This is a genomic window from Methylobacterium sp. CM6247, from assembly GCF_054817925.1.
The window spans coordinates 2,185,001-2,242,671 of sequence record NZ_JBTXKX010000003.1 but is presented as its reverse complement, the minus strand read 5'-3'; the positions used below and the strand labels follow the sequence as shown (position 1 = coordinate 2,242,671).

Below are 57,671 nucleotides of genomic sequence, written 5' to 3'. Positions count from 1 at the left end.
AGGGCGAATCGGCGACGATCAGGATCTTGCGGCCCTGCAGCGACACCGTCGATGGTTCACTATCCGCCGGGACGCCGACGGGAAGGGGCAGGTGTACGGTGAAGATACTGCCACGGCCGATGACGGAATGCGCATCGATGCCCCCACCCATCCGCGTGACGAGGCGGCGGGTGATGGCGAGGCCGAGGCCGGTTCCCTCATGGCGGGTGCTGGCGCTGTTGTCGCCCTGCTCGAATTCCTCGAACAGAGCGGGGATGCGAGCCTCGGGAATGCCCGATCCCGTATCCGAGACCGCCAGGACGATGTCGGGGGCGGCCCACCGTATCGTGACGCCGACCCCGCCCTGATTGGTGAACTTGATCGCGTTGCCGGCGAGATTGACCACGATCTGCCGGATTCGGTCCGCATCCCCGATGAATTCGATAGGGACGTCGTCCGCCACGTCGATGGCGATCTCGATACCCTTGTCCTGCGCGCGGGGGGCGAGGAGCTCCACCACGCCCTCCACCACGGCGCGGAGATCGAACGGCTCCGCCGACAGGTCGAGGCGTCCTGCCTCGATCCGCGAGAAATCCAGGATGCCGTCGATGAGCGTCAGCAGGGCCCGGCCCGACGTCCGCACCGCCTCCACATAGGTCCGCTGCTCGGCATCGAGGCCGGTATCGAGGACGAGATCGGCCATGCCGAGGATCCCGTTGAGCGGCGTGCGGATTTCGTGGCTCACGGTGGCGAGGAAGCGCGACTTGGCGACATTGGCCGCCTCGGCCCGATGGAGCGCTTCATCGAGGGAGCGGGCGGACTCGATCCGCTCGGTGATGTCGGAGCCCGCCCGCAGCCATTGCGTGCGACCGCCGACACCGGTGACGCGCGTCTCGATGAAGGAGAACCAGCGTGGAATGCCGTCGACGGGGCGGACCTGCATCTCCACGCGGGTGACGCCGTCGGGATGCTGGTGGCGGACTCCCTGCTCCAGGATCTCGAGTTCGGCCGTCGAGCCGAGCAACGTCAGGGGCTCCACGCCGAAGAGACGCCCGAATCCGTCATTGGCGAATGTGATGCGCCCCTGCGCGTCCCGCTGGACGATGACGTCGGTGGTCGCCTCAACGAGGGCGCGGTAGCGCTCCTCGCTCTCCGAGATCCGCCAGATGCTGTCCTGAAGCCGCTCGATCTCGGTCGTGTCGGCGGCCGGTTGCCGCCGGGCGCGGGCAGCCGCGTAAATCGCGGCCATGGCCGCCAGCGGGATAAGGACGAGAACGACCTCCGGCGCGATCATCGACCTCTCCGTCCGGAAGCGTGGGCGGATCGCCGCCGGCCCGGACATGGCGCAGCGGGGCATCGTCGCCCATCGTCCCGCTCTCGCTCCATTCCGGTCCCTCGCATACCCCCTTGATCGCATGTGAGATTGAAGGACGACTTTCGAAAGGAGCTTAAGGCTTTCTTGCCGCGAAACGGAGCATCGCCCGATCCGCACCGGCGACGTCGTGGACGCATCGGATGCCGGCCGGCTCGACGCGTCGCGCTTCACGGGCAGGCCGCGATGGTGTAGGCGCGACGGCTTGTTCCTGGGCCGCCCCTCCCCCGAGGGTAGCCCGCGAGACGCAGGCACCATGACCCCTTCGCTGTCAGAGACTTCTTCGCACCCGGACGCCTCCGGCTCCATGCCGACCCGCATCGAGGCCACCTTCGCCCGCTGCCGCGCGGAGAAGCGCGCCGCCTTGGTGACCTACGTGATGGCGGGCGATCCCGATGCCGAGACCTCCTTGAAGGTGCTTCAGGCGCTGCCGGAGGCCGGCGCCGACATCGTCGAGTTCGGGCTCCCCTTCACCGACCCGATGGCCGATGGGCCGGCCATCCAGGCGGCGGCCTTGCGCGCCCTGAAGGGTGGACAGGACCTGGTCAAGACCCTCGGCCTCGTCCGTCGTTTCCGCGAAGGCAACACCGCCACGCCGGTCATCCTGATGGGATACTACAACCCGATCCACGCCTACGGCGTCGACCGCTTTCTCGACGATGCGGTCGCTGCGGGACTCGACGGGCTGATCGTCGTCGACCTTCCTCCCGAGGAGGATGACGAGCTCTGTCTGCCGGCTCTGGCGAAGGGCCTGGCCTTCATTCGGCTGGCGACGCCCACCACGGATGAGCGCCGCCTTCCCGCCGTCCTCGCGAACACGGCCGGCTTCGTCTATTATGTGTCGATCAACGGAATCACCGGCACGGCGACACCGGATTTCGGCCGGGTGGCCGAGGCGGTGGGCCGTATCCGCAATCATACGGAGTTGCCCGTCGTGGTCGGCTTCGGTGTTCGGACGGGCGTGCAAGCGGCCGAGATCGCCAAGGGCGCGGACGGGGTGGTCGTCGGGTCGGCTCTGGTCGACGTGGTCCACCGGGCCGTCGTGGATGGCCGGGACGCCGCCGGAGCGGTGAGCGCCCTCGTGCGCGAACTGGCCGAGGGCGTGCGCGGGCGTTCCGCCTGAGCGCTGCCCCGGACCGATAATTCCGCGAGCCGGTCTCCGGCTCATCCGAGACCCCTTCCCTCAAGAATGGTCAGTCGACGATGGTTGAACCCATGAACTGGATCTCGGAGGTCGTGCGCCCCAAGATCAAGACCCTGTTCAAGCGCGAGACCCCAGAGAACCTGTGGGTCAAATGCCCCGATAGCGGGCAGATGGTGTTCCATAAGGAAGTCGAGGGGAACCATTGGGTCATCCCGGGCTCCGAGCACCATCTGAAGATGAGCGCGCAAGCGCGCCTCAAGATGATGTTCGACGAGGGCACCTGGATCGACGTGCCGCTGCCGGAAGTGGCGACGGACCCGCTGAAGTTCCGCGACGAGAAGCGCTACGCCGACCGCCTGAAGGATGCCCGCGCGAAGACCGGGATGCCGGACGCCTTCAAGATCGGCTTCGGCCGGGTCTCGGGCCTGCCGATGACATTGGCCGTGCAGGACTTCGCCTTCATGGCCGGCTCCCTCGGCATGGCGGCGGGCGAAGCCTTCGTGCGGGGCGCCGAGACGGCCCTCGACAAGCGCACGCCCTACATTCTGTTTTCGGCCTCCGGCGGCGCGCGCATGCAGGAAGGCATCCTTTCGCTGATGCAGATGCCCCGCACCACGGTGGCGGTCCGTCGGCTGAAGGCGGCGAAGCTTCCCTATATCGTCGTGCTCACCAACCCGACCACGGGGGGCGTCACCGCCTCCTACGCCATGCTCGGCGATGTCCATCTCGCCGAACCCGGCGCCCTGATCTGCTTTGCCGGGCCTCGCGTCATCGAACAGACAATCCGAGAGAAACTGCCCGACGGTTTCCAGCGTGCCGAGTATTTGCAGGAACACGGAATGGTCGATCAGGTCGTGCATCGGCATGCCCTGAAGGATACGATCTCACGGCTCTGCGGTTTGCTGATGAACCAGCCCGCGGCGACACCGGCGCGCGCGGGCGCCGTTGCCGAACCGGCTTGAGCCCACGCGCGATACGGCGAGCCGATCCATGGATTCTTCCGACGCGCTGATGGCGCGCTTCCTGGCCCTTCATCCGCGTACGATCGATCTGTCCCTCGGGCGGATCGAGCGCCTGCTCGAACGGCTCGGACACCCTGAGCGCAAGCTGCCTCCGGTCATTCATGTGGCCGGCACCAACGGCAAGGGATCGACCATCGCTTTCATGCGGGCGATCCTCGAAGCCGGCGGTCTCGCAGCGCATGTCTATACCTCACCGCATCTCGTGCGATTCCACGAGCGTATCCGCATCGGCGCGGTGGGCGGCGGCAGCTACGTGCCCGAGGACCAGCTGGCCGACGCCCTGGCGCGCTGCGAGGCCGCGAATGCCGGCGAACCGATCACGGTGTTCGAGATCACCACGGCCGCGGCCCTCCTCCTGTTCTCGGAAGCTCCGGCGGACGTGCTCCTGCTCGAAGTGGGCCTCGGCGGGCGTGTCGACGCCACCAACGTGATCGATCGTCCGGCGGCGGCCGTCGTCACGCCGATCGGCCGCGACCATGCGGAATATCTCGGCGATACCGTCGAGGCGGTGGCGACGGAGAAGGCCGGCATCTTCAAACGCGGCTGCCCGGCAATCATCGCCGCCCAGGATTACAAGGAAGCGGATTCGGTCCTCTGCCGCTTCGCCGAAGAGATCGGCGCCACGCCGATCCGGGTCGGCAACCAGGATTTCTCCGTCCATGCCGAGCGCGGTCGGATCGTCTACCAGGACGAGCTCGACCTGTTCGACCTGCCGCAGCCCCGGCTCAACGGACGTCATCAATTCACCAACGCCGCCACGGCGATCGCCGCCCTGCGCGCCGCGGGATTCGGCGATATCGGCGTCGAGGCCATCGAGACCGGTCTGAACAAAGTCGAGTGGCCGGGTCGCCTGCAGCGCCTCAACCGCGGCCGCCTCGCCGACATGGCACCGGCCGGCGCGGAACTCTGGCTCGACGGCGGCCACAATATCGACGGCGGCCGCATTCTCGCGACCGCGATGGCGGATCTCGGCGAGCGCAGCGACGTGCCGCTAGTCCTGGTGGCGGGCCTGCTCGGCACGAAGGACGCGGAGGGATTCCTGCGAAACTTCGTCGGGCTGGCGCGTGGTCTGATCGCGGTCCCGATCGGAGGTCAGATGGCGGCACGCCCCGCCGAGGAGGTGGCGCAGATCGCCGCCGATGTCGGCCTCACCGCCTATGTGGCCTCCAGCGTCGAGGCCGCCCTGGAAAGCCTCGCCGACTTCGCCTTCGAGCAGCCGCCGCGCATCCTCATCTGCGGCTCGCTTTATCTCGCGGGCAACGTCCTGACCGCCAACGGTACGCCCCCGACCTGATCGCGCCGGTGGATTCGTCGCCGGCTCGGGCGTTCGTCGCGATTGCGAAGTCCGGCGAACCCTCCGGCGGGATCGTCGCCAGCTTCCGACAGGGTTAAAACATCGTTTTTCTTGGACAACCGCCGCGATCGAGAGTCTCGGGCGCCGATGCGGCGTGACGGAGACAACGTCTGTCCTTATTGTCCTTCGCCGAAGCCCCGAAACGATCCCCGCTTTTCACCGAAGCAGCCACACTTGTGGCATCGGGCATTGGGTGTGGCTCCTGCGCTACATCTCAGCTGCCCAAAATCGACTAGTTTGATTGTGGATCGGGCAACTCGCTGGGGATCAACGATGAAAAAGCTTCTTACCTCTTTCGCGGCCTTCACGGCCCTCACGGCAGCGGCCACCGCCGCCGACCTTCCGCGTCGCGCTGCACCGCCGGTCTTCGTGCCGGTGCCGGTGTTCACCTGGACCGGCGCTTACTTCGGTATCAACGCCGGTTACGGCTTCGACGCCGGCAGCAACAGCGATCGCTTCGTTCTTCCGGGCGGTTCGGTGCTGAACTCGTTCACCCGTGACACGCTGGTTCTCACCACCAACAACAACAGCAACCTCGAAGGCTTCGTCGGCGGTGGTCAGGTTGGCTACAACTACCAGTTCACGCCCGGTTCGGGTCTGGTCGTTGGTCTCGAGGCTGACGCTCAGTACACCGACTTCGGCAACAAGAGCCGGATCGTAAACGGTAGCATCACTAATGGTGTCGACACCGCTGGCGTCCGGGTTCGCCTTCCCGGCAACGAGATGAACTTCTTCGGCACGGTTCGTGGCCGCGTCGGTTACGCCTTCGACCGCGTTCTGTTCTACGGCACCGGCGGCTTCGCTTATGGCGATGGCGGCACCGGCCGTGATGACTTCCGCACCGGCTATACCGCTGGTGGCGGTATCGAGTACGCTCTCCCCGTCGACTCGTTCCTGAACTTCTTCCGTTCGTCAGCCGTGACGCTCAAGGTCGAAGGTCTCTACGTGAACCTCGAGAACAAGGGTAACGCCACCGAGCGCTCGGTGCTGAACCCGGACAACGGCGTCCTTTCGCTCAGCCGTTCGGTCACGGCTCGTGAGTCCGAGTTCGCTGTCGTCCGCGCCGGTCTGAACTACAAGTTCGGCTCGTACTAAGCCGATACGTCGCAACGTCGACACAGGTCTCGAAACGGAGAAGCCCGGCCTTTATGGCCGGGTTTTTTCGTTTCCGAACCACGGCAAGCACCGGCCGATGCGCTCCACCGGACATAAAAAAAAGCCCGGCCATGAACGGCCGGGCTTTTTCTCGAAAGCTTAGCGCGTACGCTCAGGCGCTGGCCTGGATCCAGCGGGACAGATCGCCCTTCGGAGCCGCACCGACCTTCTGGCTCGCGAGCTCACCGCCCTTGAAGATGAGAAGGGTCGGAATCGAGCGGATGCCATATTTGGCGGCAATGCCGGGATTCTCGTCGACATTGACCTTGGCGATCTTCACCCGGCCTTGCATGTCAGCGGAGATTTCTTCGAGAGCCGGGCCGATCTGACGGCAGGGGCCGCACCATTCCGCCCAGAAATCCACGACCACGGGCTCGACGGACTTGAGAACGTCCTGCTCGAAGCTCGCGTCGGTCACTTTTACCGTCGCCATCACGATCCCTTTCACATTCCACGGGCGGCGCGACATCGCCTGCGCCAGCTTGAGAACGAGAGTTGGCGACGTGAACCGGGACGGTCAAGGCGTAAGATGCCCAAGGCGGGACAGCCGTCCGATTCCCGCATGCATCATCCACCGATGTTCGACCCGGCGGGATGTGGGGCGCATGAATCACGTTGCCCCTCGCCAAAGCCATCGCCTCGCCCCATCTCACCCTGTGATCGGCGATCCTTGAGGCGAGCGTTCCATCACGCACGCCCCTATGAAGCCGGTGCGAGATGAGTTCGGCCGCCGTCCGGCGATCGAGCTTCGCAACAGGCCAAGAGCTGGTTTCCTGAAAGCCGGCCATGGAGGATATCACCACGTGACGCGCATCTCTCCGACCTTGCTTGCCTCCTTCGCCGCCCTGAGCCTCGGCACCGGTGCGTTCGCCCAGGATGGCAATTCCGGAACGCCTCAGCCGAGGATCGGAGGCGAGTCCTTCGCGGCGCCCCAGCACGAGGCCAAGGGGGGAGAGCCCGCCGAAACGGAACCCGCCAACACCACCTACAAGCCCCTGCTTCCCAACCAGACCCGTGCGCCGAAGCCCCTCGAGGCCACCAAGGTTCAGAGCGCCGTCGTCGCCAAGGGCCTCGACAGCGCCTGGGCCATGGAGTTCCTGCCGGATGGCCGCATGCTGGTCACGGAGAAGGCCGGCAAGCTGCGCATCGTCGCCAAGGACGGCACGCTCGGCCAGCCCATCGCCGGCGTTCCGAAGGTGGACGCGCGAGGCCAGGGCGGTCTCCTCGACGTGGCGCTGAGCCCGAGCTTCGTCTCCGACCGTCTCATCTATTTCAGCTATTCCGAGCCGCGCGATAAGGGCAACGGAACGACGGTGGCCCGCGCCAAGCTGATCGAGGAGAAAGATGGCGGCCGTCTCGACGCCCTGAAGGTCATCTTCCGCCAGACGCCGTCCTATGAGGGCGACAAGCATTTCGGCTCCCGCCTCGTCTTCGCGCCGGACGGCAAGCTGTTCGTCACCGTCGGCGAGCGCTCGGACAAGGGACCTCGCGTCCAGGCCCAGGACCTTACCAGCGGCCTCGGCAAGGTCTTCCGCATCGACACCGACGGGAATGCACCGAAGGACAACCCGTTCACGGGTGGTGAGAAGGCCAAGCCCGAAATCTGGTCCTACGGGCATCGCAACGTGCAGTCCGCGGCCCTGGATGGGCAGGGACGCCTCTGGACCGTCGAACACGGGCCGCGCGGCGGCGACGAGCTCAATCGTCCCCGGCCCGGATTGAATTACGGCTGGCCGGAAGTGACCTACGGCATCGAGTATAGCGGCGAGAAGATCGGCGAAGGTAAGACCCAGGCGGGCGGCACCGTCCAGCCGGTCTATTACTGGGATCCGGTCATCGGCCCGTCCGGGATGGCACTCTATAACGGCACCCTGTTCCCGGCCTGGAAGGATGCCTTCCTCGTCGGCGGCTTGGTGAGCGGCGGCATCGTCGCCTTGAAGCTCGACGGCGACAAGGTGGTGACCGAGGAGCGCATCCCCCTCGATCACCGCATCCGCGACGTGAAGGTCGCCAGCGATGGGTCGGTCTATGCCGTGACGGACGGCCCGGACGGACAGATCCTCAAGCTCACGCCTTGATGCCGGGCTGAGCCGGACGATTCGACAGCGAGGCGAGCGCCGCCGAAATGGTGGGCTCGCCGAGATGGCGGATGACCGGCCCCGAGGTCCAGACCAGCAGCGCCTCGACGGGACGTCCCGGATAGATGTCCCGTAGGAGTGCCACATAGAGTGCGACCTGCGCCGCCTCGTCGCCCGGAACCGGGGCGCGATCAGGCGGTGGTCGGCTCGTCTTGAAATCCGCGAGCACGATCCTGTCGGGGCGGATGCTCAGGCGGTCGATCCGTCCGAAGACCGCCCGGTCTTCGCCGCCGACGCTGACGCGTCCCGAGACCGCGACTTCAGCCCTCGCATCGCTGGCGAAGAGTGCCTCCAGGGCAGGATCCTCCACCAGTCGCAGGACGTCCCTCACCAACCTTTCCTGTTCCGCCACCGAGAGAGACGGCGCCCGTGCCTTGACGAAGGCGGAGGCAGCGCTCGCGCGCTGATGCCGCTCGAGGCGGGGAAGGTGTTCGATCAGCGAGTGAATGAGGATACCGCGGCGGCGGGCATGCGGGTTCGCCTGCCGACGCGGCAGCGTGCGCTGCCCATCCGCCGCTCCGAGTGCGCCGGAGGGATTGAGCGGCGGCGCGACCTCGACCTCGCTGCGCGCCACTTGTCGCAACCATGGGGGAATCGACGAGATCGCCTCATCACCCGCAGAGGACCGGGCGGCGACGGGTTCCGCTGTGCCCTCGCGCCAAAGGAGCGCGGGGCCGTAACTGGTCTCGATGGATTCGCCTGCCCCCAGGACCTGTTCCAACCCCTTCCGCACCATCTCGCACCAGGCATTCTCGCCCTGCTCCTCATGGCCGCGATAGGGCGCGATGGTGAGGCGGTCCGCGGCGCGGGTCAGGGCCACATAGAGGAGACGGTTGTGCTCCTCGCGGGCACGGGCCTGATGCTCCGCCCGGGCGGCGGCGACGGCCTGCGTATCCTGCGACTTCGACCCGGCCCAGACCGGCGGCAGGGCTTGGCCGCGCACGCCCGGCATGGCGAGGAGTTGCGGATCGTTGCGCCCGAGCGGCTCGCATCCGTCGATCATCACCACGACGGGTGCTTCGAGCCCCTTGGCGCCGTGGATCGTCATCACCCGGACCTCGTTGCGACCGGATTCGAGGTCGCGCTTGACGGTGAGGCCGTTGACGCCGCGCCCGGGAGTGATGTCGTAACGGGTGAGGAAGCAATCGAGGGACGGAGCCTCGGAGGCCTGCTCGGCCTCGGCCGCCTTCATCAGGAACACGTCGATGGCGTCCCCTGCCTCGCCACCGAGGCGGGATACCAGCCGCATCCGTCCTTCATGCGGCCCGAGTAGGCTCGCGTAGAACCCGAACGGCCCGTGCCGGACCGCCAGGTCGATCCACAATGTGAGGGCCGCATGCCCGCGTCTCGCGGCCGGATCGCCCGCTTCGGCGTGGCGGGCCAGGGCATCCTCGAGCGTCTCCGCCTCCTCGCGGCCGGCGGCGATGCGAACGAGGTCGTCGTCGTCGAGCCCGACCAGCGGCGTCTTCAGGGCGCCGGCCAGGGTGAGATCGTCGGCCGGCAGCAACCCCGCCCGGCCGATGGAGACGAGGTCGTTCACCGCGATATGGGCGGTGATGTCCAGGCGGTCCTGGCCCGCCACGGGCACACCGCAGAGCTTCAGGGCGCGGATCACCTCCTCGAACGCCGCCGAGCGCTTGCGCACCAGGACGAGTACGTCCCCGGGACGCCAGACGCGGCCGCCCTCGTCCCCGGTGGTGGTCCAGGCCTTCACCGCCCGCGCCACCCGGCGGGCGGTGACGATGGACGGCGCGTTGGCTTCGGGGGCGTCCACCGGTGCCGCCCAGGCATCGGGCTCCTCTTCCTCGGCGGGCACTTCCACCGGCCAGATCTCGACCACCCCCGGCGCGTCCCGCCGGGCCGTCTCATGCGTGGTGCCCACGGCGGCATCGTCGAAGGACAGGCCCTGGTAATGTTCGGGCACGGCGAAGGTGGCGTCCACCGCGCGGAGGATGCCCTTCGTCGAGCGGAACGACAGGTTCAGCGTCACGTCCTCGAAGGGCAGACCGGCCTGCTCGGAGGCCGTGCGCCATTCACGATGCACGGTCGAGAATTCGCGTGGTTCGGCGCCCTGGAAACTGTAGATCGATTGCTTGGGGTCACCCACCGCGAAACGGGTGCGAAGAACCTCGCGGGCGCCCTCGCCGCTGGCGAAATCGGCGGTGATGCGGCGCAGGATATCCCATTGGCGCGGATTGGTGTCCTGGGCCTCGTCCACCAGGACGTGATCGATGCCGCGATCGAGCTTGTACAGGACCCAGGTCGCATCGACCCGCGAGAGCAGATCGAGGGCCTTGTGGATGAGGTCGTCGAAATCGAGGGCGCCGAGCCGCGCCTTCTGGCTCTCCACCCGGCGGTGGATCTCCGAGGCTAGGACGAAAAGGGCCTGTGTCCGCTCCAGCGCCCGCGCCGCGCGGAGCGTATCGAAGAGCGGGTCGAGCCTGTCACGCTCGGCGAGAAGGGCCTCCTTGACCTCGGCGGGGACATCCTTGGTGCCGAGGCTCTTGTCGGCTTTGGGCGTCCCCTTCTCGGTGAAGAAGACCGAACGGTAGAGATCGAGCTTCTCAGTGGGGTCCTTCGCCGCCTCGGCGGCCACGAGCTTGTCGGCCAGCCCCTCATCGGTGGATTTTCCCGTGCGCAGGCGCTGCGCCAGCTCGCTCCACTGGTCGAGCCCCCCGGTGAGCATCCGCTCCAGGATCGATTCCGCGGTGTCGGCGGCGCGCAGGCCCAGGGCCTCGGACAGGGCCGCGACCGGCGCGGCGAGCCCGTCGGATCCGTCGAACAGGGCGCGTGCCCGCATCGCCGCGCGCAGGACCGAGCGCAGGGTGTCGCCCGTGGCCTCCGGCCCGACGCGGTCCCAGGCCGCACGGAGTTCGGGGTTCCTCGCCGTCATCGCCAGGGCGAGCACCCTGTCGGTCTCGGCGGCGAACATGTCGGAGGCCTGGTTCTCGTCCAGCACCTGGAAACGGGCGGGAACGTTGGCCTCGAACGGGAACATGTGCAGCAGACGCTCGCACAGGGCGTGCAGGGTCTCGATCTTGAGGCCGCCCGGCGTTTCGACGGCACGGGCGAACAGGCGCCGCGCCACTTTCAGCAGACGGCGGGCGGGCGGTTTGCCGGTCAGTTCGGTGAGTTCGGCCGTCAGCGCGGCATCGTCGAGGGTGACCCAACGCCCGAGGGTGCGGAACACCCGGATCGACATGTTCGCGGCGGCGGCCTTGGTGAAGGTGAGACACAGGATGCGTGCCGGCGGCGCGCCGTTCAGCAGGAGTCTCACGACGCGGTCGGTGAGAACCTTGGTCTTTCCCGCCCCCGCATTGGCGGAGACCCAGGCCGAGGCAAGGGGATCGGCGGCGCGGCGCTGGCTCGCCTTGGTGAGATCGTCGACGACGAAGGGCAACCTGTCTGCTCCGGGCTTGGCTCCGTCTCTTCATAGAGAAGGATGATCGCCCCGCCAAAGCACCCTATGTTCGGCGGGACGATTCTTTCAGGGCACCCCGTTCATGCACAGCCACAGCATCGAGACCTGGCGGCACCGCCACGATTTCCTCGGGACATCGCATGCGCGCAACGAGCGCCGGACCGTTCTCGTCGTCGGCCTCACCCTGGCGATGATGGTGGCCGAGATCGTGGGCGGGACGATCTTCGGCTCGATGGCCCTCACCGCCGACGGCTGGCACATGTCCACCCACGCGGCGGCGCTCGGTATCGCGGCCCTGGCCTATCGCTTCGCCCGTCTTCATGCCGACGACCCGCGCTTCGCCTTCGGCACCGCCAAGCTCGGGGATTTGTCCGCCTTCGCCAGTGCCATCATCCTCGCCATGATCGCGCTGGCCATCGGCTACGAGAGTCTCACGCGCCTCGGCAATCCTCAGGCCATCGCCTTCGGCGAAGCCCTGCCGATCGCGATCCTCGGCCTCCTCGTGAACCTCGCCAGCGCCTGGCTGCTTCACGGCGACGGGCACGACCACGGACATCACCACGATCACGATCACGGCCACGCCCATCACGAGGGGCACGGCCATGCCGATCACGGGGATACAAACTTACGGGCGGCCTATGTCCACGTCCTGGCCGATGCGCTGACATCGGTGCTGGCCATCGCCGCCCTGCTGGCGGGCCGCTATCTCGGCATCGCCTGGCTCGATCCGGCCATGGGCCTGGTCGGCGCGGCGGTGATCGTCGCATGGTCCTGGAGCCTGATCCGCTCCGCCGGCGCGACATTGCTCGATGCGGTGCCGGACCGGAATCTCGCCCACTCCGTGCGGACGCGGCTGGAAACGAACGGCGACACGATCACCGATCTCCACCTCTGGCGCCTCGGCCCCGGCCATACCGGGCTGATCGTCTCGCTGGTGTCCGACCACCCGCAGGCACCGGCGGCGTACAAGGCGAAGCTCGCCGATCTGGAAGGGCTCTCGCACATCACCGTGGAGGCGAATCTCTGCCCGAACCATGGGGCGGAACGGATTCCCGCTTAGACGCACTCCCCGCGATTCGCGGATTTCCTCGGGTGGGACATCAAAGCACCCTCGATCGTCTCGGGTCCGCATTCTCGGGAAGGAAGGACGTCCTCACCCCTCGCCTTCCCCGGCCAGCGACCATTCCAGCACGCGGGCGAGGTGGTCGTAATCGCCGTAGGACCTGGCATATTTCGGGTAGGGTCGTGAGACATAGGCCGCCTCCCCCGCCATGAAGCGGGCGACGAGACCGCGAAACCGCCGCTCATGCTCCTCGACGATGGCGTCCAGGGTGCGCGGGTCGCCGCGCGGCGGCTTGACGGCGAGCGGCTCGAACGGCTTCCGGCCGCCGGTGGCATGGACGTAGAGCAGGTCCGGCGTCTCTCGGGTCCGCGTCACGCCGTCGAACGCGCCGGCCTTCAGCATCGCCGCTTCCAGGGTGAGCTGGGGTGAGAAACCGGCGAAGACCTCTTTGTTGCTCGGCGGCTGTCCGGTCTTGAAATCGACGATGCAGGCGGTTCCGTCGCGACGCTGCTCGATCCGGTCGGCCCGCCCGCGAAGCGTGAACGTGTCCTTGCCCATGGGAAGCGCCCAGCGGCCGAACATCTCGGCCCGCACCCGGTCCAGGGCCGGACGGCGCTCGGTCTCCCAGTCCAGGAACTCGGCGGCGAGGCGCTCGTAGCGCGGCCACCATTCGGCGTAGAGTTCCGGGAAGTCCTGCCGAATCTCGGCGAATTCGTCATCGGCGAGGGCGCGCAGACGCTCTGCCGCGTCCTCCGGCAGGATGTCGGGATAGGTCTGCGCGAAATCGCCGAGCACCGCGTGGATCAGCGTTCCGCGCTCGCTGGCGCCGGGGCGGCCAGTAACGGGTTCCAGCGGATCGAGCCCGAGCACGTGCCGGGCGAAGATGATGTAGGGGTCGCGCACCAGGGTCTCGACCTCGGTGACGCTGAGGCTCCGGGGGAACAAGGCCGGGTCGGGCTTCGGCTTCGGCTGGGTCAGGCGCGGGGGGACTGGCCCCTCCCCGCGGTCGAGCGCTCCGGCATAGCCGAGGAAGCGCCGGCCGTTCTCGCGGGCACGGTCCCAGCAGGCCTCGCCGGCGAAGGCTTGAAGCCGTTGGATGAAGCGCGACGGCACCGTCGGCGCCCCTTCGCGCTTGGCCGAGCGGGTGATGACGGCATCGTGGCAGCCGAGCGCCTGCACGAAATCATGGGCGGTCTGCCCGATCCGCCGCTCGGGCGGATTGAGGCCGATGCGCTCGCGCATGGGCCGGTTGAGGAACGCATCGGTGACGGTCTTCATCGGCCAGACGCCTTCGTCGAGCCCGCCGAGAACGATGCGGTCGGCATCGAGCAGTCGGGCTTCGAGGAGGCCGAGGATGCGCAGGCGCGGATGGGGGCGCTCGCCGCCGCAGGCCACCACCCGCTCGCGCGCCAACGCCGTGAAGAAAGCCGGATAGTCGAGGGGCATTCCCGGCAGGAGGCCGGGCTCCGAGGTGGACAGGTCGTCGAACAGGGTATCGAGGACACAGAGCGAGTTGTCCTCCACCGGGTCCTCGCCCTCGGGCCGGGCGATCAGGCGTTCGAACACCGCCGCATGGCTGCGCCCCAGGGCCACCAGATCGGCGCTCCCCTCCTCCTCGGAGCGAAGGAATCCGTCGAACGCCTGTTCGAGGCCATCGACGATCCGGGCCGCCAGGTCCCAATCGATGTCGGTGAGGCGGCGCTGGGCGCGGGGGATGCGTCCCGTCGCCTTTCGCCGGTCGGCGAGCACACGACGCAAGCCGTCGAATCCCGGAGCCGGTGCCGGCCCTCGCAGGGCTCCGATCTCGAGGGCGGCCGCGCCGCGCCGGACCTCCTCCCGCGTCATCGACAGGTGGACCAGCGGATGCGCCAGGAGTGAGATCACCCGATGCGGCTTCAAATCCGCCGCCATCTCGGCCGCCATGCGCGCCAGACGCCCGGCCGGGCTGACGGAGAGCGCCTCGCCGGCCGAATCCTCGGCGACGATGCCCCAGCGCGCGAGTTCGGCCGCCACCCGTATGGCGAGGTTGCGGTCGGGGGTGACGAGGGCGGCGGTGGCGCCGGGCGTCTCCAGCGTCTCGCGCAGCGCGATGGCGGCGGCGAGGGCTTCTTCGCGCTCGTCGGCCGCCTCGATCACCGCGATGCCCGCCATGCCGGTCTCGGCGGTCTCGCGCCGTTCATCGGCGGTGAGGTCCGACCAGGCGTCGGTGGTCTCGGCCGGGCGCAGGGCCTGGGACAACAGGGCCGTCCGTGCTCGGCCGTGTGGCGTCGCTTGTCCGAGAGAGGCGATCGCGCCCCGGTCGAGATCGAGGCAGCCGGGGCCGAGGAGGCGATGCAGGATGGCCTGCGGATGGCCGTGGGCGATCTCACGCTCCGCCCCCTCCCCCGTCTCGATGGCGTTCCAGCCCGACTCGTCGAGATCGAGATCGAGACCGGGCAGCACCACCGCGCCCCTCGGCAGGGCAGCGATGGCGGCGATCAGCTTGGCTGTCGCCGGCACCGACCCTGTGGAGCCCGCGATGATGACTGGATCCGCAGGCTTGTCGCGCCGCAGCCGCGTCGCCTCCGCGAGGATGAGGGTGCGCGAGCGGGCCACCGGATCGCTCAAGGCGCGGTCGTGCAGGATCTTGAGCCAGTTCTCGGCTGCGATACGCACGAAATCCAGGGTCAGGCCAAAATACTGCGAGTACTCGGCCTCCACCGCCCCGGCGATCTCGGTCCAGGGCACACCCTCCACGGTGAGGGCGTCCATCAGCTTTTCGAGATCCGAGGCGAGATAGACCGCATCCGCCGGCGAGGAGGGGACGACGAAGGGGACATCGTCGCCCATGGGGAGAAGTTTGCGATCGATGGTCTCGGCCCAGGCCTGGACGAGGCGGGCGAGAATCAGCCGGCGTTCCAGGGGCGGCATCGCCGGGGCGAGTTGGTCGGCGCCGTCTTCCAGCAAGGGGTTCGCGGCGACGTCGAGTTCGGCCTCGTCCGCCTCGCCCAACGGGATCAGGCGTGGCAGCAGCGCACTGCCGACCCGCTCCGCCAGGATCGCGGAGAGCGCCCGCGTGGCGCGTCGCGTGGGGAGATAGAGGGTGACGCTGGCAAGGGCGAAGGGATCGCCGGAGACATTCCCCACGAGCTGACCGGAGATCAGCGCCTCGGCGAGGGTCGGCAGGAAAGGGGCGCTGGGCGGGATCGTGAAGACGTGGGACTCTGTCATTCCGTCAGTCCGATCGGTTCGCGTCACTGTACCTGCGCGCTCGCCTTCACCCGCGCCTCGGCGGCCTCGATCGCCTCCGGGGTTCCGACATGGAGCCATTGGCCGTCGAGGCGCAGGCCGAACAGCCGCTCCCTCTCGATGGCGCGGTCGAACAGCAGGTTGAGGGAGAACGAACCTTCCGGCGTGTCGGCGAAGAGCTCCGGCTTGAGGATGGCGACACCGGCATAGATGAAGGGCGCCACCTCGCGCTCGCCGCGACGCTGGAGCGCGCCACCGGCATTCATCACGAAATCACCCTTGCCCTCGTAGCCGAGGCTCGTCGCCGTCGGCGCGACGAGGAGCAGGATGTCCATCCGCTCCGGCTCCCAGGTTTCGAGGAGACGGCCGAGATTGGGCTTGGGCCCTTCGAGCCAGAACGAATCCGAATTGAGCACGACGAAGGGAGCGGCGCCGAGTAGCGGCAGCGCCTTCTTCACGCCGCCTCCGGTCTCGAGCAGCGCCTCGCGCTCATTGGAGATCCGGATCGCCGGAGCGGTGCGGCGGCGGGCCAGATGCCCTTCGAGCAGGTCGGCGAGGTAGTGGACGTTGACCACCGCATCCATGATGCCGGCTTCCGCCGCCCTGTCCAACGCGTGGTCGAGCAGGGCACGGCCGGCCACTTCGACCAGCGGTTTGGGCACCGTCGCCGTGATCGGACGCATGCGCTTGCCGAGGCCGGCGGCAAGGACGAAGGCCTGATTGATGGCGGGCACGGGGCTGTCGGACATTCCGTCGGCGTCTCGGGCGCGAGGGCTGTGGCATCGTCCCGGATGAGACATCCGGGGCGATGATCGCGAAGCACCAGCGGGTGCGGCGGCATCGTGGGGAACTCGCTCCCCGGGTCAAGCCCGAAAGCGCGGCCCCACCCCCCGGCTATCGGGCGGGAGCTACGTCAGGCCTCGCCTTCGTCCGGAGCCGCCTCGCTCACGAGATGCGGCAGGTGCTCCTGGTGCCAGAGGCGCAGGCGGGTGAGCGCCGGATGGGCGAGATTGCGGGCGAGATAGCCCTCGATCCGCGGCAGATGCGCGAGATAGGCCGGCTTGCCGTCCCGCTTGTCGAGGCGAGCGAAGATGCCGAGGATCTTGGTGGCGCGCTGCGCCGCCATCACCGCATAGGCTCGCGCGAAGCCCTGCATGTCGAAATCGGGCTCGCGGTTGCGCCGCTCGCGCACATAGAGGCCGAGCAGGCGCAGCTCGAAATCCGCCGTGGCGTCGACGCGGGCGTCCTGCAGCAGCGAGGCGAGATCGTAGGCCGGGTGGCCGAGGACGGCATCCTGGAAGTCGATGACGCCGATGCGCTCCAGCCCCTCGCGGTCGGGCAGCCAGATCAGGTTCGGCGAATGATAGTCGCGCAGGGTCCAGGTCGGACGCTCCGGCTCGACCCCGCGCAGGACCTCGGCCCAGAGCGCCACGAATTCGGAGCGGGCGGGCGTGGGCAGCGAGGCACCCCGCACCGAGGGGCAGTACCAGTCCGGTAGGAGTTCGGTCTCGAACAGCAGGGCTTCGAGATCGTAGGGCGGCAGGACGTGGTCGATGCCGTCGGCGACGGGGAGAACCCCGGGAAGCTCGGTGGCATGGAGCTTGGCCAGGAGGCGCACCGCCTCGGCGTAACGCTCGGGGCGCGGCCCGTTGGCATCCACCACCGGTTCCGAGCCGAGATCCTCGATGATGAGCAGGCCTTCGTCGAGATCCTCGCCGTAGATGCGGGGCGCCGAGAAGCCGAGGGCGCGGAGGCCACGGTCGACGCCGACGAAGGCGTGGACGCTCTCGGCGAGCTTGACGATGGCGCTATAGGGCTTGCCGTTGCGCACCGGCGGGCCATCGGGCCGGGCCGGGGAAATCATCAGCACGGCCTTGGTCCCGTCCGGCTTCACCAGACGCTCATAGAGCCGGGAGGACGCATCACCCTGCATGAGGATGCGTTCCGCCTCGTCCCAGCCGCTGCGGTCGAGCAAAGCGCGCAGGGCGCGGGCGCGCTTCATGCGGGCGCGCATCTCGCCCTGGCCGTCGATGCGGGCCAAACGCGAGCCCTCCCCGAATTCCGGCCGCAGCGACAGGTCCACGGTCAGGATCGGGCCATCGCGCTGACCGAGGCGCTCGGGCCATTCCACCAGGGTGATCGCCGTATCGGTCATCTCGTCGAAGCCGAGCTCCACCAACTCGTCCGGACCGCGCAAGCGATAGAGGTCCGCATGGACGATCTGCCGGCCATTCTTCGCTTCGTAAGGCTGGATCAGGGTGAAGGTCGGGCTCGGCACTTCGAGTTCCGGATCGCCCGTGAGTTCGCGGATCAACGCCCGCGCCAGGGTGGTCTTGCCGCCACCGAGCCCTCCGGACAGCGCGACGATGTCGCCCGGCTGCAGGAATTCGGCGAGGAAGCGGCCGAGATCCTCCGTCGCGCCCTCGTCGGGAAGGACAAAGGCCCAGGCGGGTTTGGTCTCGCGCCGGGTCTCGCCCGAACCGTCCTCACTCACCGCCACATCCTCCGTCCGCGCCATTCGCTAGACCGCCTCGACGCCGGACCATGGAATGGCCGGGACGCAAGGCGAGCAGCTCATCTAACGCGGGCATCCTTAAACAAAATCGTCACGCACCCTAAGGGGTGCCGCGCGTCCGGGCCAGCGGCGCAATCCGCGCGGCCGCGTTTTTACGAGGGATGACGCGGATGCGGCTACTCCGCCGCCGCGCGCTTGGGCTCCGGATTGTCCACGGGAAACGTGCAGGTCACGCGGGTGCCGCCACCGGGCTTGGAGGCGAGCTCTACCCAGCCGCCGTGGAGCTCGACGAAGGAGCGCACGATGGAGAGGCCGAGGCCGACTCCGCGATGACGGGTTCCCAGCGTGCGGCTCTCGAACCGGTCGAACACCCGCGCGGCGACGTCTTCCGGCATCCCGCGGCCCTCGTCGCGCACGGTGAGCGTGAGTTCCGACTCAGTCCGGCGGGCCGTCACCCGAACCAGTTGGCCGGGGGAGGAGAAACCGACGGCGTTCGAGAGCAGGTTGAACAGAATCTGCCGCACGCGCTTTCCGTCGGCGACGAAACTGCCGATGTCGTCGGGCATGTCGAGATCGAGGCTGATGGCGGATTCGGCGAGGCGATCCTCCAGGCCGCGAGTGGCCGCCTCTACGGTCGCCCGGACGTCGATGACTTCGCGGGCGAGTTCGAGCGAGCCGGCATCGATCGAGGCGAGATCGAGAATGTCGTTGATCATCACGAGCAACGCACCCGACGAGCGCATGATGTGGTCGGAATACTCGCGCTGGCGCTCGTTGAGCGCGCCCACGGTCTCGTCGCCGAGAAGCTGGGTAAAGCCGATGATGTTGGTGAGCGGCGAACGCAGCTCGTAGGAGACGTGGTGGACGAAGGTGTCGCGGAGCTGAGAGGCCCGTTCCAAAGCATCGTTCTTGTCGGTCAGTGCCCGCTCCACGTTCACGCTGGCCGTGACGTCGATGAGGGTGAGGAGCGTCGCTCCCTCCGGCAGGGGCTGTGCGGCGCAATCCAGCACCGTGCCATCCACGATCTCCAGACGACAGGTGAGGCCTGCCCGGCTCTCGAGGCCGGTGATGGCGCCACGGATGTCGAGCCAGGGCTCCTCGTCCGGCGAGAGCCTCCGGCAGACCTCGATCACCACATCCACGCGCGGACGCTCGCCAAGGGTCTCCTGATCCAGGCGCCACAATGTCGAGAAGGCGCGATTGGCGAAAGTCAGGCGTCCGTCGGCGCCGAACACCGCCACCGGTTCCTTGAGCGTGTCCAGCGTCTCGGCCTGGACCCGCATCAGGGCGTTGTAGCGGGATTCGAGCTTCACGTTCTCGGAGACGTCGTCGAACAGGTAGGTCAGGCCACCTTGCGGGTTCGGGTCGGCGACGACGCGCAGCGAACGTCCGTCCGGCGGATGCCACCAGGTCTCACTGGCTTCGACAGCGCGGTAGGCGGCGAGCACGTCGGCTTTCCAGGCTCTGAAATCCGCCTGTTCGGGCAGTTTCCGGGCCGCGCGCAGATGGTCGAGGATCTCGCCGTCGAGGGGGCCGGAATCGAGGAACGCCTGATCGAGGCTCCAGAGCTGGCGGTAGGCGGCGTTGTGGAAGATCAATCGCTGGCGCGCATCGAACATCGCCACGGCGGTGGGAAGCTGGTCGAGGGTGCGGACATTGGCGTCCATCTGGCGCTGCAGGTCGGCGCGGACGCTCTCCAATTCGGAGACATCCACGGCGATTCCGACGCGGCCTGAATCGATGGCCGCCTCGGTGACGTCGAGGATGCGGCGCCCGCCGGCCACCACCGCCGAGAGTCGCTTTGCCGCCCTGCCCCCGGACGCGGTGCGGTCGCCCTCACCGCGGGCGATGAGATCCCGCGCCTGACGGTCGAGCAGTTCGATCCCCTCGGCGACCGCCGCCTCGCGGCTGCCGGCTTCGACGGCGGCGACATAAGCGGTGTTGACCCAGGCGAGGCCGCCGTCTCGGTTGCGCCGCCAGACCGGCTGGGGAATCGCGTCGAGCAGGTTCGCGAGGGCGGAGAGACCGCGCTTGGTCTCGTCGAGCGTTTCGCGCAATTCGGCGAGTTCGCGATGCTCCTCGGTGGTCTCGCGCAGGCGCAGCAGGGCGCGACCGGCCAGGGCCTGCCCGTGCGCGTCGACGATCCGCCCGGATTGGGCGCGGACGGTCATGCGGAATCCGGCGCCGCGTTCGCGCAGAGCGTCGAGAGACGCTTCGATGGCGCCCGCATCCGCCGGCAGAAGCCATGTCCCGAAAGCCAGGATCAGCCCGGCGGGACCCGGTTTCACGCGGTTGCCGTCGAAGGCGAGGGTGAGGTCGCCCTCGATGACGGGCTCGCCACGCCCCGACCAGGTGACGATGACCTGCCGCTCGGCACCGAGCAGCATCTCGGCCCGGTCTTCGGAACTGCGCAGGGTGTCGAGATCGGCGATGAGTTCGCGCTCACGCCGGGTCCAGCGTCCGCGCTCGCGCAGGTGCAGCAGGGACAGGATGGTCGCGAAGATGATGAGGCCGATGAGGATCGCGAGGCCGGTGGCATTGTGCATGTGCAAGGGCAGGCCGATCACCCACGAGGATTGGTCGCCGACATAGCCGGCTCCGAGCGTCGCGGCGGTGGGCGACGGCATGGCCGTACTCTCGCCGGACGCCGCCATGGCGTGACCGGCCACCATGACGCCCGCCGCCACACCGGCAGCGACAGAGACGACGGCAGCGCCGACACGCCCGTTCAGGCGTGCCGTTTCATCGACCCTCATGACACGTACCGCCCCTACGAACCGTCGCTGAGGCGCAGTTGCGCCCATCCCGCCAGACGCCCGAAAGGCGGCCGCGGGGTTACCTCCAGATGAGGAATCACCCCACACTAGCGCGAGCCGGAATCCTGCCGGAAGAGGGTTAAGCTTATCTTCACCATGTCGCCGATCGGTTGCCCGGCCATCGGCGCAGAAAGGACACACTTGTGCCACGGGTGCGCCATGGCCGCCGCGGCGAAAAAAAAGCCCGGCGCGAGGCCGGGCTTTCTTCGATGTCGCTCACAAGGGTCCGGCAGCGCCGGCTCCCGGAAGCGGTGTCAGTAGCGGTAATGGTCGGGCTTGAACGGGCCGTTCTCGGAGACACCGATATAGGCGGCCTGGTCGGGGCGGAGCTTCGAGAGCTTCACGCCGATCTTCTCGAGGTGGAGCATGGCGACCTTCTCGTCGAGGGCCTTCGGCAGGGTGTAGACTTGGCGTTCGTACTTGCCGGGGTTGGTCCAGAGCTCGATCTGGGCCAGCGTCTGATTCGTGAACGAGGCGGACATCACGAAGGACGGATGGCCCGTGGCGTTACCGAGATTCACCAGGCGTCCCTCCGACAGGAGGATGATGCGGTGGCCGTCGGGGAAGGTGATCTCGTCCACCTGCGGCTTGATGTTCGACCATTGCATGTTCTTCAGGCCGGCGACCTGAATCTCGTTGTCGAAATGGCCGATGTTGCAGACGATCGCCCGGTCCTTCATCGCCCGCATGTGGTCGAGGGTGATGATGTCCTTGTTGCCGGTCGCCGTCACGAAGATGTCGGCGCGGGGCGCGGCATCTTCCATCGTCACGACCTCGTAGCCTTCCATCGCGGCCTGGAGGGCGCAGATCGGATCGACTTCCGAGACCAACACGCGGCAGCCGGCATGGCGCAGCGACGAGGCCGAGCCCTTGCCGACATCGCCGAAGCCCGCGACCATGGCGACCTTGCCGGCCATCATCACGTCGGTGCCGCGGCGGATGCCGTCGACCAGCGATTCGCGGCAGCCATAGAGGTTGTCGAACTTCGACTTGGTGACGGCGTCGTTCACGTTGATCGCCGGGAAGAGCAGCTTGCCCTCCTTGGCGAGATTGTAGAGGCGGTGCACGCCCGTGGTGGTCTCTTCCGAGACGCCCTTGATCGAATCGGCGAGGCCGGCGAACCAGCCCTTCGGCTTCTCGGCGAGCTTCTTCTTCAGGAGCGCGAAGAAGATCTCTTCCTCTTCCGACTCGGGCTTGTCGAGGAAGGCGGTGTCGCCGTTCTCGGCGCGGAGGCCGAGATGCACGAACATGGTGGCGTCGCCGCCATCGTCGAGGATCATGTTCGGCATCGAGCCGTCATGCCAGTCGAACAGCTTGGAGGTGTAATCCCAGTACTCGGTGAGCGTCTCGCCCTTGATGGCGAAGACCGGGATGCCGGCGGCCGCGATGGCGGCGGCGGCATGGTCCTGCGTCGAGTAGATGTTGCACGAGACCCAGCGGATGTCGGCGCCGAGCGCCTTCAGGGTCTCGATCAGCACGGCCGTCTGGATGGTCATGTGCAGCGAGCCGGCGATCTTCGCGCCCTTCAGCGGCTGCGACGGACCGTATTCCTCGCGCGTCGCCATCAGGCCCGGCATCTCGGTCTCGGCGATGGAAATTTCCTTGCGGCCGTAATCGGCCAGACCGATGTCCTTGACGATGTAATCCTGGGCCATGGGGTCGCTTCTCCGTTTCTCGCGTCGTTATGGCGAGGCCTATAGCAGGCGAACCGGCGCGAAGCAATCAAGACATAAAGATGTCTTTATACGTGTTCCAGGCTGCGCCGGTTTGGGATTGGGATAGCGGGACGGGAAGGAGAAAGCAGATGGGACGCTTCACCGACGAGATGCGCGCGCGCCTGCCGGCCGGCTTCACGCTGCCGCCGGAGATCGCCTCGCTGTTCGACTGGATCGAGGAGCGGGGCCTTCTGCACGAAAGCCAGCGTGTGCCCGGCGACAGGTTCGGGACGCTTCAGCCGCTGGAGGCGCCTTACCGCGGCGCGGTCGTTCTGTTCCGGGTCGAGCGTGAGGAAGAGGCCCGCTCCTATGCCGAGGGCTGGTTCGGAAACCCGGACACTGCCGCGCGCCTGATCCCCTTCGCCCGGACGGGCGCGGACGGTTCCTACGCGGCTTTCTGGCTCGATGACGAGGGATATCAGCGCATCGTCCATCTCGGTTCAGAGGGAGATGGTCTCTGCGTGCTCGGACGGACCCCGCTCGATTTCCTGCGGCTTCTGGCCATCGGGCACAACGAGTTGGGGACCGGGCTCGCGCATCCCGAGGCGGAGCCGGAGGACGAACCGGATTACGAGATGGAGGTCGACAACCCGCCCTTCCGGGATTGGCTGACGACGACCTACGGCGTGACGATACCCAGGACGGTCTCGGAGATCGTGCCGACACCGCCGGACAGTTTCGCCAAGGCGAGCGACGACCCGTTCTGGCAATGGGTTCGCCGATTGCAGGAAGCCAGGGACGGGGCCGCCCCGCCCAGCCCCTGATTCGTCCTGAGGCCTGCCTAATCTCAGGCCGCCTGACGGGGCTCCTCCACGAGTTCGTCGGCGGGGCCGAAGAACTCGAACCGCACTCGCTCGGCCGGAACGCCGTGCCGGGCGAGGCCGTGGACGAGGGAGGCGAGGAACGGCTTGGGGCCGCACAGATAGTAGGTCGCCTCGGTGAGCGGAGTCTCCCGTGCCAGCCAATCCGCCGTGATCAGGCCGTCGGCATCGTAATCGATGCCCTGGCGGTCTCCGTCCTCCGGCACGGCGTAGAACGTCCGGACCTCAATGTTCGGCGCTCGGGCCGCCAAGCCACGGACGTGCTCGCGCATCGCATGGAAGCGCCCGCTGATGGAGCCGTGGACGTACCAGACCGGCCGGTCGGCCCCTGTTTCGACCAGCGTTTCCAGCATGCTCAGCATCGGCGTGAGGCCGACACCACCGCTGACGAGGACGACGGGCGTTTTCGTCGAACGGTCGAGGAAGAAATCGCCGGCGGGGGGCGCAAGGCGCAGGGCAGTGTCCGGCTTTGCCTCCGCATGCAGCCAGTTGGAGACGATCCCGGCCGGTTCACCCGGCCGCTCCTCACGCTTGACCGTGATGCGGTAGGCCCGGTCGTTCGGCGCACAGGAGATCGAGTAGTTGCGCTTGAGCACGCCCTGGCCGAGCAGGTCGATGAGCATACCGAGATACTGGCCGGGCTCGTGACGCAGCACCGGCCCGCCATCGCGCGGCGCCAGCACGAAGGACCGGATCGTCTCGCTCTCCTCGGTCACCGATTCGACGACGAAGTCCCGCCATCCGTTCCAGCCGCCGGGCTTGTGTGCGAGGTCGCGCGCGATCTCCGCCTCGCGGCCGATCAGGATATGGGCCAGGAACCAGTAGGCCTCCCCCCATGCGGCGCAGATCTCCGCAGTGGCCGCATCGCCGAGCACGTCCTGGATCGCACCGAGGAGCGCGTCCGCCACGAAGGGATAATGCTCCGGCAGGATGTTCAGGGCCACATGCTTCTGGGCGATCCGCTCGACCGCGCCACTCAGCGCGCCGAGATCGTCGATGTGGCGCGCATAGGCGAGCACCGCCAGGGCCAGCGCCTTCGGCTGCGAACCGGTCTCGCCGTGATGCGACTGGTTGAACAGGGCGCGCATCGCCTCGTCCCGGAACAGGCGCTCGTACATCCGCTTCGTGATGGTGAGCCCATGGGCTTCGAGGGCCGGAACGGTGGCCTTGATGAGGGCGATGGTGGCGGGCGCCAGGGGCTGGGACAAAGACAGGCTCCAAAGGTTCAATTTATATGAACCTTATCGCCGATGTGTTTTAGAAGATGCAAGCGGAATGTATCTTTAAAACCCTGTAGGAGGGTGAAATGCGCCTCACCCGCTACACCGACTACGCACTGCGCACCTTGATCTATCTCGGGCTGAACGAGAGCCGGGTGAGTTCGATCGCCGAGATCGCACGCGCCTACGGGATCTCGGAAAGCCATCTGACGAAGGTGGTGCATCAGCTCGGCCGGATCGGCCTCGTCCAGACCACGCGCGGTCGCGGCGGCGGCCTGCGACTCGCCCGTCCCGCAGCCGAGATCGTGGTCGGCGCCGTGGTGCGGCAGACGGAAGAGGATCTGGCCCTCGTCGAATGCTTCGCGAACGGGGCCTGCGCGATCACCCCGTCCTGTCGACTCCGGAAGGCGCTGGGCGAGGCCCTCGCCGCCTTCCTCGCGGTGCTGGACCGGTACACGCTCGCCGATCTTCTCGCGGAGGGCGCCGCGCCCGATCTCGCCTTCCTCCTCGGCCTGCCAGCGCCGGGCGTGATCGCGCCGACGACGGTCGAAGCGACCGTGCCGGTCCCTCCTGCGCGCGGTCGATGAGCCTCAGCTCTCGTCGCGCAACTGCCGCCGGATGATCTTGCCCGAAGTCGTCATCGGCAGGGACTCGCGAAAGGCGATCTCACGGGGATATTCGTGGGCCGAGAGACGCGAGCGGACGAAGGCCCTGATCTCGTCGGCCAGGGTTTCGCTCGCGACGAACCCTTCACGCAGGACCACGAAGGCCTTGACGATTTCGGTGCGGAGCGGGTCCGGCTTGCCCACCGCCGCCGCGGAAGCGACAGCCGGATGGCGCAGGAGGCAATCCTCGATCTCCACCGGGCCAATGCGGTAGGCCGCCGAGGTGATGAGGTCGTCCTCGCGGCCAATGAAATGGACGTAGCCGTCCGCATCCCGCCGGGCGGTGTCCCCGGTGAGCATCCATTCCCCGCGAAACTTCGCGGCGGTGGCTTCGGGCTGATTCCAGTAGCCGAGGAGCATCACCGGGTCGGGCCGGGCGACGCAGATCTCACCGGGCTCGTCCACCGCCGTCTCGCTGCCGTCGGCGCGCTGGATCATCACCCGGTGACCGGGAACCGGGCGGCCGGTGGAGCCGGCGCGCGCAATGCCGGCCGTCTTGCAGGAGGCGAGAACGAGGTTGCACTCGGTCTGGCCATAGGCCTCGCCGATGGTGAGGCCGAGTTCACTACGGACCCATTCGAAGGTCTCGGGCCCCAGCGCCTCGCCGGCCGAGGCGATGTTGCGGAGCCGGGACAGATCGAAGCGTCCGCGCGGGTCGGGCACGCCGCGCAGCATCCGGAGGGCGGTGGGCGGCAAAAAGGTCGTGGTGATGCCGAGTTCGGCGATGAGCGCCAGGGCCGTCTCCGGCGCGAAGCGCGCGGCGGCCCGCGCCACCACCGGCACGCCGTGATGCAGGCTCGGCAGGACCGCGTTGAGGAGACCGCCCGCCCAGGCCCAATCGGACGGCGTCCACATCAGGTCGCCGGGTTTGGGGGGGAAGTCGTGCATCATGGCAAAGCCCGGCAGATGGCCGAGGAGCACGCGATGGGCGTGGAGCGCCCCCTTGGCGAGGCCGGTCGTGCCGGACGTGTAGATCATCAGGGCCGGATCGTCGGCCCTGCTGTCGATGGCGGTGAAGCGGTCCTGAGCGGATGCGATCAGATCGGCATAGGCGAGGGCTCCGCCGACGGCACCGTCGAGGCAGATGAGATGGGCCAGAGCCGGGAGGGCATGGCGGATGCCCTCGATCTTCGCCAGTCCGGCCGCATCGGTGATGAGCGCGGCGGCGCCGGAATCCGACAGGCGGTATTCCAGCGCCTCCGGGCCGAACAGGCCCGCCAGCGGCAGGGCGATGGCGCCGAGCTTGTAGGCGGCGGCATGGGCGACCACGACGGCGGCTGATTGGGGCAGAAGCACACCGATGCGGTCGCCGGGGCGCAGGCCGAGCCCGACGAGGGCTTGCGCGAGGCGGTTCGACGCCTCGCGCAAGCCTCCGAATGTCGTCGTCGTCACCGCCCCCGACGACGAGACGTCGTGGATCGCCGCGCGTCCCGGCTCGATCCCGGCCCAGCGGTCGCAGACATCGACGCCGATATTGAACCGCTCGGGGATGTCCCAGGCGAAGCCCGACACCAGGGCATCGTAATCGGAAGCCGGTTTCAGCACGGCGGAGACCTCACGCCGCAGTGGGTTTGAATCCGCCGGCGAACACGAAATCCGTGATCGGACGACGGCCGGTCGGGCTCTCCTTCGCCGTCTGCTCCTCGGTGAGATTGCCCGCTTCGATCATACGGCCGACGCCGTAGGCGGCCTCGACCCGGTAGGTCTCCGGCACGTTCAGGGCCGTGATCGTACGCTCCCGGTCGAACCCGGTCATTCCGTGCGCGTGCCAGCCCTGGCGGATCGCCTGGAGCTGGAAGTTCGCGGATGCCGCGCCGGCATCAAGGGAATGGCTCCAGGACGGCTTGAGCTCGTCGCCGACCTTCATTTGCGTATTCGACACCAGGATCACGATGGCGCCGGTATCCTTCACCCACTTCTGGTTGCCGGGCACGATCAGGTCGAAGAAAACCTGCCAATCGGGCGTGTCGCGCAGGGCGTAGAGGAAGCGCCAGGGCTGCGAGTTATACGCGGACGGCGCCCATCGGGCAGCCTCGAACATCCGCAGCAATTCCGCTTCCGGCACGGCCTCGCCGGTGAAGGCGCGGGGCGAGCGACGCTCGACGAAGAGCGGATCGATCTCATGGTCGGTCTGACGAGGCGGCAAGGCTATCTCCGAACGTGACGACCCCACCTGGCGCCATCGGCCGGCAGGGGACTCCTAGCGAGATGCACGAGGTCGGGTGCAAAGCGCAAATGCCCCTTGCGCATCCGGCTTCCGGCAATGTGGAAATTTCCCCGGGATTGCATGCAAGATCGTTCGAATTTGAACGATCTTTTTCAAGGGGGTTCAGCACTGTTAGGGATCATAATGCGTATTGGCGTTATTATCGACGTGACGATGCGACCGAACGGCAATGTCGAGGTTGAAGACGGTGCTGTCTGAGGCTTGGACGACAATGAATTCGGGGCGAACGACTTTGAGCCGTGGGCGGATCGCGTGAGTGAAAGACCGGTACGCCGGCTTAGTGCAGGCGGAACTCTGGCACCCGATTTTCCCGGTGCCGGTAAAGACATGCGCCTGCTTAGCGCCATCGATAGGCAGTTGCGTGCCAGGACCCTCAAACTCGCCTTCGAATCCGAGCTCGAAGCGCGTTTCGAGTACGACACGCGCGAGAAGCGCGTCCGGGACATCCGTTACACGATCGTCCTCGGCATGGTGGTCTTCCACGTCTACAACGTCGCGGGTTTCGTGACGACGCCGGACCTCGCCCTTCTCAATGTCGGGTTGCGGGCTCTGGCGATGACGCCGCTGGCTCTTCTGATCATCTGGGCGGTAGGACGAGTCACCGGACCGGTTCGGGAAGCCATCAGCGGTATCGGCATGCTTGCGGCCACCGGTATCCCCATCCTGATTTTCTGGATGGGAACGGGTCCGCTGGTCTCGCTGACCACGGCGACGATCTGGCTCAGTGTGCTCTTCGCCAACATCACCCTGCCGCTGCGGTTCTTCTGGGCCTGCTTCCTGTCGGGTATCACGGCCATCGCGGTGGCGGCGGGACTGTATCTGAAGCCGGACATCGCAGCGCCGGTGGGCGGCGTCCTCGGCCTCGACATGATGACGGGCATCCTCTTCAGCCTCGTCGCCACCTACAAGATCGAAGCCGCGAACCGGCGTGACTACCTGGTCAACCTGCGGGAAAGCTTGCGCGCCAAGCGCCTGGCCGAGGACAACACGACCCTCGCCCATCTTTCCACCACCGATCCGCTTACCGGCATCGCCAATCGGCGCGCTTTTGCGCGCGAGCTCTCCGAGTTCTGGGAAGCGAGCCTCGGAGGCCGGCATTTCGCCGTGATGCTGATCGACGTCGATTATTTCAAGCTGTTCAACGACCATTACGGCCACGGCGCCGGCGATACGTGCCTGCGTGAAGTGTCCGCCCTGCTGGCGAAGACGGCTGCGGGGTCGGGTGCGTTCGTCAGCCGCTATGGTGGCGAGGAATTCGCAGTCCTGATGCACACCAGCGATCCCGACGAGGCCTATGGGGTCGCGGAACGGTTCCGCCGCAGCATCGCGGAGAAGGGCCTGATTCACGGAAACCGGAACGATCACCTCGGCTTCGTCAGCGTCAGCATCGGCGTGGCGACGAGCTGCGGCCACGCCGCCACGGCCGTAGCGCTGGTCGAAGCGGCCGACATGGCTCTCTACGAGGCAAAAGGCACCGGCCGGAATCGAACCTGCCACAGCGGTAAGAACGGCAACGGCGAAGGAGGCCCGACGAGATACGTGGCGGCCGCGCAGTGGAGCGCCACCGAAAAACAGCCGGTCGCCAAAACCGGCTGAGCGGCAAGCATTAATGTCAGGGCTGAGGCAGCGGCCTCAGAGCGAGTCGACCGAAAATCCGTGCCGGTCCCGTCCCACGACAGGACGAGACCGGCGTGAGTTGAGCGTGAATTAATCGACGACCTTCGCCGTGGGACGGTCGTTGCCCTGAGCTGTTTCGTCGTGCCAGTCGCCCTTGCCGTCCTGGTAGCGGATACCCTCGGTGGAGCCCGGCACTTGCTGTTCGGCAGCGGCGGCCTGGGCGGCCTGCAGCGCTTCGTCGTGGCTCGGGAAGGTCTCGGAGAAGACGTCGCCGACCTTGTAGGCGAAGCCGCCATCGTGCTCGACGATGCGATAGGTGATCTCGGACATGCTGGTTCCTCCTCACGGCGCCTGCGTTCTTGCGCCACGTGCTTGGCATGGCGAACGGAGCGGGGCTGTCCGAGGTTCCGTCGTGGGATCAGTGCCGGGTGGGTGGAATGGGGTCCAGGACGTCCACGGCGGCCTCACAACCCGCGATCAAAGACTCCCGGACCTCTCTCTGGTCGAAGCCGATTCCGTCAGGGAACGCCATGATATGGGCGGTGTCTCCCCCTTCCCGGAGAATCCTACAGATCCAGCCCTCGACCACCCGCTCGAAATGCACCTCGTAACGTGTGCCGTCATGCTCGAATTCGTGAGGGTCCATCTCTGTCTTCCTTCCGGGCCGGCGGATTACGGCCCATCCTGTGGGCCTCGCCGGATGTGGGAAGCCGGGCTATGGCGTCAACGACCCAACGGAATGCGAAAGATCCGGCGATGCGCCTTCTCCTGCCTGCTGCGTCCATCTGCGCGGTTCTCGCCTGTCCGGAGGCCTTTGCCCAATCGGGCGGAAGCCTGTTCGGGAGCCCCGATCGCGTGCCGGCCAATCCGTTCGCGTCGAATTACCCCTCGGCCGCTCCACCCCGCAGCCACCCCGCCTATGAACGCTTACCGGGCGGAGAGGGGCGGCGGCGCGTCGTGAGACCTGAGCGGGCCGATTCGTTTCTCCCACCCCGCGACATCCCTCGGTGACGCGCCCATGGAGCGTCAGCTCTGGCTCAGCTCACCGGCGATGGCGGTGACGATACGCGGATCGTTGGGTTCCACCGACGAGGGATAGGCGCCGACGAGGCCGCCATCGCGGCCGACGAGGTATTTGTGGAAGTTCCAGTTCGGCGTGGAACCGGGCTTCTCGGCGGCGGCCCAGCGATAGAACGGATGGGCCTGCGGCCCGCGCACATGGGTCTTGGCGGCGACCGGAAAGGTGACGCCGTGATTCCGGCGGGCCGCCTCGGCGATGGCAACGCCGTCGAGGGGCTCCTGATTGCCGAAATCCGGCGACGGCACGGCGATCACCGTGAGGCCGCGCCCGCCGAAGCGCGTCCACAGAGCCTGAAGCCCGGAGAACTGCCCGGCAAAGCCGCAGGCGGTGGCGGTGTTGACGATGAGGATCGGCTTGTCCGCGAAATCCTTGAGAGCGATCAGCCCGCCTTCCGGTTTCTCGAAGGCGAAGGCCCTCGCATTGCCCTCGCTGGTCGCGGCGCGCGCACCGGTTGCGATGACGCTGCCGAGAAGAAACAGGGCCTGTCGGCGAAGTAGGGTCATCGGGGGTCGCTCCCTGGGCGGACAGAGGCTGGAATCGGCCCGCTTTCGCCCTGACGGAAACTAGTCCGGCGATCCGGACTGTCCACTATCGGGTGCATCGCGGGTGGAACCTTTCGCAAGGGCTCAGCTTGAGCGAGGACCGAGTTCGACCACCGAACCCAGAGCGGAAAGACACGCCCCTATGCGCATCCTGTTGCTTGCAGCGACCCTCGCAACGCCCCTCGTCTTCGCTGGAGCGTCGATTGCCGGTGCTCAGACGGCGGATCCGCAGAATGCGGGCTCGGCTCCGGCTCCGGCGGCCCCCGCCACTCTCAACAACGACCTGCGTCCGACCTTCGTCGCACAGGCGCCGTCCGACCGGGTCACCTCCAAGCTGATCGGCCTGACCATCCAGAACGGCGCCAACGAGACGATCGGCGAGATCGCCGACATCGTTCTCGACGAGAGCAGCACGATCAAAGCCTGGGTCGTCGGCGTCGGCGGATTCCTCGGCATCGGCACGAAATACGTGGCGGTGGATCCGAGCGCCCTGAAGCTCGCCCGAGTCGACGACAAGGCGATGAAGGCGACGATCGACACCAACAAGGACCAGCTCCGCGCCGCGCCGGAATATGTCTATCTCGGTCAGGCCAAGCCCAATTCCGGCGACACCAAGTCGACGGAGACGAGGGCGCCCGACGCCAAGCCGGCGGAAACCAAGACGGCTCCCTGACGCCGAAGGCACGCCGGCATAGCGTGCCTTGGAGCCGTGGCGATGTAACGAGAAGGGCGGCCGAGACAGTGATGTCTCGGCCGCCCTTCTCGTTACCCGATCGGAAGAGTCCTAAAGGTCAATCTCGGTTTCCGAGAGCCTCGCGCACGGTGCTGGCGACCGCGTCGTTTCTGACCTCGTTCGTCACGTAGACGTCGTCATGGCCGTCCTCGATCACCTCGGGCAGAGGGTCGCGCGGCGCTTCGTTGGCGAAGACGATCCGTAGGTCGGGCCGAAGGGCGCGCGCTTCGAGGACAAGCTTGGTCGAACACAACTCGCCCTTGAGGCTGATATCGGTGACGAGCACGTCGACCGGGAGGCCGAGGGCCAGAACCGTCATCGCATCGACGCCGGAATCGACGGTCGTGGCGGCGTATCCGGCACGCCGGATCTGCGATGCCACCTCGTCGCGCCAGTGCTTCTGTCGTCCAGCGATCAGAACCTGAACGCCGTAGGCTCCACCGGTGGAAGCCGTCGGTTCCATGGTCGAAACTCCTCGTTTCCGCCTGGGCGCGCCTGGATCGGCTCAAGCCGGTTCCAGCACGTATCTTCTGTGCGACGCGTCATCGTAGGACACGTTTGCACTGCAGGACAAGGCGTCCGCAGATGTCCGTCGCGTCGGATACAGGAAATCCCCGAGGAGCTTGACTGTTCCCTCGAATGCGCCCGCCGGTGTTGACGTGGCGGCGGTGGGCGATGCAACACCGCCGCGCCGCCAGAGAATCGATAGCGGCGGATTGCCGGAGCCCGACCGACTGATGTCATCCGCCAAAACTCCCCCCGTCTCGCCCCTCGCACCGAAATCCGTGCCGGACCTGCCGCCCATCGCCGGCGTCGGCATCGCCACCGCGCAGGCGGGCATCCGCTATTCCGGGCGCACCGACGTGCTCTATCTGGCGTTGCAGCCGGGGACACAGGCGGCGGGCGTGTTCACCCGCTCGAGATGCCCCTCCGCACCGGTGGATTGGTGCCGCGAAGCCCTGGCGAGGGAAGGCGCCCGCGCCCTCATCGTCAATTCCGGCAATGCCAATGCCTTCACCGGAGCGCGTGGACGGGACGCCGTGGAACTCACCGCGAAGATCGGTGCCGAGGCGGCGGGATGCCGGCCCGACGAGGTCTTCATCGCCTCCACCGGCGTCATCGGCGAGCCCCTCGACGCGACCAAGTTCGAAGGTGTGCTGAGCGATTGCGCGGCCCGGACCGAGACCGGCCCAGCGGCCTGGGCGGCGGCGGCGCAGGCGATCATGACCACCGACACTTTCCCCAAACTCGGCACGCGCACAGCGACGATCGACGGGACAACGGTGACGATCAACGGCATCGCCAAGGGCGCGGGCATGATCGCGCCCGACATGGCGACGATGCTGAGCTTCGTCTTCACCGACGCGGCCCTGCCGCAGGTCGTGCTCCAGACCCTTCTGAGCGCCGGCACGCAGACGAGTTTCAACTGCGTGACGGTGGATGGCGACACCTCCACCTCCGACACGCTGATGCTGTTCGCCACCGGAGCCGCCGGCAACGCACCCGTGACTGATCCGGGCGACGCCCGCCTGTCGGGTTTCCGCGCGGCGCTGGACGATCTGCTCATCGAGCTGGCGCAGCTCGTCGCCAAGGATGGCGAGGGCGCGCGCAAGTTCGTCACCGTCAACGTGAAGGGCGCGACGAACGATGCCTCGGCCCACCGCATCGCCATGTCCATCGCCAATTCGCCCCTGGTGAAGACGGCCATTGCCGGGGAGGACGCCAATTGGGGCCGCGTCGTCATGGCGGTGGGCAAGGCAGGCGAGCCCGCCGACCGCGATCGCCTCGCGATCTGGTTCGGCGACGTCCGTGTCGCCCGCGAGGGCGCCCGCGACCCGGATTACAGCGAGGCGGCAGCGAGCGCCGTCATGCGCGAATCGGACGTTGCCGTGACGGTCGATCTCGGCCTGGGCAATGGCACGGCGCGGGTTTGGACCTGTGATCTGACCAAGGGCTATATCGAGATCAACGGGGATTACCGTTCATGAGCCGCTCGTCCGAGCGCGCTCCGCGCCGGTTCCGGATCGCCGTCGCATCCGTTCTGCTCGCCGCCCTGGTGCTTCCCGCATGGGCGGACGAGCACGACAAGCGTGAGAGCCGCATCGTCGTCACCGGCCGCGCCCGCGCCGAGACACCACCGGATTTCGCCTCGGTTGAGATCGGGATCGAAGCCAAGGGCGCGACGCCCGCTGCCGCCCTCGACGGAGCGAGCAGTGTCGTCCGCGCGCTCATCACGCTGTCGGCCGGGTTTGGCGTCGGCGAGAGCGATATCGGCACGACGGCGGTCACCCTCACCCAGGCGACGCGGGAGGTACGCCAGCCCGACGGCAGCACCACCGAGAAGCCGGACGGCTACCGCGCCGCCAATAGCGTGCGGGTGCGCCTCTCCGATATGGGCAAGCTCGGCGAGCTGATGCGCAAGGCTTTGGACGCGGGCGCCAACCGGATCGAGGGCGTGGCGTTCGGCCTGAAGGATCCGAATGCGGCGGAGGCCTCCGTACAGGTAGCGGCCATGAAGGATGCGATGGCGCAGGCGGGACGCCTCGCCGAGGCCGCCGGCGTGAAGCTCGGAGCGCCCCTGCTGATCCAGACAACGCCCCAGGGCGGCGGGATGCCGATGGCGATGGCGGCGGCCCCGATGCGGTCCAAACGCTCCGGCGTGCCGGTGCCGCTGGCGGCGGGCACGATCGAGACGAGTGCCGAGGTCTCGGCCAGCTTCGCGATCCTGCCGTGACACAAGACTCCGCCGTGACGCCGCCTCCGTTCCGCATCCTCCTCGTCGTGGCGGTCGCCCTGGTGGATACGGATGGCCGCGTTCTCCTGGCCCAGCGCCCGGAGGGCAAGCAGCTCGCTGGGTTGTGGGAGTTCCCCGGCGGCAAGGTCGAGCCGGGAGAGCGGCCGGAGGAGACCCTGATTCGCGAATTGCGCGAGGAGATCGGGATCGAGGTGAAGGAGGCCTGCCTTGCTCCGCTGACCTTCGCGAGCCACGCCTATCCCGACTTTCACCTGCTGATGCCGCTCTATGTCTGCCGACGCTGGGAGGGCATGGCCCGTTCCATGGAGGGGCAGGCGCTGAAATGGGTGCGCCCGCGCGAACTCAAGGACCAGCCGATGCCGTCCGCCGATGCGCCGCTGATCCCGTTCCTGGTCGATCTCCTCGGACCTTGATGGCTGCACCCTGCCGCCACAGGTTGTCCGTCGGAGGCGGGAGACGGAAAGCATGGCGCGCAAGGCAGCGGTAAAGACGGCCCCCAAGCCGAGCGCGGTCGCGGCGGAGAAGCCGAAGCGCGTCACGCGCAAGACCACGCCGTCGCCTGAGACCTTGGCGCCGCTGGGGCTCGACCGATTGATCGGCCTCGTCCTCGACGAGACCGCGCGTAACCCCGCCTTCAAGAAGCTCGTCACCGCCGCGATCGCCGGATTGCAGGGACCCGATGCCGTCGCCGCCCTGATCGACAGACGGTTGACCGCCCTCGAACGGGCCCACGGTTACATCGACTGGCAGAAACGGCGTAGCTTCGCCGCCGATCTCGACGCCACGATCTCCACCATCGTCTCGGAACTGGCTCCTCTCGACGTGGACGCCGCCCTCAACCGGTTGATCCGTTTCCTGGGCGGGGCGCAGGGCGTGCTGGAGCGCGTCGACGATTCCAGCGGTCAGGTGGCGGGCGTCTACGAACGGGCGACGCATGCCGCCGCCGATCTGGCGCTTCGGCTCCCTCCGGCCGAGGCCGCCCAATTGGCCGTGAGACTGGTGCCGCTCCTCGAGACGGACGGGTTCGGCATCCTCGATGCCCTGCTTCTCACGGTGGTGGAGGGCCTGCCGGATACGGCCTTGGCGCCGGTCGACGCGGCCCTCGCATCGGCGACGCCGCCGGAACCGAAGGCATCGGGCAAGCCGGCAACCCGCTCGGCCGCCTTCAGCACGCAGGGCTGGGACCGGAAGATGGAGCGCATGCGCCTGCTGCGGATGCGACAGGCCCTGGCCGACCGGCGCGGCGACGTCGAGGCTTTCATCGCCCTGGAACAGGCGATCTCCCCCGATCATCCCAACACTATGGCCGTGGCGGAGCGTCTGCTCTCGGCGAACCGCGCCGCCGAGGCCCTCGACTGGATCGGACGGCCGCAGAAGCGCGGAATCGTCGTCGTCACCCGCGAGCAGATGCTGACGGGAAGCTTCGACCCGGACGCCCCCCAGCGTGAGCGGGCCTCCCTCGAAATCCGCATCCTCGACGCTCTCGGCCGCAGGGACGAGGCCCAGGCAAAGCGCTGGGCCTGTTTCGAAGCCCGTCTCGACCGCGAGATGCTGCGCGACTACGTCGCCAAGCTCCCTGACTTCGAGGACGAGGAGGCGCTGGAGCGTGCCTTCGACCATGCGGCGTCTCACGACGATCCCTACCGCGCCCTGCATTTCCTCGTGCATTGGCCAAAGCGCGACCGTGCTGCGCGCCTCGTCATCGACAAGGCCGCGACATGGGACGGCAACCGCTATGAGATCCTCGCTCCCGCGGCCGAGGCTCTGGAAGAGGCGAGCCCGAAGGCGGCGAGCCTGCTCTACCGCTGCATGATCGACGACATGCTGAGCAAGGGCCGCTCCAGCGCCTACGGTTACGGCGCACGCCACCTCCTGACCCTCGATACCCTGGCGCAGCGCCTCGAACCGGGCGACCTCACGCCGGACCACGCCGCCTATCGCGACGCGTTACGCAAGGCGCACGGGCGGAAATCGGCCTTCTGGGAGAAGGCTGGACAATCCCGCGTATGACGGAACTCAGCTCACCTCGATGGCGTCGACCCTGTCGGGATAGAAGGCGAGATGATCCTTGATTTCGGCGACGGCGGGAAACGGAGTCTCGTAGCTCCAGACTGCGTCGGCCCGAACCGTGTCGCCGACCGTCAGCGTGTAGTAGCTGGCCTCGCCCTTGTAGGGGCAGTGGCTCCTGCGCGCCGAGCGGGTGAAATGCTCCCAGCGCGCATCGGCGCGGGGCAGGTAATAGACAGGCCCGTAAGCCGCCTCGCGGAGGACGAGGGCGGCTCCGGATTCCGCGATCACGGTGCCGGCGAGGATGACGCGGACGCGCAGAGGGCTCGTCTCGATGGTGATGGGATGGTCCGGGCCGGGCTGTTTGATCGTAGTCTCCTCAGGAATCGCTGGTTGTGCCGGGCGTGATCTCGGGAACGCCCAGGGCGTCGGCGAGACGGGACTTGGCGCTGCCGGGCTTCAGCGGCTTCTGCTGGCTCTCATGCGGCGCCCAGCCGGAGAGCCACAGGATCTCGAACGTCGCCCGTAAGCGCCCGTCGGGATCGGCGAAGCGCTCGGCATAGATCGCGGCCATCCGCATCAGGGTATCGCGGCGCAGGGGCGTACGGCGGCGCTCGATGAGCACGTTGGTGAGGCCCATGGCGCGCAGGTCGCGCATCAGGGCGAAGGGATCGGCGTAGCGCACGGTGATCGTGTCGACATCCGTCACCGGCAGGGCGAAGCCGGCGCGCTGGAGCAGGCTGCCCATCTCGCGCACCTCGGCGAAGGGCGCCACGCGCGGACTGATTCCGCCTTCGATCTCGACCTCGGCCTGCCCGAAGGACTGGCGCAGTTCTGTGAGAGTGCGCCCGCCGAGGAGACAGCCGACGAACAGCCCGTCGGGCTTCAACACCCGCCGCAACTGGGCCAGCGCACCCGGCAGATCGTTGACGTGCTGCAGGGCCAGCAGCGACAGGCCGAGATCGAAACGGGACGCCGCCAGCGGCAGCGCCTCCGGATCGCCGACCGCGACGGCGAGACCATCGCCGGCCTCGGCCAGTGGCGCCACACGGGTGACGGCGCCGACGCGGCCGGAGCGCAGAAGACGGCGGGCGGGGGCGGAACTCGGCGTCCCGAGGTCGAGCGCCTCGGGAAAGGGGCGCAGCACCGCGGCGAGACGATCGTCGAGATCCTCGGCGAGTCGCGCCAGCAGGAAATCGGCATAGCCCGCACGGATGGCGCGCAGGAGGCGGAGACGGGCAAGGGCCGTATCGAAGAGGGGCGGTGGGCTGGTCATCTCGCTCCTATAGCTGGCGCGAAAACGTGATCCTGCCAACCGGAACGGGGCAGAGCGGCGGGAGGTTGGCGCATCATAACGAAAACCGGAGACCGGATTCATGATTCGACTTCTGACGGGAATCGCCTTGTCCACCCTCGCGGCCCTCTCGCTGAGTGGGGCCGCCGAAGCCAAGGGCTGCATCAAGGGCGCGCTCGTGGGCGGCGTCGCCGGCCATATGGCCGGACACGGCAAGATGGGGGCGGCAGCCGGCTGCGCCATCGGCCACCACAGGGCCAGCAAGAAGGACAAGCAGCAGAATCAGGGCCAGCAGCCCGCGGCACAGTAAGGCGCCGCTTTCCGGACGTCGCTTCGCCGGGACAATGTTGCGTAAGGTCTTCGCGATGCGACGAACTGGACCTAAGCACGCAGTATGGTGTCCGCCGCCCAATTTCTTCGGCGAGGTGTCCGTTCGATCTCGGCGGGCGCCCTCGGCCTGATCTACCCGCCGACCTGCGCCGGCTGCGGCGCCGCCACTGCGGATCCGCATGCTTTGTGCCCCCGCTGCTGGTCGAGCCTGCGCCTCATCGAACAGCCCTATTGCCCGCGCCTGGGCACGCCGTTTCCCGTCGATCTGGGGCTCGGCCCCCTCTTGTCCCCGCGCGCCATCGCCGATCCCCCCGTCTTCGGGCGGGCCAGGGCCGTCGCGCTTTACGACGATGTGGCGCGCGATCTCGTTCACCGCCTGAAATACGAGGACCGGCTCGATCTCGCCGCCCCCATGGCGCGGATGATGGCATCGGCGGGCGCCGAATTGCTGCGGGAGGCCGATTGCCTCATTCCCGTGCCGTTGCACTGGACCCGGCTGTGGCGCCGTCGTTTCAATCAGGCCGCCCTCCTCGGCCGCGGTATCGGCCGCATTGCTTCCTTACCCTGCGAGACCTCGCTTCTCGCCCGGGTGAAGGCGACGCGCTCGCAGGTCGGGCTCAGCCGCGCGGCGCGGGCGACGAATCTCCAGGGCGCGTTCCGGGTCCCCGCATCGGCGAAGCCCAGGCTCCAGGGGCGAAGGGTTCTGCTCATCGACGATGTCACCACCACCGGCTCCACCGCCAATGCCGCATCGCGGGTGCTCTTGCGGGGAGGAGCGGCTTCGGTGGATGTCCTCACCTTCGCCTTGGTCGCCGCCGAGGCAGGCTGAGCCAACAAACCGACCTCCGCCCTTGACAGCCGGGCTCCGCCACGGCCTCCCAACGTCCATGACAGGATTGACGTCACGAGACATTGCGGTGATCGGCGGAGGCCCGGCCGGGCTGGCGGCCGCCGAGATTCTGGCCGAGGCCGGTCACCGCGTCACGATCTACGAGCGGATGCCCTCGGTGGGGCGCAAGTTCCTCATCGCCGGGCGGGGCGGCCTCAACCTCACGCATAGCGAGCCGCTGGAGGCGTTCCACCGCCGCTACCACCCGGCGAATCCGTCCTTCGCGAAAGCGGTCGACGCGTTTCCTCCGCAAGCCTTGCGGGACTGGTGCGAGGGGCTCGGCCAGCCGACCTTCGTCGGGTCGAGCGGCCGTGTATTCCCGAAGAGCTTCAAGGCCTCCCCACTCCTGCGGGCATGGCTGGGGCGGCTCGATGCGTCCCGCGTCCGCATCCTCACACGGCATCTCTTCCTGGGTTGGGAGGCGGATGGAAGCCTGGCTTTCCAGACCCCGGACGGACGCGTCACGGTGGCCCCCCAGGCGACCCTGATGGCTCTTGGCGGAGCGAGCTGGCCACGGCTCGGCTCGGATGGGACCTGGGTCCCGCTTCTCACCGGGGCAGGCATCGCCGTCTCGCCGCTCAAACCCGCCAATGTCGGCTTCGGCGTGCCATGGTCGGATGTGTTCCGCGAACGCTTCGCCGGGACGCCCCTGAAGCGCGTCGTGCTCAGGCTCGGCGAGGAGAGCGTACGCGGCGAGGCCATGATCACCACGGACGGGATCGAGGGCGGGGCGGTCTATGCCCTGTCGCGCCTCATCCGCGAGGCGATCGAGGCCAAGGGTGAGGCCCGTCTCGTCCTCGATCTGCGACCGGACCTGACCGAGGATGCGCTGATGCGACGCCTCGCGACGCACAAACAGGGCGCCTCCCTCGCCACGCGCCTGCGCAAGGATGCGGGGCTCGACCCCGTGGCGGCGGGAATTTTGCGCGAGGCGGCCGGCCGCGCGCTTCCATCCTCGGCGGGCGATCTCGCCGCCTTGATCAAGGCGGCTCCCTTGCGCCTGCTCGCTCCCCGTCCGATCGACCGGGCGATCTCCACGGCGGGGGGCGTCGCCTTCGAGGCCGTCGATCACCGCTTCATGCTGAAAGCGCGGCCGGGGGTCTTCGTCGCCGGCGAGATGCTGGATTGGGAAGCCCCCACCGGCGGCTACCTGCTGCAGGGCGCCTTTTCCAGCGGTCGCGCGGCGGCCGCCGGGATGATGGACTGGCTCGATGAGGCCGATCCGGAACTATAGACGCGTGCAGAACCCGACCATGCCCTTGGCATCGGACGGGCAGGACGCGCTGGCGCCGCCATTGGCGAAGGACGGGCTGCCCGAGGACAGGCAATAGGCCGAGACGAAGGCCTCGCCACTGGCACAGCTCAACTCGCAGCCGCTTGTCGAGCACGTCTCGTTGCGGACGGGACGAAGGCTGGAGTTGGCGGCGCTGGCCGTAATGCCAGCTGCCCCCGGCTCGCCCTGAGGACCGGCAGGGCCCCTGGGACCCGTTTCCCCCTTGGGGCCGACATCGCCTTTTGGCCCAACCTCACCCTTGGGACCGACATCACCCTTAGGACCGACATCGCCCTTGGGACCAGTCTCTCCCTTGAGCCCGGCCTCGCCCTTCGGTCCCGTCTCCCCTTTCGGCCCGGCCTCGCCCGCGGGGCCCGCAATCCCCTGCGGTCCGACAAGCCCTGCCATGCCCTGGGGCCCGGTTTCGCCTGCGGGGCCCGCATCGCCCTTGGGGCCGGGCTCGCCCGTGGGTGCGCAATTGGCCACCACCGCCTCCCTCTCGTCTTCACCGGCCTTCAGCGCCGCGACGCAGGTAGCCGGCCGGTAGGGAAGGCGGAACAGGAAACGCCCGCGCGAATCGGCCATCACCGAGATGTCTTCGTCGAGAATGACGACGGTGCCGGCCTTGCGCACGCTGCCCGAGATCCGCAGGTCTCCCCCCTCGATCCGCGCATCGTAAACCTGGATCGGCTGCGACGGCGTCACGACCCGCCTGGTCCTGGCCCTGGGCCCCGGAGCCGCTGCGGCATCGGTCGCCGGGGCGGCGCTCATCCCACGGCCCGGCTGGCCGGGACTGACCTGGCCTGGCGCCTGCGCGAAGGCGGCCCCGGAGAAGGAGCCCACGAGCAGCATCAGGCCGATCAGCGATTTGCCGAACAGGGAACCGGCCTTCTGGCTGTTTCCGGACGGGCGATGAAGGGCCTGGCACTGGGCGGCTTGGTCGAGGCGCATGGGCATTCTCTCCCGGCTGATGCGCCGGGGGTCCGGCACGGCGGAGGGACAATGCCGGGTCCGGCCATGGGGTCAAGTCCACAACGAAGGGCTCGAACGCCCTGCCGATTCTCGGCCGTCCACACTCATCCACAGCCGTCCACAGGGGAAACGACTGTTTGCGTTGGGAAATTTTTCAGACCCCTGAAACCTGTTGAGTGTGTTCTTGTTTTGTTCTTATCGTCCGGCGACGGTGCGGACAGGATGGCTTTGGCTCAACGGACAATGCGCGATGAGGGCGAGACGAACACGGACGAGTTCGCGCGGCGCCGGAGGGTTGCGATGGCCGCCCTGCGCGATCACGGGGGAGGACATTCCGACGCCCTCCGCGTCGAGTCGTTGCCCCTGGGAATCGCCCATATCGATTCGGGGCTTCCCGGCAACGGCCTCACTCTCGGGCGACCGCACGAGATCGCGCCGGAAGCCGAGGGCGACGAGGCGGCGGCCCTGGGCTTCACCCTCGCCCTCGTGGCGCGTCACCTCGCGCGGGTCGAGGGAGAGGCGCTCCTCGTCATCGGCAAGGGCCATCCGACGCCCTACGGCCATGGGCTCGCCGGGCTCGGCCTCGATCCGGGCCGCCTGCTGATCCTGGAGGTGGAGAACGACGCGGATGCCTACCGCGCCGTGGAGGAAGCCCTGCGGTCTCAGGGCCTGAGGGCAGTGGCGGGGCTGGTGGATGCCGGCCTGCCGCTGAAACAGAGCCGTCGGCTGCATCTGGCGGGCGAGGCGGCCTCCCGCCTCCTCCTCGTCCTGCGGCCACCGCAGGCGGAAAACCCGAACATGGCCGCGACCCGCTGGCGGATCGGGTCGGGGGCGGCCCTGCGGGACCGCTTCGGCTGCATCGAGCGGCCCTGCTGGCGGGCACGGCTCGACCGCTGCCGCAACGGACGGACCGGGGATTGGCTTCTGGAGTGGGATCATGCCGCGCATCGTTTCGGTCTGGCTGGAGCAGTGGCCGCTGACGCGCCTCAGGCGCGCTCGAACACGGCTTGAACACGCGGCGCCAGAAGCGGCCGCGCCCTCCGTCGTGGCCGCCATCGGCCCGGGGGGCCTGCGCATCACGGCAGTGGATGCCGCTGCCTGGGCCCTGGGCCTGCGCCCGGGAGAGCCCCTGGCGCGAGCCCGAGCGAGGATCGGCCCCGGCATCGCCGTCCACCCCGCCGACCCGGAGGCCGATGCCGCCGCCCTCGCACGGCTCTGCCTCTGGGCCCGTCGCTACACGCCCGTGGTCGCGCCGTTCGGACCGGCAGAGGGGGCTGCCGGCTTCTTCCTCGACGTGGAGGGGGCGAGCCATCTGTTCGGCGGAGAGGAAGGCCTGATGGCCGACCTTTCCGGTCGCCTGTCGGCCAATGCGATTCCCGCCCGGCTGGCCCTGGCCGACACGCCCGCCTGCGCCTTCGCCCATGCCCGCCACGGCGGTTCGGCGAGGCCCGTCATCGTGCCGCCCGGAGACAATGCACCGTCCCTGCGCGAGCTTTCCGTCGCCGCATTGCGGATCGAGCCGTCCATCTCGGACTCGCTGCGTCGCCTCGGCCTGCGCCGGATCGGAGCGTTGGCCGACGCGCCCCGCCCTCCCCTCGCCCGACGCTTCGGCGAGACCCTGCTCCTGCGCCTCGATCAGGCATTGGGGAGGAGGCCCGAACCGCTAGTCTCCCTGGCCGAGCCTGCCGCCTTCGGCGCGAGCCAGGGATTCCTCGACCCGATCGGACATCAGGCCGGCATCGTCGCCACCGCCATCCGGCTGATGCGGGAGATCGCTCCCCGTCTCGGCGCATCGGGCATGGGCGCGCAATCCCTGCGCTTGAGCCTGCATCGGGTCGACGGCATCGAGAAGACCCTCGATCTCGGCCTGTCGGAACCGACCCTGTGCCCCATCCAGATCGGTCGGCTGCTGGACCTGCGCCTCGACCGGCTCGGCCCGGCCCTCGATGCCGGCTTCGGCTTCGAGACCGTGCGGCTCGACGTGACCGGCATCGGCCGGCTGGAAGCGCGCCAGGACTCCCTCGCGGATACGGGCCTCGATCGACGCGCGGAAGGCAACGGAACCACCCGCCTCGCCGATGCCCTGCGCCAGCGCATCAGGGCCAGGGTGATAAGGGTGAGCCCACGAGCGAGCCATATCCCCGAACGCGCCGACGCCCTGGAACCGTGGCGGGTGAACCATGTGGCCCTCGACTGGGCCGGGCGGGGGAATGCGCGCCCGGGCGGCCCCGTGCCGTCCCGCCCCCTCGTCCTCTTCCCTCGCAGCGAAATGGCCGACGAGGTGTTCTCGCTGGCCCCCGACGGGCCGCCCCAGCGTTTCCGCTGGCGCCGACGTCTGCACCGAATCGCCCATGCCGAAGGACCGGAGCGCATCGCCGACGCCTGGTGGCACGCCCCCGCACCGGCCCGGGACTATTACGTGGTCGAGGACGAATCCGGCCGGAGGCTCTGGGTCTACCGGGAAGGCTTCCACACGGCGCAGCAGGCCGCACGCTGGTTCGTGCAGGGATTGTTCGCGTGAGTGCCGAGATGAGTGCCCTCCCCTCTCCCCGCCGGGCGGGGAGAGGATCGCAGGCACCTTGCCGTGTCTGCGATGAGCGGAGGCGAAGCCGGAGCGAGGGTGAGGGGGACTCTTCGGATGAGGCTCCTTCGGACGCGCCCCCTCACCCTCGGCTGCCGCCTCGCCGCGTCGACAACGGGGTCGTCGCGGCCATCTCCCCGCTCGCGGGGAGAGGGGATTGCGCGAACGGCCCATCTTTCTGCGCATGACCCCGCCCTATGCGGAGCTCGCGGTGACCACGAATTTCTCGTTCCTGCGCGGAGCCTCGCATCCGCAGGAAATGGTGGCGCAGGGTGCCGAACTCGGGTTTCACGCCATCGGCATCGCCGACCGCAACACGCTGTCGGGCGTGGTGCGCGGCCATGCCGAGGCCAAGCGCCGGAAGAAGGCGGGCGAAGCGACGGTCCGGTATCTGCCGGGCGTCCGTCTCGTCACCGAGGAAGGTTTTGAGGCGGTCGCCTACCCCATGGACCGGGATGCCTATGGCCGGCTCTGCCGGTTGCTCACGGATGGCAACCGCCGTTCGGAGAAGGGCGAATGCCGCTTCGGCATCGCGGAGGTGCTCGCGGCGGCAAGGGGCCAGATCTTCATCGCCATTTCTCCGGAGGATTTTCTGCCTTCGGAAGACGGCTCGCCGCCGGAAATGGCGGACGAGGCCTTCGCCCGTCACCTCGCCGATCTGGCGGAGGCGGCGCCGGGCCGCGTCTTCCTCGGTGTCAGCCACCGCTACCGTGGCGACGAGCGCCGCCGCCTCGGCCGGCTGGCCGGGTTCGGGAAACGCCTCGGCGCGCCGATGGTGGCGGTGTCGGACGCGCTCTACCACCACCCCGACCGGCGGCCCCTGCAGGATGTCGCCACCTGCATCCGCGAGGGCTGCACCCTGGTCGAGGCCGGCTACCGGCTGGAGGCCAATGCCGAGCGCCATCTGAAGCCGCCGGAGGAGATGGCCCGGCTCTTCGCGGACCACCCGGAGGCGATCGCGCGCAGTGTCGAGATCGCGCAAGCCTGCGAGTTCTCGCTGGAGGAGCTGAAATACGAGTATCCCGACGAGACCGTCCCCCCCGGCAGGACGGCCCAGGGGCATCTCGAATACATGACCCGGCAACGGGCCCGGCTGCGCTATCCGGATGGCATTCCCGAGATGGTGGAGACGGCCCTCGCCCACGAATTCGACCTGATCCGCCAGCTCGATTACGCCCGCTACTTCCTCACCATCCACGACATCGTCGAATTCGCCCGGAACCGGGGAATCCTGTGCCAGGGCCGCGGCTCGGCGGCCAATTCCGTGGTCTGCTACTGCCTCGGCATCACCTCGGTGGACCCGACCAAGATCCGGCTGCTCTTCGCCCGCTTCATTTCCGAAAGCCGCGACGAACCGCCCGATATCGACGTCGATTTCGAGCACGAGCGCCGTGAGGAGGTGATCCAGCACCTCTACGATCGCTACGGGCGGGAGCGCGCGGCCATCTGTGCGACGGTGATCCATTACCGGCCCCGCAGCGCGATCCGCGAGGTCGGCAAGGTGCTGGGCCTCACCCCCGACATCACCGGCATGATGGCCGACACGGTGTGGGGCTCATGGGGAGACGGCCTGCCCGACCAGCATATCGCGCAAGCCGGGCTCGACCCCGCCAACCCGGCGATCCGGCAGGCGGTGGACCTCGCGATCCAACTCATCGGCTTCCCGCGCCACCTGTCCCAGCATGTGGGCGGCTTCGTGCTGACGCGGGGGCGTCTCGACGAGACCGTGCCCATCGGCAATGCGGCGATGCCGGACCGCACCTTCATCGAATGGGACAAGGACGACATCGACACGATCGGCCTTCTCAAGGTCGACGTGCTGGCGCTCGGCATGCTGACCTGTCTCAAGCGCGGCCTCGACTTCCTGCGCGAGGATTTCGGCGTCGCCTACGAGACCCTGGCCGACATCCCGCCGGAGCAGCCGGACGTCTACGCGATGCTCTCGAAGGCCGATTCCGTCGGCGTATTCCAGGTCGAGAGCCGGGCGCAGATGTCGATGCTGCCGCGCCTGAAGCCGAAGGAATTCTACGATCTCGTGGTGCAGGTCGCCATCGTGCGCCCCGGCCCGATCCAGGGCGACATGGTCCATCCCTACCTGAAGCGCCGCTCGGGCGAGGAACCTGTCGTCTTCCCATCCCCTTCCCCCGACCATGGGCCGAAGAACGAACTCGAAGAGGTATTGAAGCGGACCTTCGGCGTGCCGCTGTTCCAGGAACACGCCATGCAGATCGCGATCACGGCGGCCGGATTCACGCCGTCTGAAGCCGACGGCTTGCGCCGGGCCATGGCGACCTTCCGGCACAACGGGCTGATCGTGAATTTCAGGACCAAGTTCATCGAGGGCATGGTCGGGCGCGGCTATCCACGCGACTTTGCCGAGCGCTGCTTCAAGCAGATCGAGGGATTCTCAACCTACGGCTTTCCCGAAAGCCACGCGGCGAGCTTCGCCCTGCTGGTCTACGCCTCGGCCTGGATGAAATGCCGGCACCCGGACGTTTTCCTGGCCGCCATCCTGAACTCGCAGCCCATGGGATTCTACCAGCCGGCCCAGCTGGTGCGGGATGCCCGCGCCCATGGGGTCGAGGTGCGCGGGCCCGACGTCAACGCCAGCGAATGGGACTGCACCCTGGAACCGGCCTCGGAGCAGCGTGGGCCGGAGCGCCGCTTCGCCGTCCGCATCGGCCTGCGGCAGGTGAGCGGCCTGCCGAAAGCCGCCATGGCCCGGCTCGTGGCCCTGCGCGGCAACGGCTATGCCAGCGTCGAGGGCCTCCAGGCCGCCCTGACGCTGCCCCGCAACGCCCTCGAGCGCTTGGCGGAAGCGGATGCCTTCCGCTCCCTCGACCTTGACCGCCGCGCCGCGCTCTGGGCGGTGCGGGCGCTGGAAGGAACGTCGATGCGGGCCAGCGCCGGGCGGGGCGTCCCCACCGACCGGCGCACCCATCTCCTCGATGCGCCGATGCCGCTTTTCGCCTTCCATGCCGATGATGGCCTGTTCCGGGCCGAGCCCGCGGTGGAGCTGCCCGCCATGGCGCTCTCCGAGCATGTGGCGGAGGATTACGTCTCCACCGGCCTCTCGCTCAAAGGCCATCCGGTGGCGTTCTTCCGGGCGCGCCTCGCCCGCATCGGCGCGATACCTGCGGCGGCCCACCACGACCCTTCATGGGCGCAGAATGCCCGCGTCACGGTGGCGGGCCTCGTCCTCACCCGGCAGCGCCCCGGCACCGCCAAGGGCGTGGTGTTCCTGACGCTGGAGGACGAGACCGGCATCTGCAACGTCATCGTCTGGAAGAAGGTGTTCGACGCCAACCGGCGCATCGCCATGAGCGCGCGCTTCCTTGCCGTGCGCGGCCGCATCCAGCGCTCAGGGCTGGTGGTTCATCTCTTGGCCGAGCAGTTTCGCGACCTGACGGAGGAATTGCGGACCCTACGGGAGGGCGGCCTCCCCCTCCCCCCTGAGACGACAGATTTCGGGGCCCCGCCCGACCGGCGCGTCTACCGCAGCCGGGATTTCCATTGAGGGGCGGTGCGCATCCCCTCTCCCCGCTGGCGGCTACCGGATTCACCCATCTGCTTTTGCAGGCAGAGCGCGTCCCTCTCCCCCTTGTGGGGAGAGGTCAGGAGTGGGGGTGGCTCCGCCAGCCTCCGCAGCATGAGGGTAACCCCACCACCCCCACCTCCAACTCCTCCCCACAAGCTCGACGGATCTTGAGCAGGCACGAGATCCGCTGGGGAGGAGGGCTTGCCCCCTCAGGGCCGAAGCAGGACCTTGCCCACGGCCTCGCGGCGCTTGAGGATGCCGAGCGCGTTCTCGTACTCGCTCATCGGATAGGTGCCGTGGATCTTGGCCTTGAGGCGCCCCTCCGCCACCCAGGCGAGGAGCTGTTCCTGGTTCGCCCGGTGAGCCTCGGGCTCGCGCTCCACGAACACGCCCCAATGCACGCCCTGGATATCGATGCCCTTCAGGAGGGCGAGGTTCAGGGGGATGCGTGGGATATCGCCGGCCGCGAATCCGACGACGAGGTAGCGTCCCTTCCAGCCGAGCGAGCGTAGCGCAGGCTCGGCGTAGTCGCCGCCGATCGGATCGTAGATCACGTCGACGCCCCGTCCCTCGGTGAGCTTCTTCAACCCCTCGCGCAGATTGCCCGCGCTATAATCGAGGCTCATCTCGGCGCCGTGCGCCTGCGCCACCGCGAGTTTCTCAGGCGAGGAGGCGCAGGCGATTACCTTGGCCCCCATGATCACGCCGAGCTCCACCGCAGCGAGACCGACGCCGCCCGAGGCACCGAGGACCGCCAAGGTCTCGCCGGGCTGGAGCCGCGCGCGATCCCGCAGGGCGTGGAGCGAGGTGCCATAGGTGATGGTGAGGCCGGCGGCCTGCTCGTCGCTCACCGCATCGGGGACGGCAGTGAGATGCCGGGTGCCCACCGCGATGCGCTCGGCGCAGGTTCCGTAGGTGCGGTGGACGATGACGCGGTCGCCGACCCCGAACCCCTCGACGCCCTGCCCCAGGGCCTCGATGATGCCGACCGCTTCGCCGCCGGGCGAGAACGGAAGATCGGGCTTCACCTGGTAGCGCCCTGCGATGATGAGCGTATCGAAGAAGTTCAGTGCCGCCAGCGTCACCCGCACCAGAGCCTCGCCGGGTCCGGGCACTGGATCGGCCACCTCGGCGATCGCAAGATCCTCGGGGCCGCCGAGCCTGGTGCAGAGCAAAGCCTTCATGCCGATCCTCCCTTGAGCCGCAGCGCCTTTTGCTTGAGCGCGCTTGCACCGAATGGCGGCAGCAGCGCAAGCGCTCGTCGTCAGCGGCGCTCGTAGAGCCCGGTTCAGGCCGGACGCGCTGCCGCGACCATGTAGTTCACTGCCGTGTCGCGGGCGGGCCGCCAGCTCCCGTCGAGGGGATTGAACACGACGCCGGTGGTATCGGTGACGGCGAGGCCGCCGCGCGCGATGGCGCGGGACAATTCCTCTGGCTTCACGAACTTGTTCCAGTCATGGGTTCCCCGCGGCAGCCAGCCGAGGACGTATTCCGCTCCGACGATGGCCAGCGCGAAGGAGCGCATCGTGCGGTTGAGGGTGGCGGCGAACAGGAGACCGCCCGGCTTGACCGCCTGGCAGGCACTCGCGACGAAGGCCGGCATGTCGACCACGTGCTCCACCACCTCCATGATCAGGACGACGTCGAAAAGCTCGCCCGCCGCTACCACCTCCTCGATGGTCTGTGAGCGGTAATCCACCGCCACGCCCTCGGCCTCCGCATGGGATCGCGCCACGGCGATGTTGGTGGGGGCCGGATCGAGCCCGGTGACGCTGGCGCCGAGCCGCGCCAGGGGCTCGGACAGGACGCCGCCGCCGCAGCCGACATCGACGATGGTCAGCCCCTTCAGCGGATAGGGCGCGCGCGGGTCTCGGTCGAAGGTCCTGCAGATCGCGTCGCGGATATAGGCGAGGCGCACGGGGTTGAAGCGGTGAAGCACCTTCATCGGCCCATCCTCGGCCCACCAGGTCGCGGCGATCCCTTCGAAGCGCGCGACTTCCTCGGCGTCGATGGAAGAGGGTGCCGCTGGATTCATTCGCCTGACCTTCCGACTCGGATGCGGGCCATCCCGCCCGCATGCCCGATTGTTGACACGTCCGAAGTGCCCTTGTACCCGCCCAGGCACCGGCCGGTATAGCGGCGGGACACGGCTGCGGCGATTGCCGCCGGCGTCGTGCCCGCAGCGGGCGGCCAGCCTGGAATGGATCGACGCGGACCCGACATGCCCCGTTTGGTGATGAAGTTCGGCGGCACATCGGTGGCGACCGTGGACCGTATCCGCAACGTGGCGCTCCACGTGGCGCGCGAGATCGAGGCCGGCTACGACGTCGCCGTCGTGGTCTCGGCCATGTCCGGCAAGACCAACGAACTCGTGGCCTGGGTCAAGGACGCCAACCCGCTCTACGACGAGGCGGAATACGACGCCATCGTCGCATCGGGCGAGCTCGTCACCGCTGGTCTCCTCGCCGCGGCGCTCCAGAAGAACGGGATCAAGGCCCGATCCTGGCAGGGCTGGCAGATCCCGATCGAGACCTCGGACGCCCATGGCTCGGCCCGTATCACCGCCATCGATCCCAAGAATCTCGAGGCTGGCTTCCAACGCGGCGAAGTCGCCGTGATCGCCGGCTTCCAGGGCATCCATACCGAGACCGGCCGCGTGACGACGCTCGGCCGGGGCGGCTCGGATACCAGCGCGGTCGCCATCGCCGCCGCCATCGGCGCGGAGCGCTGCGACATCTATACCGACGTCGACGGCGTCTACACCACCGACCCGCGCGTGGTGCAGAAGGCCAAGCGCATGGAGCGCGTGACCTTCGAAGAGATGCTGGAGATGGCCTCTCTCGGGGCCAAGGTGCTCCAGGTCCGCTCCGTCGAGCTCGCCATGGTCCATCGCGTGCCGACCACGGTGCGCTCCAGCTTCGACCCGCCCGACAACGCCCGCACAGGCACCCTCATCTGCGACGAGGACGACATCGTGGAACAGCAGATCATCACCGGGATCGCCTTCTCGAAGGACGAGGCGCAGATCACCCTTCGCCGCGTCAAGGACAGCCCCGGGATCGCGGCCGCGATCTTCGGACCGCTGGCGGATGCCAACATCAACGTCGACATGATCATCCAGACCGTGTCCGGCGACCAGTCGACCACCGACATGACCTTCACGGTGCCCTCGGCCGATTACGATCGCGCCCGCACGATTCTCGATGCCCAGAGCGGTATCATCGAGTTCGCCCAGATCGAGGGCGCCACCGATGTCGTCAAGGTTTCGGCCATCGGCGTTGGCATGCGCAGCCATGCGGGTGTCGCCGCCAAGGCATTCAGGGCCCTGGCGCAGAAGGGAATCAACATCCGCGCGATCACCACATCGGAGATCAAGTTCTCGGTCCTGATCGACGCGGCCTATACGGAGCTTGCCGTGCGTACGCTCCACTCGCTATACGGCCTCGATCAGGCTTGAGCGCCTGCCCTCTCCGCCGCGCATGAAACTTGCGCGTGCGGAACCGGGGACTGAATTCGGATCGAGGAGACCATGCCTGCTGCGCCCGGAGGACCGCGCCTGCTGCTGCGCCGCCTCCGCGAAGCGATGGCGGAGCCGGTCAGTCCACAAGCTCGCCTCGACCGCATCGTCACCCTCATCGCGGCGAACGTCATCGCCGAGGTCTGCTCGGTCTATGTCCTGAGCGATGACAACACCCTCGAACTGTTTGCCACCGAGGGACTGAACCGTTCGGCCGTCCACCTGACCCGGATGCGGGCCGATGAAGGCCTCGTCGGCCTCATCGCCAAGACCGCCGAGCCGCTCTCGCTCTCGGACGCACAGTCCCACCCCGCCTTCTCCTACCGCCCCGAGACCGGTGAAGAGGCCTATCACGCCTTCCTCGGCGTGCCGCTGCTGCGGGCCGGGAACACGCTCGGCGTCCTCGTGGTGCAGAACCTCACTTACCGGGTCTATTCGGAGGAAGAGATCGAAGCGCTCCAGACGACGGCGATGGTGCTGTCCGAGATGATCGCTTCGGGTGAATTGCAATCCCTGGCCCCAGGTGCGGGCTCCGCCGCGCGCCGCGCCGTGAGCCAGCGCGGTGTCGCGCTCGCCGATGGCATCGGACTTGGCCACGTGGTGCTGCATGAGCCGCGCATCATCGTGAAGCAGCTCATCGCCGAAAACCTGGAGCGCGAGGTCGAGCGCCTGGAGGAGGCCATCGGCGAGGTCCGCTCGGCCATCGACGACCTCGTGGAGCGCGGCGACAGCATCGGCACCGGCGAATCGCGTGAGGTGCTGGAGACGGTGCGGATGTTCGCGCACGACAAGGGTTGGCTGCGCCGGATGCGCGAGGCGGTCCATTCCGGCCTGACCGCGGAAGCCGCCGTGGAGCGCGTCCAGTCGGACAACCGCGCCCGGATGATGCGTCAGAGCGATCCGTATCTGCGCGACCGCCTGCACGACCTCGACGATCTCGCCAACCGTCTTCTGCGCACGCTGATCGGCACGGAAAACAACGGCACGCATCGCGAGCTTCCCGAAAACGCGATTCTCGTCGCCCGCTCCATGGGGCCGGCCGCCCTCCTCGACTATGACCGCGCCTCCCTGCGCGGCGTGGTGCTGGAGGAAGGTGGCCCGACGAGCCATATCGCCATCGTCGCACGGGCGCTCGGCATCCCGGCGGTGGGCGAGATCGCCAATGCCACGGCCCTCTGCGATGCAGGCGACGCCATCATCGTCGATGGTGTCACCGGCGAGATCCAGGTCCGTCCCGGCCCGGAGATCGAGGCGGCTTATGCCGAGCAGGTCCGCCTGCGCGCGCGCCGTCAGGAACAGTACCGGGCGCTCCGCGACCTCCCCGCCGTCACCAGGGACGGGGTCGCCATCGGCCTGCAGCTGAATGCCGGACTGCTGGTCGACCTCACCCATCTCCATGAGACCGGCGCGGAGGGCATCGGCCTGTTCCGCACTGAATTGCAGTTCATGGTGGCGCAGCGGATGCCCTCGGCCGCCGAGCAGCAATCGCTCTACGAGGCGGTGTTCGCCGCCACCGGCGACCTGCCCGTGACGATCCGTACCCTGGATATCGGCGGCGACAAGATCCTGCCCTACATGCCGGCCCTCGAAGAGGAGAACCCGGCTCTCGGCTGGCGCGCCATCCGCATCGGCCTCGACCGCCCCGCCCTGTTGCGGGTGCAGTTGCGCGCGCTGCTGCGGGCGGCGTCCGGCCGGCCTCTCAAGATCATGTTTCCGATGGTGGCGACGGTGGACGAGTTCGTCCGCGCCAAGGCCATCGTCGACCGGGAGAAGGCGCATCTGCGCCGCCACGGCCATATCCTTCCGAGCGATTGCCGCCTCGGCGTGATGGTCGAGGTGCCCTCACTCCTCTTCCAGATCGACGAGATCGCCAAGGTCGCCGACTTCCTGTCGGTGGGCTCGAACGACCTGATGCAGTTCCTCTTCGCGGTGGACCGCGAAAACCGCCGCGTGGCCGACCGGTTCGACACGCTCAGCGTGCCGGCCCTGCGTGCGTTCCGCCTCATCGCCGAGCGCGCGGCTGCCGCCGGCTGCCCCGTCACCATCTGCGGCGAGATCGGCGGCAAGCCCCTGGAGGCGATGGCCCTGATCGGCCTCGGCTTCCGCAACCTGTCGATGTCGCCCGCCGCCATCGGCCCGGTGAAGGCCATGGTTCTCGGAATCGACGCGTCCGCCGTGGCGGCGGTGATCGATGCCGAGATGGAGCGTTCCAGCGACAGCGCTTCCCTGCGGCCGGTCCTGACGGCCTTCGCCAAGGCCCACGGCGTGCCTATCTAGCGAGCGTGACGGCGCTTACGCCGGCAGCTGAGCTTTTCGCACGTCCGTTCGACATTCCCTTTCCAAAGTTGAGAGTATCCTCCGGGCGATGACCCCAATTCCTTCAGACCGTCTCGACGCCATTCTGACGCGGCATGATATCGTCACCGCCACGCTCAGCGCAGGTTCGGCCGATTCCGACAGCTTCGTCCAGCTGTCCCGGGAACTCGCCGAACTCGACGGCGTGGTGGCGGCCATCCATGCCTACCGCGCAGCCGCGACGAACCTCGCCGAAATCGAGGCCCTCATCGACGAGCCGGGGGGCGATGCCGAGATGCGTGCGCTCGCCGCCGCCGAAAAGCCCGATGCGGAAGCCGGGCTCGAGGCGGCACACAAGGCGCTCCAGGTCATCCTGCTGCCCAAGGACGCCGCCGACGAGAAGAGCGCCATTCTCGAAATCCGTGCCGGGACCGGTGGCGACGAAGCCGCGCTCTTCGCCGGCGATCTGTTCCGGATGTACGCGAAATACGCGGATCTGAAGGGCTGGAAGGTCGATGTCATCTCCGAGAGCGAAGGCACGGTCGGCGGCTATCGCGAAGTCATCGCCGAGGTGAAGGGCAAGGGCGTCTTCGCCAAGCTGAAATTCGAGAGCGGAGCCCACCGGGTCCAGCGTGTGCCCGATACCGAAGCCCAGGGACGCATTCACACCTCCGCCGCCACCGTAGCGGTCCTGCCCGAGGCCGAGGAGGTCGATATCGTCGTCAACGATGCCGATCTGAAGATCGACACGATGCGCTCCCAGGGTGCCGGCGGCCAGCACGTCAACAAGACGGAATCGGCGATCCGAATCACCCATATGCCGAGCGGCATCGTCATCTTCGTCCAGGAAGAGCGCTCGCAGCACAAGAACCGCGCGCGCGCCATGTCGCTCCTGCGGGCCAAGCTCTACGATGCCGAACGGACGGCAAAAGACGCCGTTCGCGCAGCAGACCGCAAGTCGCAGGTCGGTTCGGGAGATCGCTCGGAGCGTATCCGCACCTACAATTTCCCACAGGCGCGGGTCACCGACCACCGCATCAACCTCACCCTCTACAAACTGGAAGAGGTTCTCGCGGGTGAAGCGCTGGACGAACTCGTGGATGCCCTCATCACCGAGCACCAGGCCGAACTCATGGCCGCCGAAGGCATGGCGTGACGGAAGATGGTCTGAGTGCCTCTCGCGTCACGGGCGGCGGGGCGGATGGAACGAGCATCGACCCATGGCTGTCTCGCTCGCAGGCGCTCAGCCGAATCACGGCGGCTTTCCGCGCGGCCGGGATCGATGGCGGTGCCAGCGATGCCCGATTCCTTCTCCTTCATGTCCTTGGCATCACTCAGACCGAGCTCGTCCTTTCCGGCGCGGAGACTCTGGGCGAGCAGGGCGCCAAGCGGCTCGGCGAGGCGATGCAACGGCGCCTCGCGGGTGAGCCCGTCGCCCGCATCCTCGGCGAGTGGGAGTTCTGGGGTCTTCCCTTCATCCTGAACGCCGCGACCCTGGTTCCCAGGCCCGATACCGAGACGATGGTGGATGCCGCACTGTCGCTTCATGCCACCCGCGACCGGCCCCTACGCCTCATGGATCTCGGAACCGGATCCGGCTGCATCCTCATTGCGCTCTTGAGCGAATGGACACAGGCCTTCGGAGTGGGCGTCGACCGCTCGCACGAAGCGCTCGGTTGCGCCCGTAGCAACGCCCGGATGAACGGTGTGGGACGGCGTGCCGCTTTCCTTGCCGGCGATTGGTGCTCCGCTCTCGGCAAGCCGTTCGACATCATTCTCTCGAACCCGCCCTACATCCCGAGCGCCACCATTCCGACGCTCTCCCACGAAGTTCGCTACCATGATCCCATTGGCGCCCTCGATGGCGGGGAGGATGGCTTGTCCGCCTACAGGAGGATCACCGCGGAGGTGAGCGGGGCGTCGGATGGCCGGCGCCTGCTCGCGCCGAATGGGGCCCTGGTGTTCGAGGTCGGTTACGATCAGGCGAAGGACGTCGTCCGGATCGGCCATGAGGCGGGCTTCGCGCAAGGTTCGATCCGGCACGATCTGGCCGGTCACGCCCGCGTCGTCACATTATCGGGCCTTTGACCACCGGAAACCGCGAGAAGGCTCGGAAAAAAAGCTTGTTGTGGGCTTGGGGAGCCGCTAATGTCACAGTCAGGTCGCGAACGGTCCGTTAAGGCGGATCGAGGTAGAAATGTCGGCGGCGTCTAGCACGCGATGTTTTTAGACGATCTCCCCACCATCGAGCCGATACGCACGAGATTCCGTGTGGAAGCTTGATGAACTGAGTTCCAGACATCCGATCGACGCCGAGATGCGAGCGTGGGAATCGGTTGGCCGGACATACGGCGAGCACGGCACAATCGATCGCGGAACCATCGACCGGATCTTACGAGGACAGGAAAGAGCCCGAGCGGGTTCATTCTCCTTCGCTCGTAGCCCCGCCGCATCATCAGACGCTCCGATTTGAACGAGGGTCAATCGAGACCGATGAGACCAAACCAGAATAGACGGATGCGCGGTCGCAACCGCCCCAAAGGTCCCAATCCGCTGACGCGTTCCTACGAGTCCAACGGGCCGGATGTAAAAATCCGCGGGACGGCTCAGCACATCGCGGACAAATACGCCCAGCTGGCGCGTGATGCGCAAGCGAGCGGCGATCCGGTGGCGGCCGAGAATTACTTCCAGCACGGCGAGCATTATTTCCGCATCATCTCCGGTGCCCAGGAGCAGAACCGCCAGCAGAATGGCGGTTACGCCCGCAACGGCTACGATGACGACGAGGATGGCGAAGACGAGGGCCAGGGCGCGAGCCAGGGCTATGCCGCCAACGGTTACGGCAACAGCTACGGCGAGGAATACGGCGATCCGGCGCAGCAGCCGCAGCCTCAGTCCTACGAAGCGCCACGCCAAGACTCGCGGCAGGATTCCCGGCTAGATTCCCGCCCCGATCACCGCCAGGACTCCCAGTCCGACCAGCGAAGCCCGCGGCGCGACCGTTTCCAGAATCGTAACGACCGCCCCCAACGTTTCGAGAACAATCGGGACGGTCAGCGCCAGGAAGGCGGCCGGCAGGACGGGAACCGACAAGACGGTTCGCGCCAAGACGGTTCGCGCTATGAGGGACACCGTAGCGACGGTGGCCGCCAGGAGTATAACCGGCAGGATTCCTTCCGTGGCGAGAATGCCAGGCAGGATAATCCGAGGCAGGACAATCCCCGGCACGAGCAGCCGCGGCAGGATTACGGCCGCCAGGATCAGCCGCGCACGGACTTCAACCGCGCTCAGAACCGCAACGACAGCTCCCGCTACGAAACCCAGCGCAGCGAGTTCCAGGGCAACGACACCGCGCCGAAGCCGGACCAGGTGTCTCAGGACGTGTCTCGCCAGGAAGCTCCCCGGCAGGAGGCCTATCGCCAGGACAATCCTCGACAGGAGCCTGCGCTTCGAAACGAGCCTGTGAGGCAGGATTCACCGCGTCAGGAAAACCAGCGCCAGGAAAACCAGCGCCAGGAAAACCAGCGCCAGGAAAACCAGCGCCAGGAGAGCCCGCGCCAGGAGAGCCCGCGCCCGGAATCCTCGCGCAGTGACAGCCGCCGTTCGGAGACGGCTCCGCGCCGTTCCCGCCGCCGCGAGGAACCCGATCTTCGCGCTGAAGACGATGTCAGTGCCTTGCCGGCTTTCCTGACGGCAGCTCCTCGTCCGGCCACTGCACCGGTGGCAGAACGCTTTGTCGAACCCGCTGGCGAAGCGGAGCCGAAACGCGATCTCGCCGGAGAGGTGACGAAGGACGATTCAGCTCCGGCAGCACCGAAGCCGCGTCGTCGCCGTCGTCCTCGCTTCGAGGGACCGGAAGGCTCAGAGGGCGGCAGCACGAACGCCGACGATACACCCTCCACCGTCGAATAGTTTGCAAAGGACCCGCCGCCTATTCCAGGCGCGGACAACCGGATGAAGTTTTACAAAAGCCGCCCTCTCATGTGGGGCGGCTTTTTTCTTGCCGCAGACAAAAGTCTTGCTGCTTTTTCATCCACGCCAATCGCAATAGGCACGGACGTGATGGCGCTGCCTGCGGCGGCGTCCAATCTCTCCGAATGGCGCTATCTCCCAAATCCAGGAATGATCGGAAGGCGGTAAAGCGACGCCGTGGAGAAGATCGAACCGCTCGATGACTCGGCCGTCGCGGTCTTCTGTCAGCTCCTCGGTATCGGTGATGAGGCAGACATGTGCCTGCAGACCCGCCAAACCCCGGAGATGCGTGGCGACGATCTCGGCTCCCAACCCATGGGGAAGCGGAATGCCACGGGACTCGAACCAGTCCACGGGCAGGATCGGCAGTTGTGAGAGTAGATTGGCGGAGACGACAAGATCGATATCGTCGCTGTCGAA

The 57,671-nt window shown here is 67.7% G+C and carries 46 protein-coding genes (2 of these 46 running past the window's edge); 25 read left to right on the top strand and 21 right to left on the bottom strand.

The features are described 5' to 3' along the window. Positions 1 to 1,273, bottom strand: partial view of an ATP-binding protein gene (locus ACYQOP_RS11380; protein ID WP_461222426.1) — the 5' portion only. It extends 782 nt beyond the left edge of the window; only the first 1,273 of its 2,055 coding nucleotides appear in the window; the start codon lies at positions 1,271 to 1,273; the stop codon falls past the left edge of the window. Between the two features lie 385 nt (positions 1,274 to 1,658). Here ACYQOP_RS11380 and trpA point away from each other — a divergent pair, with 385 nt between their 5' ends. The 4 genes from trpA to ACYQOP_RS11360 all read left to right on the top strand — a co-directional run bounded on the left by trpA (position 1,659) and on the right by ACYQOP_RS11360 (position 5,966). Further along, on the top strand, positions 1,659 to 2,474 hold the full coding sequence (gene trpA, locus ACYQOP_RS11375) for a tryptophan synthase subunit alpha (RefSeq protein WP_207413164.1): 816 nt from the start codon (positions 1,659 to 1,661) through the stop codon (positions 2,472 to 2,474). 80 nt (positions 2,475 to 2,554) lie between these two features. Then, complete coding sequence (gene accD, locus ACYQOP_RS11370; protein ID WP_056429110.1) at positions 2,555 to 3,457, top strand: acetyl-CoA carboxylase, carboxyltransferase subunit beta; 903 nt, start codon at positions 2,555 to 2,557, stop codon at positions 3,455 to 3,457. A 28-nt stretch (positions 3,458 to 3,485) separates the two neighbouring features. Next, positions 3,486 to 4,811 (top strand): bifunctional folylpolyglutamate synthase/dihydrofolate synthase, encoded by a 1,326-nt coding sequence (locus tag ACYQOP_RS11365; RefSeq protein ID WP_056429106.1) that lies wholly within the window; start codon positions 3,486 to 3,488, stop codon positions 4,809 to 4,811. A gap of 333 nt (positions 4,812 to 5,144) precedes the next feature. Beyond that, positions 5,145 to 5,966 carry an outer membrane protein gene (locus ACYQOP_RS11360; RefSeq protein ID WP_461222425.1) on the top strand — a complete coding sequence of 274 codons (822 nt, stop codon included), beginning with the start codon at positions 5,145 to 5,147 and terminating at the stop codon, positions 5,964 to 5,966. Positions 5,967 to 6,138: 172 nt separating this feature from the next. On the opposite strand, the gene trxA is transcribed toward ACYQOP_RS11360, so the two are convergent. Continuing rightward, a complete protein-coding gene (trxA, locus tag ACYQOP_RS11355) occupies positions 6,139 to 6,459 on the bottom strand; it encodes a thioredoxin (RefSeq protein WP_056429100.1) in 321 nt (106 codons plus the stop codon). A gap of 370 nt (positions 6,460 to 6,829) precedes the next feature. On the opposite strand from trxA, the gene ACYQOP_RS11350 reads away from it, so the two are divergent. Next, complete coding sequence (locus ACYQOP_RS11350) at positions 6,830 to 8,104, top strand: PQQ-dependent sugar dehydrogenase (protein WP_461222424.1); 1,275 nt, start codon at positions 6,830 to 6,832, stop codon at positions 8,102 to 8,104. Here the strand turns inward: ACYQOP_RS11350 and addA are convergent. Further along, the gene (gene addA / locus ACYQOP_RS11345) at positions 8,094 to 11,564 is read right to left on the bottom strand and encodes a double-strand break repair helicase AddA (RefSeq protein ID WP_461222423.1); all 3,471 of its coding nucleotides are present in this window, start codon (positions 11,562 to 11,564) and stop codon (positions 8,094 to 8,096) included. The genes ACYQOP_RS11350 and addA overlap by 11 nt on opposite strands. 103 nt (positions 11,565 to 11,667) lie before the next feature. On the opposite strand from addA, the gene dmeF reads away from it, so the two are divergent. Further along, positions 11,668 to 12,645: a CDF family Co(II)/Ni(II) efflux transporter DmeF gene (dmeF, locus tag ACYQOP_RS11340; protein WP_461222422.1), complete on the top strand. Its 978-nt coding sequence runs from the start codon at positions 11,668 to 11,670 to the stop codon at positions 12,643 to 12,645. A 93-nt stretch (positions 12,646 to 12,738) separates the two neighbouring features. Here dmeF and addB read toward each other — a convergent pair whose 3' ends face one another. The 5 genes from addB to ahcY form a co-directional block, all read right to left on the bottom strand. Beyond that, the gene (gene addB / locus ACYQOP_RS11335) at positions 12,739 to 15,858 is read right to left on the bottom strand and encodes a double-strand break repair protein AddB (protein WP_461222421.1); all 3,120 of its coding nucleotides are present in this window, start codon (positions 15,856 to 15,858) and stop codon (positions 12,739 to 12,741) included. A gap of 23 nt (positions 15,859 to 15,881) precedes the next feature. After that, a complete protein-coding gene (locus ACYQOP_RS11330) occupies positions 15,882 to 16,625 on the bottom strand; it encodes a nucleotidyltransferase family protein (protein WP_461222420.1) in 744 nt (247 codons plus the stop codon). A 164-nt stretch (positions 16,626 to 16,789) separates the two neighbouring features. Continuing rightward, a complete protein-coding gene (tsaE, locus tag ACYQOP_RS11325) occupies positions 16,790 to 18,394 on the bottom strand; it encodes a tRNA (adenosine(37)-N6)-threonylcarbamoyltransferase complex ATPase subunit type 1 TsaE (protein WP_156467804.1) in 1,605 nt (534 codons plus the stop codon). Positions 18,395 to 18,567: 173 nt separating this feature from the next. Beyond that, positions 18,568 to 21,147 (bottom strand): ATP-binding protein, encoded by a 2,580-nt coding sequence (locus tag ACYQOP_RS11320; protein WP_461222419.1) that lies wholly within the window; start codon positions 21,145 to 21,147, stop codon positions 18,568 to 18,570. Between the two features lie 314 nt (positions 21,148 to 21,461). Then, entirely contained in the window at positions 21,462 to 22,862 is a 1,401-nt protein-coding gene (gene ahcY / locus ACYQOP_RS11315; protein ID WP_018042100.1) for an adenosylhomocysteinase, read from the bottom strand. A gap of 149 nt (positions 22,863 to 23,011) precedes the next feature. Here ahcY and ACYQOP_RS11310 point away from each other — a divergent pair, with 149 nt between their 5' ends. After that, positions 23,012 to 23,686 (top strand): hypothetical protein, encoded by a 675-nt coding sequence (locus tag ACYQOP_RS11310; RefSeq protein ID WP_461222418.1) that lies wholly within the window; start codon positions 23,012 to 23,014, stop codon positions 23,684 to 23,686. Between the two features lie 23 nt (positions 23,687 to 23,709). On the opposite strand, the gene hmpA is transcribed toward ACYQOP_RS11310, so the two are convergent. Beyond that, positions 23,710 to 24,951, bottom strand: a complete 1,242-nt coding sequence (gene hmpA, locus ACYQOP_RS11305) for an NO-inducible flavohemoprotein (RefSeq protein WP_461222417.1) — start codon at positions 24,949 to 24,951, stop codon at positions 23,710 to 23,712. Between the two features lie 98 nt (positions 24,952 to 25,049). On the opposite strand from hmpA, the gene ACYQOP_RS11300 reads away from it, so the two are divergent. Further along, complete coding sequence (locus tag ACYQOP_RS11300) at positions 25,050 to 25,550, top strand: Rrf2 family transcriptional regulator (RefSeq protein ID WP_461222416.1); 501 nt, start codon at positions 25,050 to 25,052, stop codon at positions 25,548 to 25,550. Between the two features lie 3 nt (positions 25,551 to 25,553). On the opposite strand, the gene ACYQOP_RS11295 is transcribed toward ACYQOP_RS11300, so the two are convergent. Beyond that, complete coding sequence (locus ACYQOP_RS11295; protein ID WP_461222415.1) at positions 25,554 to 27,173, bottom strand: AMP-binding protein; 1,620 nt, start codon at positions 27,171 to 27,173, stop codon at positions 25,554 to 25,556. Between the two features lie 10 nt (positions 27,174 to 27,183). Beyond that, positions 27,184 to 27,774 (bottom strand): nitroreductase family protein, encoded by a 591-nt coding sequence (locus tag ACYQOP_RS11290; RefSeq protein WP_210348604.1) that lies wholly within the window; start codon positions 27,772 to 27,774, stop codon positions 27,184 to 27,186. A 408-nt stretch (positions 27,775 to 28,182) separates the two neighbouring features. Here ACYQOP_RS11290 and ACYQOP_RS11285 point away from each other — a divergent pair, with 408 nt between their 5' ends. Beyond that, positions 28,183 to 29,451 (top strand): GGDEF domain-containing protein, encoded by a 1,269-nt coding sequence (locus ACYQOP_RS11285; RefSeq protein WP_461222414.1) that lies wholly within the window; start codon positions 28,183 to 28,185, stop codon positions 29,449 to 29,451. A 111-nt stretch (positions 29,452 to 29,562) separates the two neighbouring features. Here the strand turns inward: ACYQOP_RS11285 and ACYQOP_RS11280 are convergent, their stop codons facing one another. The 3 genes from ACYQOP_RS11280 to ACYQOP_RS11270 form a co-directional block, all read right to left on the bottom strand. Next, the gene (locus ACYQOP_RS11280) at positions 29,563 to 29,802 is read right to left on the bottom strand and encodes a hypothetical protein (RefSeq protein WP_018042095.1); all 240 of its coding nucleotides are present in this window, start codon (positions 29,800 to 29,802) and stop codon (positions 29,563 to 29,565) included. Between the two features lie 88 nt (positions 29,803 to 29,890). Then, positions 29,891 to 30,118, bottom strand: a complete 228-nt coding sequence (locus ACYQOP_RS11275) for a hypothetical protein (RefSeq protein ID WP_461222413.1) — start codon at positions 30,116 to 30,118, stop codon at positions 29,891 to 29,893. 380 nt (positions 30,119 to 30,498) lie between these two features. After that, positions 30,499 to 31,056 (bottom strand): glutathione peroxidase, encoded by a 558-nt coding sequence (locus ACYQOP_RS11270; protein WP_419952428.1) that lies wholly within the window; start codon positions 31,054 to 31,056, stop codon positions 30,499 to 30,501. A 181-nt stretch (positions 31,057 to 31,237) separates the two neighbouring features. Here ACYQOP_RS11270 and ACYQOP_RS11265 point away from each other — a divergent pair, with 181 nt between their 5' ends. Continuing rightward, complete coding sequence (locus ACYQOP_RS11265; RefSeq protein WP_056429055.1) at positions 31,238 to 31,768, top strand: PRC-barrel domain-containing protein; 531 nt, start codon at positions 31,238 to 31,240, stop codon at positions 31,766 to 31,768. 118 nt (positions 31,769 to 31,886) lie between these two features. On the opposite strand, the gene ACYQOP_RS11260 is transcribed toward ACYQOP_RS11265, so the two are convergent. After that, entirely contained in the window at positions 31,887 to 32,291 is a 405-nt protein-coding gene (locus ACYQOP_RS11260) for a response regulator (RefSeq protein ID WP_056429052.1), read from the bottom strand. Between the two features lie 274 nt (positions 32,292 to 32,565). On the opposite strand from ACYQOP_RS11260, the gene argJ reads away from it, so the two are divergent. Genes argJ through ACYQOP_RS11240 form a run of 4 tightly spaced genes read left to right on the top strand, consistent with a single transcriptional unit; the run spans position 32,566 to position 36,593 of the window. Continuing rightward, complete coding sequence (gene argJ / locus ACYQOP_RS11255; protein WP_461222412.1) at positions 32,566 to 33,816, top strand: bifunctional glutamate N-acetyltransferase/amino-acid acetyltransferase ArgJ; 1,251 nt, start codon at positions 32,566 to 32,568, stop codon at positions 33,814 to 33,816. After that, entirely contained in the window at positions 33,813 to 34,562 is a 750-nt protein-coding gene (locus tag ACYQOP_RS11250; protein ID WP_461222411.1) for an SIMPL domain-containing protein, read from the top strand. The genes argJ and ACYQOP_RS11250 overlap by 4 nt, the downstream gene beginning before the upstream one ends. Continuing rightward, a complete protein-coding gene (mutT, locus tag ACYQOP_RS11245) occupies positions 34,559 to 34,996 on the top strand; it encodes an 8-oxo-dGTP diphosphatase MutT (protein WP_461222410.1) in 438 nt (145 codons plus the stop codon). The genes ACYQOP_RS11250 and mutT overlap by 4 nt, the downstream gene beginning before the upstream one ends. 52 nt (positions 34,997 to 35,048) lie before the next feature. Further along, positions 35,049 to 36,593 (top strand): DUF6880 family protein, encoded by a 1,545-nt coding sequence (locus ACYQOP_RS11240; protein ID WP_461222409.1) that lies wholly within the window; start codon positions 35,049 to 35,051, stop codon positions 36,591 to 36,593. A 6-nt stretch (positions 36,594 to 36,599) separates the two neighbouring features. Here the strand turns inward: ACYQOP_RS11240 and ACYQOP_RS11235 are convergent, their stop codons facing one another. Continuing rightward, positions 36,600 to 36,959 (bottom strand): DUF427 domain-containing protein, encoded by a 360-nt coding sequence (locus ACYQOP_RS11235; RefSeq protein WP_419952424.1) that lies wholly within the window; start codon positions 36,957 to 36,959, stop codon positions 36,600 to 36,602. Between the two features lie 10 nt (positions 36,960 to 36,969). Continuing rightward, positions 36,970 to 37,866 (bottom strand): methyltransferase domain-containing protein, encoded by an 897-nt coding sequence (locus ACYQOP_RS11230; RefSeq protein WP_461222408.1) that lies wholly within the window; start codon positions 37,864 to 37,866, stop codon positions 36,970 to 36,972. Between the two features lie 100 nt (positions 37,867 to 37,966). Between ACYQOP_RS11230 and ACYQOP_RS11225 the strand changes: the two genes are divergently transcribed. The 3 genes from ACYQOP_RS11225 to ACYQOP_RS11215 all read left to right on the top strand — a co-directional run bounded on the left by ACYQOP_RS11225 (position 37,967) and on the right by ACYQOP_RS11215 (position 40,337). After that, the gene (locus ACYQOP_RS11225; protein WP_461222407.1) at positions 37,967 to 38,194 is read left to right on the top strand and encodes a hypothetical protein; all 228 of its coding nucleotides are present in this window, start codon (positions 37,967 to 37,969) and stop codon (positions 38,192 to 38,194) included. An 84-nt stretch (positions 38,195 to 38,278) separates the two neighbouring features. After that, positions 38,279 to 39,043 carry a ComF family protein gene (locus ACYQOP_RS11220; RefSeq protein WP_461222406.1) on the top strand — a complete coding sequence of 255 codons (765 nt, stop codon included), beginning with the start codon at positions 38,279 to 38,281 and terminating at the stop codon, positions 39,041 to 39,043. A gap of 58 nt (positions 39,044 to 39,101) precedes the next feature. Further along, positions 39,102 to 40,337, top strand: a complete 1,236-nt coding sequence (locus tag ACYQOP_RS11215; protein ID WP_461222405.1) for a TIGR03862 family flavoprotein — start codon at positions 39,102 to 39,104, stop codon at positions 40,335 to 40,337. Here the strand turns inward: ACYQOP_RS11215 and ACYQOP_RS11210 are convergent. Beyond that, positions 40,332 to 41,327 carry a collagen-like protein gene (locus ACYQOP_RS11210; RefSeq protein ID WP_461222404.1) on the bottom strand — a complete coding sequence of 332 codons (996 nt, stop codon included), beginning with the start codon at positions 41,325 to 41,327 and terminating at the stop codon, positions 40,332 to 40,334. The two genes, ACYQOP_RS11215 and ACYQOP_RS11210, sit on opposite strands and share 6 nt — an antisense overlap. Before the next feature lie 321 nt (positions 41,328 to 41,648). Here ACYQOP_RS11210 and ACYQOP_RS11205 point away from each other — a divergent pair, with 321 nt between their 5' ends. From ACYQOP_RS11205 to ACYQOP_RS11195, 3 genes are all read left to right on the top strand, one after another. Beyond that, on the top strand, positions 41,649 to 42,359 hold the full coding sequence (locus ACYQOP_RS11205) for an ImuA family protein (RefSeq protein WP_246748078.1): 711 nt from the start codon (positions 41,649 to 41,651) through the stop codon (positions 42,357 to 42,359). Then, on the top strand, positions 42,286 to 43,869 hold the full coding sequence (locus ACYQOP_RS11200) for a Y-family DNA polymerase (RefSeq protein ID WP_461222403.1): 1,584 nt from the start codon (positions 42,286 to 42,288) through the stop codon (positions 43,867 to 43,869). The genes ACYQOP_RS11205 and ACYQOP_RS11200 overlap by 74 nt, the downstream gene beginning before the upstream one ends. A 244-nt stretch (positions 43,870 to 44,113) precedes the next feature. Then, positions 44,114 to 47,446 (top strand): error-prone DNA polymerase, encoded by a 3,333-nt coding sequence (locus tag ACYQOP_RS11195; RefSeq protein WP_461225283.1) that lies wholly within the window; start codon positions 44,114 to 44,116, stop codon positions 47,444 to 47,446. 230 nt (positions 47,447 to 47,676) lie between these two features. On the opposite strand, the gene ACYQOP_RS11190 is transcribed toward ACYQOP_RS11195, so the two are convergent. Then, complete coding sequence (locus ACYQOP_RS11190) at positions 47,677 to 48,651, bottom strand: NADPH:quinone oxidoreductase family protein (protein ID WP_461222402.1); 975 nt, start codon at positions 48,649 to 48,651, stop codon at positions 47,677 to 47,679. Between the two features lie 104 nt (positions 48,652 to 48,755). Next, on the bottom strand, positions 48,756 to 49,502 hold the full coding sequence (ubiG, locus tag ACYQOP_RS11185) for a bifunctional 2-polyprenyl-6-hydroxyphenol methylase/3-demethylubiquinol 3-O-methyltransferase UbiG (protein ID WP_461222401.1): 747 nt from the start codon (positions 49,500 to 49,502) through the stop codon (positions 48,756 to 48,758). Between the two features lie 186 nt (positions 49,503 to 49,688). On the opposite strand from ubiG, the gene ACYQOP_RS11180 reads away from it, so the two are divergent. The 5 genes from ACYQOP_RS11180 (at position 49,689) to ACYQOP_RS11160 (ending at position 57,191) form a co-directional block, all read left to right on the top strand. Further along, positions 49,689 to 50,924: an aspartate kinase gene (locus tag ACYQOP_RS11180; protein WP_207413138.1), complete on the top strand. Its 1,236-nt coding sequence runs from the start codon at positions 49,689 to 49,691 to the stop codon at positions 50,922 to 50,924. A gap of 72 nt (positions 50,925 to 50,996) precedes the next feature. Next, positions 50,997 to 53,261: a phosphoenolpyruvate--protein phosphotransferase gene (gene ptsP, locus ACYQOP_RS11175; RefSeq protein ID WP_461222400.1), complete on the top strand. Its 2,265-nt coding sequence runs from the start codon at positions 50,997 to 50,999 to the stop codon at positions 53,259 to 53,261. Between the two features lie 88 nt (positions 53,262 to 53,349). Then, positions 53,350 to 54,435 (top strand): peptide chain release factor 1, encoded by a 1,086-nt coding sequence (gene prfA, locus ACYQOP_RS11170; RefSeq protein WP_018042072.1) that lies wholly within the window; start codon positions 53,350 to 53,352, stop codon positions 54,433 to 54,435. After that, entirely contained in the window at positions 54,432 to 55,367 is a 936-nt protein-coding gene (gene prmC / locus ACYQOP_RS11165; RefSeq protein WP_461222399.1) for a peptide chain release factor N(5)-glutamine methyltransferase, read from the top strand. The genes prfA and prmC overlap by 4 nt, the downstream gene beginning before the upstream one ends. A 429-nt stretch (positions 55,368 to 55,796) precedes the next feature. Further along, the gene (locus ACYQOP_RS11160) at positions 55,797 to 57,191 is read left to right on the top strand and encodes a DUF4167 domain-containing protein (RefSeq protein WP_461222398.1); all 1,395 of its coding nucleotides are present in this window, start codon (positions 55,797 to 55,799) and stop codon (positions 57,189 to 57,191) included. Between the two features lie 117 nt (positions 57,192 to 57,308). On the opposite strand, the gene ACYQOP_RS11155 is transcribed toward ACYQOP_RS11160, so the two are convergent. Continuing rightward, a protein-coding gene (locus tag ACYQOP_RS11155; RefSeq protein ID WP_461222397.1) for a hypothetical protein crosses the window boundary here: on the bottom strand, positions 57,309 to 57,671 show its end. The gene runs 405 nt beyond the window's last position; the window shows 363 of its 768 coding nt (coding positions 406-768); its start codon lies off the right edge, out of view; its stop codon occupies positions 57,309 to 57,311.

Bases quoted from the DNA above. Each gene is read 5' to 3' on its own strand.
- ahcY (WP_018042100.1), bottom strand. From the start codon at position 22,862: ATGGCCCAGGATTACATCGTCAAGGACATCGGTCTGGCCGATTACGGC.
- ACYQOP_RS11250 (WP_461222411.1), top strand. From the start codon at position 33,813: ATGAGCCGCTCGTCCGAGCGCGCTCCGCGCCGGTTCCGGATCGCCGTC.
- ACYQOP_RS11200 (WP_461222403.1), top strand. From the start codon at position 42,286: ATGCCGCGCATCGTTTCGGTCTGGCTGGAGCAGTGGCCGCTGACGCGC.
- ACYQOP_RS11265 (WP_056429055.1), top strand. From the start codon at position 31,238: ATGCGCATCCTGTTGCTTGCAGCGACCCTCGCAACGCCCCTCGTCTTC.
- dmeF (WP_461222422.1), top strand. From the start codon at position 11,668: ATGCACAGCCACAGCATCGAGACCTGGCGGCACCGCCACGATTTCCTC.
- addB (WP_461222421.1), bottom strand. From the start codon at position 15,858: ATGACAGAGTCCCACGTCTTCACGATCCCGCCCAGCGCCCCTTTCCTG.
- ACYQOP_RS11285 (WP_461222414.1), top strand. From the start codon at position 28,183: ATGCGCCTGCTTAGCGCCATCGATAGGCAGTTGCGTGCCAGGACCCTC.
- trxA (WP_056429100.1), bottom strand. From the start codon at position 6,459: ATGGCGACGGTAAAAGTGACCGACGCGAGCTTCGAGCAGGACGTTCTC.
- ACYQOP_RS11210 (WP_461222404.1), bottom strand. From the start codon at position 41,327: ATGCGCCTCGACCAAGCCGCCCAGTGCCAGGCCCTTCATCGCCCGTCC.
- ACYQOP_RS11240 (WP_461222409.1), top strand. From the start codon at position 35,049: ATGGCGCGCAAGGCAGCGGTAAAGACGGCCCCCAAGCCGAGCGCGGTC.
- ACYQOP_RS11310 (WP_461222418.1), top strand. From the start codon at position 23,012: ATGGGACGCTTCACCGACGAGATGCGCGCGCGCCTGCCGGCCGGCTTC.
- ACYQOP_RS11215 (WP_461222405.1), top strand. From the start codon at position 39,102: ATGACAGGATTGACGTCACGAGACATTGCGGTGATCGGCGGAGGCCCG.
- ACYQOP_RS11220 (WP_461222406.1), top strand. From the start codon at position 38,279: ATGGTGTCCGCCGCCCAATTTCTTCGGCGAGGTGTCCGTTCGATCTCG.
- ACYQOP_RS11180 (WP_207413138.1), top strand. From the start codon at position 49,689: ATGCCCCGTTTGGTGATGAAGTTCGGCGGCACATCGGTGGCGACCGTG.
- ACYQOP_RS11300 (WP_461222416.1), top strand. From the start codon at position 25,050: ATGCGCCTCACCCGCTACACCGACTACGCACTGCGCACCTTGATCTAT.
- ACYQOP_RS11320 (WP_461222419.1), bottom strand. From the start codon at position 21,147: ATGAGGGTCGATGAAACGGCACGCCTGAACGGGCGTGTCGGCGCTGCC.
- ACYQOP_RS11230 (WP_461222408.1), bottom strand. From the start codon at position 37,866: ATGACCAGCCCACCGCCCCTCTTCGATACGGCCCTTGCCCGTCTCCGC.
- prfA (WP_018042072.1), top strand. From the start codon at position 53,350: ATGACCCCAATTCCTTCAGACCGTCTCGACGCCATTCTGACGCGGCAT.
- ACYQOP_RS11365 (WP_056429106.1), top strand. From the start codon at position 3,486: ATGGATTCTTCCGACGCGCTGATGGCGCGCTTCCTGGCCCTTCATCCG.
- ubiG (WP_461222401.1), bottom strand. From the start codon at position 49,502: ATGAATCCAGCGGCACCCTCTTCCATCGACGCCGAGGAAGTCGCGCGC.
- ACYQOP_RS11275 (WP_461222413.1), bottom strand. From the start codon at position 30,118: ATGGACCCTCACGAATTCGAGCATGACGGCACACGTTACGAGGTGCAT.
- tsaE (WP_156467804.1), bottom strand. From the start codon at position 18,394: ATGGCGCGGACGGAGGATGTGGCGGTGAGTGAGGACGGTTCGGGCGAG.
- argJ (WP_461222412.1), top strand. From the start codon at position 32,566: ATGTCATCCGCCAAAACTCCCCCCGTCTCGCCCCTCGCACCGAAATCC.
- ACYQOP_RS11270 (WP_419952428.1), bottom strand. From the start codon at position 31,056: ATGACCCTACTTCGCCGACAGGCCCTGTTTCTTCTCGGCAGCGTCATC.
- ACYQOP_RS11195 (WP_461225283.1), top strand. From the start codon at position 44,114: ATGACCCCGCCCTATGCGGAGCTCGCGGTGACCACGAATTTCTCGTTC.
- ACYQOP_RS11225 (WP_461222407.1), top strand. From the start codon at position 37,967: ATGATTCGACTTCTGACGGGAATCGCCTTGTCCACCCTCGCGGCCCTC.
- ACYQOP_RS11330 (WP_461222420.1), bottom strand. From the start codon at position 16,625: ATGTCCGACAGCCCCGTGCCCGCCATCAATCAGGCCTTCGTCCTTGCC.
- ptsP (WP_461222400.1), top strand. From the start codon at position 50,997: ATGCCTGCTGCGCCCGGAGGACCGCGCCTGCTGCTGCGCCGCCTCCGC.
- ACYQOP_RS11260 (WP_056429052.1), bottom strand. From the start codon at position 32,291: ATGGAACCGACGGCTTCCACCGGTGGAGCCTACGGCGTTCAGGTTCTG.
- accD (WP_056429110.1), top strand. From the start codon at position 2,555: ATGGTTGAACCCATGAACTGGATCTCGGAGGTCGTGCGCCCCAAGATC.
- ACYQOP_RS11160 (WP_461222398.1), top strand. From the start codon at position 55,797: ATGCGCGGTCGCAACCGCCCCAAAGGTCCCAATCCGCTGACGCGTTCC.
- ACYQOP_RS11205 (WP_246748078.1), top strand. From the start codon at position 41,649: ATGGCCGCCCTGCGCGATCACGGGGGAGGACATTCCGACGCCCTCCGC.
- ACYQOP_RS11280 (WP_018042095.1), bottom strand. From the start codon at position 29,802: ATGTCCGAGATCACCTATCGCATCGTCGAGCACGATGGCGGCTTCGCC.
- ACYQOP_RS11360 (WP_461222425.1), top strand. From the start codon at position 5,145: ATGAAAAAGCTTCTTACCTCTTTCGCGGCCTTCACGGCCCTCACGGCA.
- ACYQOP_RS11190 (WP_461222402.1), bottom strand. From the start codon at position 48,651: ATGAAGGCTTTGCTCTGCACCAGGCTCGGCGGCCCCGAGGATCTTGCG.
- trpA (WP_207413164.1), top strand. From the start codon at position 1,659: ATGCCGACCCGCATCGAGGCCACCTTCGCCCGCTGCCGCGCGGAGAAG.